Source organism: Mesorhizobium sp. CA6 (assembly GCF_020165035.1).
Lineage (GTDB): Bacteria > Pseudomonadota > Alphaproteobacteria > Rhizobiales > Rhizobiaceae > Mesorhizobium.
The window spans coordinates 54652-110853 of sequence record NZ_JAIUHI010000009.1 but is presented as its reverse complement, the minus strand read 5'-3'; the positions used below and the strand labels follow the sequence as shown (position 1 = coordinate 110853).

At 62.9% G+C, this 56202-nt stretch carries 57 protein-coding genes, 1 tRNA gene and 1 pseudogene (1 of these 59 only partly in view); 29 read left to right on the top strand and 30 right to left on the bottom strand.

Features of this window, described 5'->3' with window-relative positions:
* Positions 1 to 236, top strand: the end of a protein-coding gene (locus tag LB526_RS15540; protein ID WP_224628266.1) for an invasion associated locus B family protein. Its footprint begins 385 nt before the window's first position; only the last 236 of its 621 coding nucleotides appear in the window; the start codon falls outside the window, past its left edge; the stop codon is at positions 234 to 236.
* A gap of 91 nt (positions 237 to 327) precedes the next feature.
* Here the strand turns inward: LB526_RS15540 and hspQ are convergent, their stop codons facing one another.
* Both hspQ and LB526_RS15530 read right to left on the bottom strand, forming a co-directional pair.
* A complete protein-coding gene (hspQ, locus tag LB526_RS15535; protein WP_040983419.1) occupies positions 328 to 651 on the bottom strand; it encodes a heat shock protein HspQ in 324 nt (107 codons plus the stop codon).
* Between the two features lie 238 nt (positions 652 to 889).
* Positions 890 to 2101, bottom strand: coding sequence for a UbiH/UbiF family hydroxylase (locus LB526_RS15530; RefSeq protein WP_224628265.1), 1212 nt, complete (start codon positions 2099 to 2101; stop codon positions 890 to 892).
* A 101-nt stretch (positions 2102 to 2202) separates the two neighbouring features.
* Here LB526_RS15530 and LB526_RS15525 point away from each other — a divergent pair, with 101 nt between their 5' ends.
* The 8 genes from LB526_RS15525 to LB526_RS15490 all read left to right on the top strand — a co-directional run bounded on the left by LB526_RS15525 (position 2203) and on the right by LB526_RS15490 (position 10688).
* Positions 2203 to 3093 carry a DUF2182 domain-containing protein gene (locus tag LB526_RS15525; RefSeq protein ID WP_224628264.1) on the top strand — a complete coding sequence of 297 codons (891 nt, stop codon included), beginning with the start codon at positions 2203 to 2205 and terminating at the stop codon, positions 3091 to 3093.
* A gap of 11 nt (positions 3094 to 3104) precedes the next feature.
* Positions 3105 to 3719, top strand: coding sequence for a DUF1326 domain-containing protein (locus tag LB526_RS15520; RefSeq protein ID WP_224607782.1), 615 nt, complete (start codon positions 3105 to 3107; stop codon positions 3717 to 3719).
* Positions 3716 to 4534 carry a phosphatidylcholine synthase gene (gene pcsA, locus LB526_RS15515; protein WP_181174816.1) on the top strand — a complete coding sequence of 273 codons (819 nt, stop codon included), beginning with the start codon at positions 3716 to 3718 and terminating at the stop codon, positions 4532 to 4534. Before LB526_RS15520 ends, pcsA begins: the two co-directional genes overlap by 4 nt.
* Before the next feature lie 137 nt (positions 4535 to 4671).
* A complete protein-coding gene (locus tag LB526_RS15510; protein WP_224628263.1) occupies positions 4672 to 5649 on the top strand; it encodes a quinone oxidoreductase family protein in 978 nt (325 codons plus the stop codon).
* A gap of 295 nt (positions 5650 to 5944) precedes the next feature.
* Entirely contained in the window at positions 5945 to 7522 is a 1578-nt protein-coding gene (locus LB526_RS15505) for an ABC transporter ATP-binding protein (protein ID WP_224628261.1), read from the top strand.
* Positions 7519 to 8649 carry an ABC transporter permease gene (locus LB526_RS15500; RefSeq protein ID WP_224628258.1) on the top strand — a complete coding sequence of 377 codons (1131 nt, stop codon included), beginning with the start codon at positions 7519 to 7521 and terminating at the stop codon, positions 8647 to 8649. Before LB526_RS15505 ends, LB526_RS15500 begins: the two co-directional genes overlap by 4 nt.
* Positions 8649 to 9569: an ABC transporter permease gene (locus tag LB526_RS15495; protein WP_140545691.1), complete on the top strand. Its 921-nt coding sequence runs from the start codon at positions 8649 to 8651 to the stop codon at positions 9567 to 9569. Before LB526_RS15500 ends, LB526_RS15495 begins: the two co-directional genes overlap by 1 nt.
* A 51-nt stretch (positions 9570 to 9620) precedes the next feature.
* Positions 9621 to 10688, top strand: a complete 1068-nt coding sequence (locus tag LB526_RS15490) for a BMP family ABC transporter substrate-binding protein (protein WP_140545690.1) — start codon at positions 9621 to 9623, stop codon at positions 10686 to 10688.
* A gap of 76 nt (positions 10689 to 10764) precedes the next feature.
* Here the strand turns inward: LB526_RS15490 and rimO are convergent, their stop codons facing one another.
* From rimO to LB526_RS15475, 3 genes are all read right to left on the bottom strand, one after another.
* The gene (gene rimO, locus LB526_RS15485) at positions 10765 to 12078 is read right to left on the bottom strand and encodes a 30S ribosomal protein S12 methylthiotransferase RimO (RefSeq protein WP_224628256.1); all 1314 of its coding nucleotides are present in this window, start codon (positions 12076 to 12078) and stop codon (positions 10765 to 10767) included.
* Positions 12079 to 12256: 178 nt separating this feature from the next.
* The gene (locus LB526_RS15480) at positions 12257 to 12937 is read right to left on the bottom strand and encodes a TerC family protein (protein ID WP_140843347.1); all 681 of its coding nucleotides are present in this window, start codon (positions 12935 to 12937) and stop codon (positions 12257 to 12259) included.
* 270 nt (positions 12938 to 13207) lie between these two features.
* Positions 13208 to 13615, bottom strand: a complete 408-nt coding sequence (locus LB526_RS15475; protein WP_181174818.1) for a DUF930 domain-containing protein — start codon at positions 13613 to 13615, stop codon at positions 13208 to 13210.
* Positions 13616 to 13886: 271 nt separating this feature from the next.
* Between LB526_RS15475 and LB526_RS15470 the strand changes: the two genes are divergently transcribed.
* From LB526_RS15470 to LB526_RS15445, 6 genes and pseudogenes are all read left to right on the top strand, one after another.
* Positions 13887 to 14111, top strand: a complete 225-nt coding sequence (locus LB526_RS15470) for an antitoxin MazE family protein (protein ID WP_140843349.1) — start codon at positions 13887 to 13889, stop codon at positions 14109 to 14111.
* Positions 14108 to 14487: pseudogene (locus LB526_RS15465) on the top strand (type II toxin-antitoxin system PemK/MazF family toxin). The gene LB526_RS15470 and the pseudogene LB526_RS15465 overlap by 4 nt, the downstream one beginning before the upstream one ends.
* Positions 14488 to 14517: 30 nt before the next feature.
* Positions 14518 to 14745, top strand: a complete 228-nt coding sequence (locus LB526_RS15460; RefSeq protein ID WP_224628254.1) for a hypothetical protein — start codon at positions 14518 to 14520, stop codon at positions 14743 to 14745.
* Positions 14746 to 14822: 77 nt separating this feature from the next.
* Positions 14823 to 15386 (top strand): hypothetical protein, encoded by a 564-nt coding sequence (locus tag LB526_RS15455; RefSeq protein WP_224628252.1) that lies wholly within the window; start codon positions 14823 to 14825, stop codon positions 15384 to 15386.
* A gap of 101 nt (positions 15387 to 15487) precedes the next feature.
* A complete protein-coding gene (locus LB526_RS15450; RefSeq protein WP_224628249.1) occupies positions 15488 to 16363 on the top strand; it encodes a hypothetical protein in 876 nt (291 codons plus the stop codon).
* A 36-nt stretch (positions 16364 to 16399) separates the two neighbouring features.
* A complete protein-coding gene (locus tag LB526_RS15445; protein ID WP_140843357.1) occupies positions 16400 to 17170 on the top strand; it encodes a DUF3800 domain-containing protein in 771 nt (256 codons plus the stop codon).
* A 134-nt stretch (positions 17171 to 17304) separates the two neighbouring features.
* Here the strand turns inward: LB526_RS15445 and LB526_RS15440 are convergent.
* Together LB526_RS15440 and LB526_RS15435 are read right to left on the bottom strand one after the other, a co-directional pair.
* Positions 17305 to 17394, bottom strand: a tRNA-Ser gene (locus LB526_RS15440).
* A gap of 219 nt (positions 17395 to 17613) precedes the next feature.
* Positions 17614 to 17787 (bottom strand): hypothetical protein, encoded by a 174-nt coding sequence (locus LB526_RS15435; RefSeq protein WP_181174819.1) that lies wholly within the window; start codon positions 17785 to 17787, stop codon positions 17614 to 17616.
* Between the two features lie 164 nt (positions 17788 to 17951).
* Between LB526_RS15435 and LB526_RS15430 the strand changes: the two genes are divergently transcribed.
* From LB526_RS15430 to LB526_RS15385, 10 genes are all read left to right on the top strand, one after another.
* On the top strand, positions 17952 to 19214 hold the full coding sequence (locus tag LB526_RS15430) for a septal ring lytic transglycosylase RlpA family protein (RefSeq protein WP_140843359.1): 1263 nt from the start codon (positions 17952 to 17954) through the stop codon (positions 19212 to 19214).
* Positions 19215 to 19336: 122 nt separating this feature from the next.
* A complete protein-coding gene (locus LB526_RS15425; RefSeq protein ID WP_140843361.1) occupies positions 19337 to 20515 on the top strand; it encodes a D-alanyl-D-alanine carboxypeptidase family protein in 1179 nt (392 codons plus the stop codon).
* 72 nt (positions 20516 to 20587) lie between these two features.
* Positions 20588 to 21262 carry a dTMP kinase gene (tmk, locus tag LB526_RS15420; protein WP_140843363.1) on the top strand — a complete coding sequence of 225 codons (675 nt, stop codon included), beginning with the start codon at positions 20588 to 20590 and terminating at the stop codon, positions 21260 to 21262.
* The gene (locus LB526_RS15415; protein WP_140843365.1) at positions 21259 to 22314 is read left to right on the top strand and encodes a DNA polymerase III subunit delta'; all 1056 of its coding nucleotides are present in this window, start codon (positions 21259 to 21261) and stop codon (positions 22312 to 22314) included. Before tmk ends, LB526_RS15415 begins: the two co-directional genes overlap by 4 nt.
* A 127-nt stretch (positions 22315 to 22441) precedes the next feature.
* On the top strand, positions 22442 to 23992 hold the full coding sequence (gene metG / locus LB526_RS15410; protein ID WP_224628247.1) for a methionine--tRNA ligase: 1551 nt from the start codon (positions 22442 to 22444) through the stop codon (positions 23990 to 23992).
* Positions 23992 to 24786, top strand: coding sequence for a TatD family hydrolase (locus LB526_RS15405; protein WP_224628245.1), 795 nt, complete (start codon positions 23992 to 23994; stop codon positions 24784 to 24786). Before metG ends, LB526_RS15405 begins: the two co-directional genes overlap by 1 nt.
* 3 nt (positions 24787 to 24789) lie before the next feature.
* Positions 24790 to 25611, top strand: coding sequence for an MBL fold metallo-hydrolase (locus tag LB526_RS15400; RefSeq protein WP_224530197.1), 822 nt, complete (start codon positions 24790 to 24792; stop codon positions 25609 to 25611).
* Positions 25612 to 25948: 337 nt separating this feature from the next.
* The gene (locus LB526_RS15395; protein WP_224628243.1) at positions 25949 to 26791 is read left to right on the top strand and encodes an alpha/beta fold hydrolase; all 843 of its coding nucleotides are present in this window, start codon (positions 25949 to 25951) and stop codon (positions 26789 to 26791) included.
* A gap of 153 nt (positions 26792 to 26944) precedes the next feature.
* A complete protein-coding gene (locus tag LB526_RS15390) occupies positions 26945 to 27388 on the top strand; it encodes a class I SAM-dependent methyltransferase (RefSeq protein WP_224628241.1) in 444 nt (147 codons plus the stop codon).
* Between the two features lie 69 nt (positions 27389 to 27457).
* Positions 27458 to 28372 (top strand): agmatinase, encoded by a 915-nt coding sequence (locus LB526_RS15385; RefSeq protein WP_224628238.1) that lies wholly within the window; start codon positions 27458 to 27460, stop codon positions 28370 to 28372.
* Between the two features lie 16 nt (positions 28373 to 28388).
* Here LB526_RS15385 and LB526_RS15380 read toward each other — a convergent pair whose 3' ends face one another.
* The 5 genes from LB526_RS15380 to LB526_RS15360 form a co-directional block, all read right to left on the bottom strand.
* A complete protein-coding gene (locus tag LB526_RS15380) occupies positions 28389 to 28748 on the bottom strand; it encodes a hypothetical protein (protein ID WP_318013268.1) in 360 nt (119 codons plus the stop codon).
* Positions 28749 to 28802: 54 nt separating this feature from the next.
* Complete coding sequence (locus LB526_RS15375) at positions 28803 to 29678, bottom strand: aldose 1-epimerase family protein (protein ID WP_224628235.1); 876 nt, start codon at positions 29676 to 29678, stop codon at positions 28803 to 28805.
* A gap of 179 nt (positions 29679 to 29857) precedes the next feature.
* The gene (locus LB526_RS15370; protein ID WP_095765448.1) at positions 29858 to 30574 is read right to left on the bottom strand and encodes a Bax inhibitor-1/YccA family protein; all 717 of its coding nucleotides are present in this window, start codon (positions 30572 to 30574) and stop codon (positions 29858 to 29860) included.
* A 36-nt stretch (positions 30575 to 30610) separates the two neighbouring features.
* Positions 30611 to 31384 carry an anti-sigma factor family protein gene (locus LB526_RS15365; protein WP_224604664.1) on the bottom strand — a complete coding sequence of 258 codons (774 nt, stop codon included), beginning with the start codon at positions 31382 to 31384 and terminating at the stop codon, positions 30611 to 30613.
* Positions 31381 to 31914 carry a sigma-70 family RNA polymerase sigma factor gene (locus tag LB526_RS15360; RefSeq protein WP_411966472.1) on the bottom strand — a complete coding sequence of 178 codons (534 nt, stop codon included), beginning with the start codon at positions 31912 to 31914 and terminating at the stop codon, positions 31381 to 31383. Before LB526_RS15360 ends, LB526_RS15365 begins: the two co-directional genes overlap by 4 nt.
* A 133-nt stretch (positions 31915 to 32047) precedes the next feature.
* On the opposite strand from LB526_RS15360, the gene LB526_RS15355 reads away from it, so the two are divergent.
* Both LB526_RS15355 and mazG read left to right on the top strand, forming a co-directional pair.
* Positions 32048 to 33232, top strand: a complete 1185-nt coding sequence (locus LB526_RS15355) for an aromatic amino acid transaminase (protein WP_224604657.1) — start codon at positions 32048 to 32050, stop codon at positions 33230 to 33232.
* A 69-nt stretch (positions 33233 to 33301) separates the two neighbouring features.
* A complete protein-coding gene (mazG, locus tag LB526_RS15350; protein WP_224628233.1) occupies positions 33302 to 34126 on the top strand; it encodes a nucleoside triphosphate pyrophosphohydrolase in 825 nt (274 codons plus the stop codon).
* An 8-nt stretch (positions 34127 to 34134) separates the two neighbouring features.
* Here the strand turns inward: mazG and hflX are convergent, their stop codons facing one another.
* The 8 genes from hflX to dusB form a co-directional block, all read right to left on the bottom strand.
* The gene (gene hflX / locus LB526_RS15345) at positions 34135 to 35520 is read right to left on the bottom strand and encodes a GTPase HflX (RefSeq protein WP_224604650.1); all 1386 of its coding nucleotides are present in this window, start codon (positions 35518 to 35520) and stop codon (positions 34135 to 34137) included.
* Positions 35521 to 35766 (bottom strand): RNA chaperone Hfq, encoded by a 246-nt coding sequence (hfq, locus tag LB526_RS15340; RefSeq protein WP_006202172.1) that lies wholly within the window; start codon positions 35764 to 35766, stop codon positions 35521 to 35523.
* Positions 35767 to 35909: 143 nt separating this feature from the next.
* A complete protein-coding gene (locus tag LB526_RS15335; protein ID WP_140843390.1) occupies positions 35910 to 36773 on the bottom strand; it encodes a D-amino-acid transaminase in 864 nt (287 codons plus the stop codon).
* 82 nt (positions 36774 to 36855) lie between these two features.
* Positions 36856 to 38217: a sigma-54-dependent transcriptional regulator gene (locus LB526_RS15330; protein ID WP_095765455.1), complete on the bottom strand. Its 1362-nt coding sequence runs from the start codon at positions 38215 to 38217 to the stop codon at positions 36856 to 36858.
* Complete coding sequence (locus LB526_RS15325; RefSeq protein WP_224604646.1) at positions 38207 to 40498, bottom strand: sensor histidine kinase NtrY-like; 2292 nt, start codon at positions 40496 to 40498, stop codon at positions 38207 to 38209. The genes LB526_RS15330 and LB526_RS15325 overlap by 11 nt, the downstream gene beginning before the upstream one ends.
* A gap of 121 nt (positions 40499 to 40619) precedes the next feature.
* The gene (gene ntrC, locus LB526_RS15320) at positions 40620 to 42080 is read right to left on the bottom strand and encodes a nitrogen regulation protein NR(I) (RefSeq protein ID WP_095765457.1); all 1461 of its coding nucleotides are present in this window, start codon (positions 42078 to 42080) and stop codon (positions 40620 to 40622) included.
* Positions 42077 to 43219 (bottom strand): two-component system sensor histidine kinase NtrB, encoded by a 1143-nt coding sequence (locus LB526_RS15315; RefSeq protein WP_224610744.1) that lies wholly within the window; start codon positions 43217 to 43219, stop codon positions 42077 to 42079. The genes ntrC and LB526_RS15315 overlap by 4 nt, the downstream gene beginning before the upstream one ends.
* Positions 43216 to 44244: a tRNA dihydrouridine synthase DusB gene (dusB, locus tag LB526_RS15310; protein ID WP_224628231.1), complete on the bottom strand. Its 1029-nt coding sequence runs from the start codon at positions 44242 to 44244 to the stop codon at positions 43216 to 43218. The genes LB526_RS15315 and dusB overlap by 4 nt, the downstream gene beginning before the upstream one ends.
* Positions 44245 to 44384: 140 nt before the next feature.
* On the opposite strand from dusB, the gene LB526_RS15305 reads away from it, so the two are divergent.
* Positions 44385 to 45614 carry a bifunctional 2-C-methyl-D-erythritol 4-phosphate cytidylyltransferase/2-C-methyl-D-erythritol 2,4-cyclodiphosphate synthase gene (locus LB526_RS15305; protein ID WP_224610742.1) on the top strand — a complete coding sequence of 410 codons (1230 nt, stop codon included), beginning with the start codon at positions 44385 to 44387 and terminating at the stop codon, positions 45612 to 45614.
* Positions 45611 to 46099 carry a CinA family protein gene (locus tag LB526_RS15300; protein WP_224610740.1) on the top strand — a complete coding sequence of 163 codons (489 nt, stop codon included), beginning with the start codon at positions 45611 to 45613 and terminating at the stop codon, positions 46097 to 46099. The genes LB526_RS15305 and LB526_RS15300 overlap by 4 nt, the downstream gene beginning before the upstream one ends.
* Here the strand turns inward: LB526_RS15300 and LB526_RS15295 are convergent.
* From LB526_RS15295 to eno, 10 genes are all read right to left on the bottom strand, one after another.
* Positions 46096 to 46551, bottom strand: coding sequence for a type II toxin-antitoxin system RatA family toxin (locus LB526_RS15295; protein ID WP_224610738.1), 456 nt, complete (start codon positions 46549 to 46551; stop codon positions 46096 to 46098). The two genes, LB526_RS15300 and LB526_RS15295, sit on opposite strands and share 4 nt — an antisense overlap.
* Positions 46552 to 46557: 6 nt before the next feature.
* A complete protein-coding gene (gene lipA / locus LB526_RS15290; RefSeq protein ID WP_224628229.1) occupies positions 46558 to 47523 on the bottom strand; it encodes a lipoyl synthase in 966 nt (321 codons plus the stop codon).
* A gap of 128 nt (positions 47524 to 47651) precedes the next feature.
* Positions 47652 to 47909 carry a GlsB/YeaQ/YmgE family stress response membrane protein gene (locus LB526_RS15285; RefSeq protein WP_224610734.1) on the bottom strand — a complete coding sequence of 86 codons (258 nt, stop codon included), beginning with the start codon at positions 47907 to 47909 and terminating at the stop codon, positions 47652 to 47654.
* Positions 47910 to 48065: 156 nt separating this feature from the next.
* Positions 48066 to 49532, bottom strand: coding sequence for a dihydrolipoyl dehydrogenase (lpdA, locus tag LB526_RS15280; RefSeq protein ID WP_224610732.1), 1467 nt, complete (start codon positions 49530 to 49532; stop codon positions 48066 to 48068).
* Between the two features lie 27 nt (positions 49533 to 49559).
* A complete protein-coding gene (locus LB526_RS15275) occupies positions 49560 to 50198 on the bottom strand; it encodes an SGNH/GDSL hydrolase family protein (protein ID WP_224610730.1) in 639 nt (212 codons plus the stop codon).
* A gap of 133 nt (positions 50199 to 50331) precedes the next feature.
* Positions 50332 to 51699: a pyruvate dehydrogenase complex dihydrolipoamide acetyltransferase gene (locus tag LB526_RS15270; protein WP_224628227.1), complete on the bottom strand. Its 1368-nt coding sequence runs from the start codon at positions 51697 to 51699 to the stop codon at positions 50332 to 50334.
* An 18-nt stretch (positions 51700 to 51717) separates the two neighbouring features.
* A complete protein-coding gene (locus LB526_RS15265) occupies positions 51718 to 53112 on the bottom strand; it encodes a pyruvate dehydrogenase complex E1 component subunit beta (protein ID WP_095765468.1) in 1395 nt (464 codons plus the stop codon).
* 15 nt (positions 53113 to 53127) lie between these two features.
* Complete coding sequence (gene pdhA, locus LB526_RS15260; protein ID WP_095765469.1) at positions 53128 to 54165, bottom strand: pyruvate dehydrogenase (acetyl-transferring) E1 component subunit alpha; 1038 nt, start codon at positions 54163 to 54165, stop codon at positions 53128 to 53130.
* A gap of 174 nt (positions 54166 to 54339) precedes the next feature.
* Positions 54340 to 54663, bottom strand: a complete 324-nt coding sequence (locus LB526_RS15255; protein WP_224610726.1) for an FtsB family cell division protein — start codon at positions 54661 to 54663, stop codon at positions 54340 to 54342.
* Positions 54664 to 54819: 156 nt separating this feature from the next.
* Positions 54820 to 56094 carry a phosphopyruvate hydratase gene (eno, locus tag LB526_RS15250; RefSeq protein ID WP_140843412.1) on the bottom strand — a complete coding sequence of 425 codons (1275 nt, stop codon included), beginning with the start codon at positions 56092 to 56094 and terminating at the stop codon, positions 54820 to 54822.
* Positions 56095 to 56202 lie beyond the last annotated feature (108 nt).

The following is a 56202-nucleotide window of genomic DNA, read 5'->3' as shown; positions in this document are numbered from 1 at the left end:
TCGCGTCCTTCAAGAAGGGGCAGGGCATCACGCTCACCTCGATCAACTTCCAGAACCAGCCGAACCCGATCAAGATCGCGCTCACCGGCTTCAGCGGCGCCTATGATGGCCCGCCGCTGCAGCAGTCGGACATCGAGGACCGGCAGAAAAAGCTGCAGGACTTCGTCGCCAAGAACAATCAGGACTTCGCCAAGAAGCTCAAGGACGAGCAGGACAAGGCCAAGACCGCAAACTGATCGCGCAAGCGCGTTTCTCGGAAACAAAAGCGGGGCAAATGCCCCGCTTTTTTTGCCCCGCGCCGCACCCTAGGCGACGTTCGTTAGCGCTTCAGTGCTTCGACTGGCGCTTCGGCTCGTATCGGCCGTCCGGCAGCTTGTCGAACATCTCGCCGATCTGCGGATGCCGCACCGGCTCGCCCGACCGGTCCTCGAGCAGGTTCTGCTCGGACACATAGGCGATGTACTCAGTCTCTGAATTTTCCGCCAGAAGATGGTAGAAAGGCTGGTCCTTGCGCGGACGCACGTCGGCCGGAATAGCCTCGTACCATTCCTCTGTGTTGGCGAATTCGGGATCGACATCAAAGATCACGCCGCGGAATGGAAACAGCCTGTGGCGAACCACTTGCCCGATCGAGAATTTGGCCGTTTTCATCACATTCACCACTTAGGGTCCGAGGCGCCTGTCGTGGCTGCGCGCAAGGCGCCTAAGGCCTTGAATTTACACATCACCCGGCCAAAAATCGACCCCGACTTTCGGCTGGTGCCTATTTGGCGCAGACGCGGCCGCAGTTCAATAGCCAACTGCTTGATCTTGGCTGAAGCAACGGGTTAGCCCGAGCGGGAGTTTTCCGCCTGAGCGAAAAAATTCCGGCACCATCGGCCTTGGAATACTACCGGCCGACTTCTTTTCTTAGGCCGCCGGCAATGGCGCGAAAGCCGCTGCCCGGCCGCAGCCCCTCGCGCATGAAGAAGGCGCGCAGCGGCGCGAACCCGCCAAGCGCACTAAGGCTGGCGCTGCGCGCCAGCTGCGCCGGCAGCATGTCGGACAAGAGCGACATGTTGAGCAGGTTCACGGCGCCGCTGCGCGCCCAAATGTCAGGCCGGCGCCTCGTGTCATAGGCGGCAAGGCTTCGGCGCGATCCTGGATCATTGCCGTTTTCACTCGCGATTCCAATCAGATCGTCGATGTCCCTGATGCCGAGGTTGAGACCTTGCGCGCCGATCGGCGGAAACACATGCGCTGCCTCGCCGACCAGGGCCACGCGGTTTTGCGCGAAGCGACCGGGCGAGGCGGCCGACAAAGGATAGACCTGGCGGCCCGGCTCGACAGAGACCCGGCCAAGCATCGATTGCATCTGCTCCTCGATACGCCCCGACAAGGTTGCATCGTCGAGCGCGGCAAGCTCCCGCGCGGTCTCCGGCCTCACCACCCACACAAGGCTCGAGCGCCTGCCGGGCAGCGGCACCTGCGTGAACGGCCCTGTCTCAGTATGGAACTCGGTTGAAACGAAGCCGTGCTCGCTGCGGTGGCCGAAATTGAGCACAAGCGCCGACTGCGGATAGGGACGCGCGAAGGCGCGAATGCCGGCGGCTTCCCGCGCCAGCGACAGGCGTCCGTCGGCCGCGACAGCAAGCGATGCTGAGAGTTCGCTGCCGTCGGCCAGCCTTGCATGGGCCTGGTCGGCGTCCAGGTTCCAGGACTCGACGGTGGATTTCAGCCAATGAATACGACCATGAGCTGAAACCGCCCTGGCAAGGATGGGGATGAGAGCCTTGTTGGGTAAATTGAGCCCGAACTGTTCCTCGCCGATCTCGCTGGCGCGAAAGGTCACGGTTGGGCTTCGGATCAGCCGCCTTGTGGCATCGACGATGCGCATCACCTTGAGCGCCGCGGCCTGCGGCCTCAGTTCGCTAAGGATGCCCAGTCGTTCAAGGACTTTCAGGGCGGGGTTCATGAGGGCGGTGGTGCGGCCGTCGGCGGTGTTGGCCTCAGGGCCGACCAGCGTCACTTCGAAGCCGGCCTCGGCGAAGCCGAGCGCGGCGATCAAGCCGGCCGGACCGCTGCCGGCAACCAGGATGCGGGCTTTGTCGTTGTGCTCCACGCCAGGCTTCCACAATGCGAGGCGACCCGTCGGGCCTTTGTCCGGATATAGGGCAGATTGGCCGGCTTGATCAACGCGGCGATTCAGCCCATTCGATTGCCATGAGCGGCGAGCAGCATGATTTCAGCCATCTCGACCGCGCCGGCCGCGCCACGGCTGGCGTGGCGCGCAGCCCGCGCCTCGCAGTCATGCTCACGATCGGCATCGGCATCGCCCTTGCGTGGTTGCTTCTCGGCGCGATGGCGATACGCGGCGCTGAAGGCAGCCCCGTCGGCGCCCCCGGCGATATGCTGCTGAAAAATCTGCCGGGCCTGCCGTTGCCGGATTTTCTCGACCGGTTCTTCGCTCTTTGCCTCGCGCCGGCGCCGCTTGCCGGCATGGCCGGCCTGCAAGCGCCGGCGCTTGTGCTGATGTGGTTCCTGATGGCCGTGGCGACGATGCTGCCTTCGGCGGCGCCGCTGATCCGCACCTATTGCGAAATCGCCGATACTGCGAAGATCAAGGGAGAGCCGGTCGTTCATCCGCTGGTGCTTGTCGCCGGATACCTCGCCACATGGCTCGGCGCATCCGTGGGTTTCAGCGTGCTGACGCTCGCGGTGTACGCCTTTGCCGGTTCCGGCCGGATGCTCGACCCCGCCGTCGGGCTTGCCGGCGCTATCGCGCTGCTTGTCGCCGGCCTCTATCAATTCAGCGGCCTGAAACAGGCATGCCTGGAAAAGTGCCGCAATCCGTTCTCGATCCTGTTCGCCAGGTGGAGCGCGAAACCAGGCCGCATCTTCCGGCTCGGCTTGGAACAGGGCGTCTGGTGCCTCGGTTGCTGCTGGGCGCTGATGCTGGTGATGTTTGCCGTCGGGGCGATGAACGTCTTCTGGATGGCGCTGATCGGCCTGTTCACGCTGATCGAAAAACAGACCGCAGGCAGGGTGGCCAGCCGTGTTGCCGGTGCGATACTGCTTGTGTGGGCGGCTGCCCTGCTATTAGTTTCGGCGTGAGGGAGAATTCGATGACCGACAAAAGCTGGGCAATGAAAGGGGAGCTGGTACTCTCCTGCAATTGCACGGTTTTCTGTCCCTGCGTGCTGTCGCTTGGCAGCCATCCGCCAACCGAGGGCTATTGCCAGACATGGGCAGGCTTCCGCATCGATGCGGGCCATTTCGGCGAGGTCGAATTGTCGGGCCTCAATCTCGGCCTGATCATGGAAATTCCCGGCTATATGAGCCGCGGCAACTGGACGGCCGGCCTGTTCATCGACAAGCGCGCCTCGATCTATGCGGCGAAGGCGCTAACCAAGATCTTCACCGGCAAGGCCGGCGGCACCACCTCGCTGTTGTCGATCCTCGTCGGGAAATTCCTCGGCGTCGAGCAGGTGCCGATCACCTACGAGACGCACGACAAGACGCGCGTCTTCCAGATTCCCAAGGTTATCGACGGCGCAGTGACGCCCATTCCCGGCAAGGACCGTGAGAAAGATACGGTGATCGCCAATTCGGAATATTGGATCGCGCCGGAAATCATCGTGGCGAAGTCCGACAAGAGCAAGATGCGCGCCTTCGGCCGCAACTGGAATTTCGCCGGCCGCTCGGCCGAAATCTGCAAGCTGGACTGGCGGGGACCGTGAGCAAGAACACAAGGGCCGGCAAGGCAGCCAAGAAGATTGCGCAACGGATCCCATTGCCGAAGAAGAAGGTGACGTGGCCGCAGGCGCGCGCGTTCTCCGTGCATCTGCTCACCGCGTCGGGATCGTTCCTTGCCTTCCTGTCGCTGGTCGCAGCGAGCGAGCAACGCTGGACGGCGATGTTCTGGTGGCTGGGGCTGGCGCTTTTCGTCGATGGTATCGACGGCCCGATCGCCAGGAAGCTCGAGGTCAAGGAAATCCTGCCGACATGGTCGGGAGAGCTCCTCGACAACATTATCGACTACGTCACTTACGTGCTCATTCCGGCCTTCGCGCTCTACCAGCGCGGCTTCATGGGCGAGAATCTGTCCTTCCTGTCGGCGGCCATCATCGTGGTCTCCAGCGCGATCTACTATGCCGACACCGGCATGAAGACGAAGGAGAACTTCTTCAAAGGGTTTCCCGTCGTCTGGAACATGGTGGTGTTCACGCTCTTCGTCATCGAGCCTGGGCAATGGGTGTCTTTCGCGGTGGTGGTGGTTGCCGGCATTTTGACCTTCATGCCGATCAACTTCATCCATCCGGTGCGTGTCGTGCGGCTGAGACCGGTCAATCTCTTTATGACGCTTTTGTGGTGCGCCTTCGGCGCGCTGGCGCTGGCGCAGGCAGCACTTGCCGCCTTCTATGACAAGATTGGCGTGCTGGGAGAGCAGGTCAGCAACTTCACCAAGATCGGCATCACGATCACCGGCCTCTATCTCGCCTGCATCGGAGGCATCATGCAGATGTTTCCCAATCTGGGCGCCAAGAAGTCCTGATCCTGGATCAGGATATTTTTGGCTGAATGGTCATCCTGGCCCTAGCTGTATATCGGCGCATGATTTTCCGAAAATCGGTTCTCCCTTTCGCAATCATGTTTCCAGATTTGTGCACTTGCCCTTCAGAGAGCTGAGCGATGTCCAAGGCAATCCGCATCCACGCCCATGGCGGCCCCGAAGTCCTGGCCTATGAAGACGCCGACCCCGGCCAGCCGGGAGAAGGCCAGATCCTGGTCCGGCACACGGCAATCGGCCTCAACTTCATCGACGTCTACTATCGCTCCGGGCTTTATCCGCCACTTGGCGGTTTTCCGCTGATCCCAGGCGGCGAGGCAGCGGGCGTCGTGCTGGCGCTCGGCCCCGGCGTCGACTGGCTGAAGCCCGGCGACCGCATCGCCTATGCCGTCAATGTCGGGGCTTACGCTGAGCAACGGGTGATCGCGGCCGACCGTGTGGTCAAGGTGCCGGACGGTATCGGCGACGAGCAAGCGGCGGCGATGATGCTGAAGGGCATGACGGCCGAATACCTCTTGCGCCGCACCTTTCCCGTCAAGGCCGGCGACACGATCCTCTACCACGCAGCCGCAGGCGGCGTCGGCCTGATCCTCGGGCAATGGGCAAAGCATCTCGGCGCGACCGTGATCGGCACCGCGAGTTCCGCCGACAAGATCGAGGTTGCGCGGGCGCATGGCTTCGATCACGTCATCAACTACAAAGAGCAGGATTTCGTCGCCGGCGTCGAGGCGCTGACGGGCGGGAAGAAATGCGACGTCGTCTACGATTCCGTCGGCGCCGACACTTTTCCGGCATCGCTCGATTGCCTGCGGCCGCTCGGCATGTTCGTCAGCTTCGGCCAGTCGTCGGGGCCGATCCCGCCTTTCTCGATATCGCTGCTGGCGCAGAAAGGCTCGCTCTATGCGACGCGGCCGACGCTCTTCGTCTACAATGCCAGGCGCGAGGATCTGGTGAAGTCGGCCGAAGCGCTTTTCGACGTGGTCAAGAGCGGCGCCGTCGAGATCAAGATCAACCAGCGCTATGCGCTGAAGGATGCTGCAAAAGCGCAAGCGGATCTCGAGGCCCGCAAGACGACGGGAACGACCGTCCTCATTCCCTAAAGCGCTTCACGGAAGCGGCGTACCGCTTTATCGCAATTCCGGACGGAAAACCGCTTTACACCCTTCGGCACGGTGCTCTTTCGGGCTGCCTTGTTTTTCAGCGGCTTGCCGAGCTCGAAGGCACGGCTTGCCTGAAAAGGGATGCGGATTTTGCCGTTGTTCTCAAGAGATCTATCTTAGCCCTTGAGTTTCCGCTGAAATTCTTGAAGCTCTTTCAAGTCGGGTGCTGCTTTCCGACTGGAGCCGGCCGCGCATACCATGCTTTCGGGAACACAGAACATGTCTGGGAAACCGGATGGGAGGCACTGTGAGTGCAAATCATGACAGGGCGAACCTGCTCGAGGTTCGCGGCCTAACCAAGATATTCGGCACGCTGACGGCGTGCGATCACATCGATCTCAATATCGCAAAAGGCGAGATCCACGCGCTGCTCGGCGAGAACGGCGCCGGCAAATCGACGCTGGTCAAGATGCTGTTCGGATCGCTCGAGCCGAACTCGGGCGAGATCTTCTGGGACGGCGAGCCGGTCAAGATTACCAGCCCGGGCGCGGCCAAGAAGCTCGGCATCGGCATGGTGTTTCAGCATTTCTCGCTGTTCGAAGCGCTGACAGCGGCCGAGAACATCGCGCTTTCGCTTAATGACGGCTCGCCGATCAGCAGCATCGCCGCGAAGGCGAGGGCATTGTCCTACAGCTACGGCCTGCCGCTCGATCCGGATTCGCTGGTCGGAGATCTTTCGGTCGGCGAACGCCAGCGCATCGAGATCATCCGCTGCCTCCTGCAGACGCCGCAGCTCATCATCCTCGACGAGCCGACCTCGGTGCTGACGCCGCAGGAAGCCGACAAGCTGTTCGAGACGCTGGAGCGCCTGCGCTCGGAAGGCAAATCGATCCTCTACATCTCGCACCGGCTGGAAGAGGTCAAACGCATCTGCGACCGCGCCACGGTGCTTCGCCACGGCAAGGTCGTCGGCCACTGCAATCCACGTGAGGAGACGGCAGCATCGCTTGCTCGCATGATGGTCGGAAGCGAGGTGAAGGCGGTGGTGCGTGCGCCGGCGGAAGGCATCGAAACGGCGCCGGCGCTGCTGGAAATCCGCAGCCTCAGCCGCAAGCCGGCGACACCCTTCGCCATCCCACTGAAGAACATCAACCTCACCGTACGTGCCGGCGAAGTGATCGGCATCGCGGGTGTGGCCGGCAACGGCCAGGGTGAGTTCTTCGAATCCGTCTCCGGCGAAGTGCTGCAGCAGGATACCGGTTCCGTGCGCATTCGCGGCAAGGACGCCGGCGGCCTTTCGATCACCGGCCGGCGGCTGATGGGGGCCGCCTTCGTGCCGGAGGAGCGGCTCGGCCATGGCGCAGCACCCCGCATGAAGCTTTCGGAGAACCTGCTTCTGTCTCGTCACGCCACTGACGGCAAGGCTTTCGTCGGTTCGGGCGGCACGGTGAAGAACGGCGCGGTTTACAGCGCTGCCCAGCGCATCATTAAAGCCATGGACGTGCGCAAGAGCGCGCCCGATCCGGAGGCCGCCGCATTGTCGGGCGGCAATCTGCAGAAATTCATCGTTGGCCGCGAGCTCGACCGCAAGCCGAGCGTCATGATCGTCAACCAGCCGACCTGGGGCGTCGACGCCGGTGCTGCCGCTCACATCCGCCAGGCTTTGATCGAGCTCGCCCGCAGCGGCTCCGCTGTCCTTGTCATCAGCCAGGACCTCGACGAATTGTTCGAACTGTCGGACGCCATCGCCGTCATGCACAACGGAGAACTGTCGACGCCGCTGCCGATCGCCGAGGCGACTTTCGAGAAGGTCGGCCTGTTGATGGGCGGCGCCGAGCCCGGCCATGCCGAACACAGCTTGGAGGTCGCATGATGCGCATCGAACTTGTCAAACGCCCGCAGCGCTCGGCGCTGTTCTCGATGCTGTCGCCTTTCATCGCCTTCGCGCTGACGATCATTGCCGGCGCCATCATGTTTGCGCTGCTCGGCGTCAATCCGCTCAACGCCTTCGAGATCTATTTCGTCGAGCCGATCAGCCAGGTCTGGCAGTTGCATGAGCTGGCGATCAAGGCAGCGCCGCTGATCCTGATCGCGGTCGGCCTGTCGGTCTGCTACAAGGCCAATATCTGGAACATCGGCGCCGAAGGCCAGTTCATTTTCGGCGCGATCTTCGGCTCGATCATCCCGGTGCTGTTCCCGCAATTCGAAGGCCCGTTGGTGATCCCGCTGATGCTTTTGCTGGGCATGGTCGGCGGCGCCTTCTACGCATCTATTCCGGCGCTTCTGAAGACGCGCTTCAGCACCAATGAGATCCTCACCAGCCTGATGCTGGTCTATGTCGCGCAGCTTTTCCTCGACTGGCTGGTGCGCGGCCCCTGGCGCGATCCGCAAGGCCACGGCTTCCCGCAAACCATCCAGTTCGGCGATTCCGCCGTGCTGCCTGAGTTGATGCCGGATGCCGGCCGCGCCAATTGGGGTTTCGTCTTCGCGCTGGTCGCCGCGGTAGCGATCTGGCTGATGATGAGCCGCATGCTGAAAGGATTCGAAGTCCGCGTGCTGGGTTCAAGCCCAAGGGCAGGGCGCTTCGCCGGTTTCGGCTTCAACCGGATGGTGTTCTTCGCCTTCCTTCTGTCCGGGGCGCTGGCCGGCCTGGCCGGCATCTCCGAGGTCTCCGGCGCCATCGGCCAGTTGCAGCCGGTGATCTCGCCCGGCTACGGCTTCACCGCCATTATCGTCGCCTTCCTTGGGCGCCTCAATCCGCTGGGCATCGTCGCGGCGGGCCTGGTGCTGGCGCTGACCTATCTCGGCGGCGAGGCGGTGCAGAGCGCGCTTGGCATTTCCGACAAGGTGGCGCGCGTCTTCCAGGGCATGCTTTTGTTCTTCGTGCTCGGCTGCGACACGCTCATCCATTACCGCATCCGCCTGATCGGCATGGCGCTGACGAAGTCGAAGGGCGCGGCGCAGCTCGAAGCGGCGCCCAAGCTAGAGGAGGCCCGCTGATGGACATCACCGTCAACATCCTTTTGACCATCGCGACCGCGGCGACGCCGCTTCTGATCGCGGCGATCGGCGAGTTGGTGGTCGAGCGCTCCGGCGTGCTCAATCTCGGCGTCGAGGGTATGATGATCATGGGCGCCGTCGGCGGCTTCGGCGCCGGCTATCTCACCGGGTCGCCGTGGATCGGCCTGCTCGCGGCTATCATCGTCGGCGCGCTGTTTTCGCTGCTGTTCGCCGTCATGACGCTGTCGCTGGCGACCAACCAGGTGGCGACCGGCCTGTCGCTGACCCTGCTCGGCCTCGGCCTCTCCGGCATGATCGGCACCAGCTTCGTCGGCCAGCCGGGCGTGAGATTGCCCAATTTGGACATCCCGGGGATCAGCTCGATCCCGGTGGTCGGCAAGCTGGTCTTCGGCCAGGACCCGGTCTTCTACATCTCGATCGCCCTGACCGCGGCGGTGATGTGGTTCCTGTTCAAGACGCGCACGGGCCTGACGCTGCGCTCGATCGGCGACAGCCATACCTCGGCGCATGCGCTCGGCATCAAGGTCATCCGCTACCGCTATCTCGCCGTGATCTTCGGCGGCGCCTGCGCCGGCCTTGCCGGCGGCCACCTGTCGCTGGTCTACACGCCGCAATGGGTCGAGAACATGAGCGCTGGCCGCGGCTGGATCGCGCTGGCGCTGGTGGTGTTCGCGTCCTGGCGCCCGTGGCGGGTGTTGGCCGGCGCTTACATCTTCGGCGCGGTGTGGATCGGCCAGCTTCATGCACAGGCTTTTGGCATTCCGGTGCCTTCGCAGTTTCTTTCTTCGCTGCCCTATCTGGCAACCGTCGTGGTTCTCGTTCTAATCTCGCGCAACAAGCGGCTGACGATGATGAACACGCCGGCTTCGTTGGGGCAGCCATTTGTTCCGGATCGTTGACAACAACAAAAAGACGGGAAGCTCCAAGGCTTAACTCAGAGAGGTAACACAATGAAAAAACTGCTTATTGCGTTGATGACCACGGCCGCGGCCCTGTCCCTGGCGGCAACCGCCCAGGCCGCCGACAAGCTCAAGGCCTGCTGGGTCTACACGGGTCCGATCGGCGACTTCGGCTACTCCTATCAGCACGACCAGGGCCGGCTCGAAGTCGAGAAGGCGCTCGGCGACAAGGTCGAGACTGCCTATCTCGAAAACGTCTCGGAAGGTCCCGACGCCGACCGCGCTTTCGAGCGCCTGGCGCGCGAGAAGTGCAAGATCATCTTCGGCACCTCCTTCGGCTTCATGGATGCCGAAGTGAAGGTCGCCAAGAAGTTTCCCAAGGTTATGTTCGAGCATGCCACCGGCTTCAAGACCGGCGACAATCTCGGCATCTACAACGCCCGCTTCTATGAAGGCCGCTATGTGCTCGGCCAGATCGCAGCCAAGGAATCGAAGAAGGGCCTCGCCGGCTACATCGTTTCCTTCCCGATCCCGGAAGTGGTGATGGGCATCAACTCCTTCATGCTCGGCGCGCAGTCGGTCAATCCCGACTTCAAGGTGAAGATCGTGTGGGTGAATTCCTGGTTCGATCCCGGCAAGGAAGCCGACGCCGCCAAAGCGCTGTTCGACCAGGGCGCTGACATCATCGTCCAGCACACCGACTCGACCGCCGCTCTGCAGGTCGCGGAGGAGCGCAAGCTGCACGGCTTCGGCCAGTCATCCGACATGATCAAGTTTGCACCGCACGCGCAGCTGACCTCGCTGACCGACGAATGGGGCCCGTATTACATCAGCCGCGTCCAGGCGGCGCTCGACGGCACCTGGAAGCCTGACAATGTCTGGCTCGGCATCAAGGACGGCGCCGTCAAGCTCGCCCCCTACACCAACATGCCTGACGACGTGAAGGCGATGGCCGAGGCGACCGAGAAGAAGATCGCCGGCGGCTGGAACCCCTTCACCGGACCTGTCTCCAAGCAGGATGGTTCGCCCTGGCTGAAGGACGGCGAGGTCGCCGACGACGGCACGCTGCTCGGCATGAATTTCTACGTCAAGGGCATCGACGACAAGCTGCCGCAGTAAGCGGCAAATCGCTGAACCGAAAGAAAAAGGGCGCCTCAGGCGCCCTTTTTTAAGCTGCGCGGGTCCGCGTGGGCCGTCAGACGGCCGAGCCGTAGAGGTCGTAAGCATCGGCGCGGTCGATCTTGACGGTGACGATCTCGCCGGCGCGCAGCGGCCGCCGCGACTGGATGTGCACGGAGCCGTCGATCTCCGGCGCGTCGTATTTGGTGCGGCCTTTGCCGGATGTGCCATGCGCCTCGTCGATCAGCACCGGCAGGCGCTTGCCGACTTTCCTGGCGAGCTGCGCAGCCGAGATCTTCTGCTGGCGCTGCATGAAGCGGTGCCAGCGCGCTTCCTTGATCTCCTGCGGCACCTGCTCCAGTCCGAGATCGTTGGAGCGCGCGCCCTTGACCGGCTCGTATTTGAAGCAACCGGCGCGGTCGATCCTGGCTTCGTCCAGCCAGTCGAGCAGCATCTCGAAATCGTCCTCGGTCTCGCCGGGGAAGCCGACGATGAAGGTCGAGCGGATGGCGAGATCCGGGCAGACCTCGCGCCAGCCGCGGATGCGGTCCAGCGTCTTTTCGCCATGCGCGGGGCGTCGCATGTTCTTCAGCACCTGCGGCGAAGCGTGCTGGAAGGGAATGTCGAGATAGGGGAGGATTTTTCCCTCCGCCATCAGCGGAATGACATCGGCGACGTGCGGGTAGGGGTACACATAATGCATGCGTATCCAGATGCCGAGCTTGCCGAGCTCCTCAGCGAGGTCGAGGAATTTCGCCCGCACCTCGCGATCGCCGAACATCGACGTCTGGTACTTGATGTCGATGCCGTAGGCGCTGGTGTCCTGCGAGATGACCAGGATCTCCTTGACGCCGGCCTTGGCGAGCTTTTCGGCTTCGCGCAGCACGTCCGCGGCCGGGCGCGAGACGAGATCGCCGCGCAACGCCGGAATGATGCAGAAGGTGCAGCGGTTGTTGCAGCCCTCGGAAATCTTCAGATAGGCGTAGTGGCGCGGCGTCAGCTTCACGCCCTGCGGCGGCAACAGGTCGATATAGGGATCGTGGCTGGGCGGGGCCGCCTCGTGCACCGCCGCCATCACGCTTTCATAGGCCTGCGGGCCGGTGATCGCCAACACGTTGGGATGCTTTTCGCGGATGACCTCCGGCTCGGCGCCGAGGCAGCCGGTGACGATGACGCGGCCGTTTTCGGAAAGCGCGGAGCCGATGGCGTTGAGCGATTCGTCGCGGGCGGAATCGAGAAAGCCGCAAGTGTTGACGACGACGAGGTCGGCGCCGTCATGCTTGCGTGCGATCTCGTAGCCCTCGGCGCGCAGCCGCGTGATGATGCGCTCGGAATCGACGAGCGCCTTCGGGCATCCAAGACTGACGAAACTGACGCGTGGGGCGGACATAAATTTGTTTTCCAAGAGATGAGGGCGAGATCGAGGAGCCTCAGGCTCCGAAGATCGATCTACGGCGCGCGGCTATCAGCCATTTCGCGCGGCGCAATAGCACGCTTCGGCACAGAAGCAAACCTGCCAGCCGGTCACGACAAGAGGCGATGCGGCAGATGCTCGCCTTGAAAGAGCGTCAGTGGCCGTCCGATCCGAACCAGGGCGCCAGGAAAGCAAAATGGTCGGGAAATTGCTGCACGGCGCCTCCCAGAAGCATGTTCACCGCGACATAGAGGATGATCAGCAGGCCGACATAGGCGATCCAGCGGTATTTGTGCAGCAGGCGCGCGACGAAGGATGCGGCAAAGCCCATCAGCGCGATCGAAAGGACCAGTCCGATGATCAGCACCGTGGGATGCTTCATGGCTGCGCCGGCGACGGCGAGCACGTTGTCGAGCGACATCGAGACGTCGGCGATGACGATCTGCCAGGCAGCCTGCGAGAAGGTCTTGCGCGGGCCTTTTCCGGCGATTTTGCCGTTATAATCGCCGTTCGACAGCGCTTCTGTCGCGTCGCGCTCATCCTCGTGGCTGACGCGCAGCTCGCGCCACATCTTCCAGCATACCCACAGAAGCAGGAGCCCGCCGGCAATGAGCAGCATCGGGCCGATGCTCAGCAGCCATTGCGTGATCAGGGCAAAGACAATGCGCAGGACGGTGGCTGCCGCGATGCCGACCAGGATGGCGCGCTTGCGCTGATCGACGGGAAGGCCGGCTGCCGCAAGGCCGATCACAATTGCGTTGTCGCCGGCAAGCGCGAGATCGATTGCAACGACCTGGAGGAGAGCCGAAAGGCCTGCGGCAGTGAATATTTCCATCGACTAGAAATCCTTGCCTGAAATGAGCGTAGCCCTTTACCGGGACGGGCCTAAAGGCACGGTCCATCGGCGTCAAGACGCAGGGTTGGACATCGCCGGAAAACAAGGCCGGCGGCGTAGGCCCTGATGGAATTAGGGTGGTCGCCGGCAAGCTGGCGAGGCCGAAAACTAGAGCGTTTCACCGTTTCACGGAAACGGCGAACCGCTCTATCTCTTTGTTTTGACGCAATTCCGGACGGGAAACCGCTACGCACTTTCCCTGGTATTGCTCTAGTCGTAGAGGTTATATTTGGCCCAGTCGGATTCCGGAATCTCGTCGCCGATCTTGTAGCGGAACTGCAGCACTTGCATATGGTCCGGCGCGGTCTGGCATTTGAACTTCAGCCGGTACCATTGGCCATTGCTGCGGAAGGCGGCGCCCGAGCTCTTGATGGCATCGGCGCTCATCTGCGGCGTGGCGAAGGCGTAGGCCACGACGCGGTCGGCCTTGTAGTTGCGATCGTCGTGGCTGATCCGGTCGAGCACCTCGGCGTCACAGCGCTGTTCGAGGCGGGTCTGCGGATCGAGTTTCATCAGGCCGGCGCGCAAGGCATTGTCCATCGCCTTGGCCGGCAAGACCGGCGTCAGCGACGCCAGAACCATCAGGCAGAGCTTTTTCATGGGCGCGACAAGCAGCATATTTTATCCGATAAATCAAATAAACGGTGGTTTACCGCTGTCGGTCGCCAGCGCCGCATCGCTTCCAACGATTGCACCGTCTGCAACCCTTGATCGCCGCAAGCTGCGGGCTCATTAATTTGCGTGGAATGTCTGTCTCGTCGATGCCGGAAGCTACGGATTTCAGGCAACTGAACCAGTCGGACTTGCGCCTCTTCTGGAGGTCGCGAAAAGGCCGGTCGCAACGCGTAGTCCATGATAGGCTACATGTAACCATTGCGGAAAATGACTCATGGCATCGGCAAGAAGCGCGAAATCCACGCGTGTGAAGGTGCAGGAACATCGGGAGCGGCTACGCGCCCAGGGCCTGCGGCCCATCCAGATTTGGGTGCCGGACGTGCGCGCCGCGTCATTTAAGTCCGAGGCGCACCGACAGTCGGCGGCGGTGGCCGCGAGCGCCCGTGCGGCCGAGGATCAGGCGTTCATAGACGCGGTATCCGACTGGGACGATGAATGAGGCGGGGCGAGGTCTGGACCGTATCCGGCGGCAGGGACTATGCGGGCAAGCCGCGCCCGGTCGTCATCGTGCAGGATGACAGCTTTGACGCCACGGATTCGATCACGGTCTGCGCCTTCACCACGGACCCGACCGATGCGCCGTTATTTCGGCTTCCGGTGAGCCGAACGAGAGCAACGGGCTGCGCTCTCCTTCCCGGCTGATGGTGGACAAGATCACCTCGGTTCCGAAGTCGAAGGTCGGCGACCGGATCGGGCGGCTCGACGACGAGGATATGGTTCGGCTCAATCAGGCGGTGATGGTCTTTCTCGGCCTGGCGGTATCGCCGAGGCTTGGCCGGAAAGGGGAATGCTGGGCGCGCGTCGGCGCCCCCTAGATGGGGCGATTTCTCGTGGGAGATCGCGATTTGGTCAGGCGCAACAAGCCCAAGCAATTATCGGAATCAAAGCTGAGGCGGTTCCTGGCCGCAGCGGAGGCGCTGCATCTCAGCATCACCGGGCCGCTTATATCGCCGCACTGCGATCATTACCGGGCCACGCGAGGGTTGCATGAAGCGCTGTTGCGGGCGGTAAAGGAAATCACCGGCAAGGACGCCGAATTCATCCGCTGGAACACCACGGGGCCGGCTCGCTAAAAAGTGTCCACGCGGTTTGCCCTGGCCGTCCTATGCCCTTAAACGTCTTTCTCGATTGTCAATTTAAGGCGCGCCACATGGCAGATTTCGTTCCGGGAACAGTGATCCCCAATAAACTTGTCCCACTCATTGGACTATTCGTCGTCCGGTTTAGCGCGATGGAATCGGAAATGAACCGGCTCATTTGGCACGTGGCGGGACTAAGCGAAACGGCAGGACGTGCCGTCACTGCCAGCATCCCGAACTATTATCCGCGCGCTCGGCTTCTGGAATGGTTATCCCAGGAAATTGCAGACCCTACCGATAGCAAAAAGGTCAAAAAACTTGCCGATTCATTCATGAAAATCGGCGATTTTCGGAATAGGCTGATTCACGATGAAGCCCACTGGTATAGCCACAACAATGAAACTGTGGGGATGTGGCAAGCCGATATAGGATTTGTAACAAGAAAACCAACAGAGGTTTCCGAAGAAGCGATTAATTACTATTCTGCACTTTCGTGGGAGGTCCAAGCGCGAATGCAGCAATACAGTACCAAGAATTCAGTATGGTCCGATGACGCGCATTTTCCTTGGCATAGCAACCCTCCAAAACCGCCTCAGAAAACGACGTTTAATAAGCAGGGCGGCACGCTTGGTTGACCTTTATCGGCGTGATTGCAATAGAGCATGAAATGAACGCCGTTGTTGTTGGGCTGAGTCGATAGCAGCGCTCATCCCGTGATCGTTATTCGGTGAAAGTCTTGGCGCTTCGTGCTGGCATTGATGCAGGTCGTTCTGGTTCAGGCATTTACGCTGTCGCCGCCGTTGCATTCAGCTATGGCCGAGCAAAAAAAGCAAACAAGCAATGGCAACGTCTGCTCGACGGGCGCACGTTCCATATGACCCACCTGAACGCCCGGAAAGGCGATTTCGAAGGCATAGACGATCGTAAAAAAAAACAGATAATGCATGGCATAGTCGAAATAATAAAGAACAACGCCTCCTACATAGTTTGTACATCCTATGATGACAGCACAATAGAGGAGAAATTTCCGAAGCTTTCCAACAATGAAAAGGCTGTTGATGAGTTTCTCTATAGGGCATTTAGGACAAAGTACGGCCCAATGATTCATATGTGCATGTGGGCCTTGGGAGATTTTGCGAATGATGGCGCAATGAAGAGAAATCATATCTCGTATGTTCTGGAAACAGGAGATGATGGACAAGGAGGATTTATTGACTATATTCGATTCCTGAATAGTAATAAGGAAAGGCAACCTGTATATAAACACGTTTTGGAGCAATATTCTCTCGTTAAACTTATTGCGACACCCAAGGAGGAAATGGAAGGTGTCTTCCACGCGGCAGATTTCGTAGCGTGGGAGTGGGCGCGCCATGTCGAGCGCCAGCGACAAGATTTGCCTATGAGGAAGTCGCTCCAGGCGCTGACAAGCAAAATCCCGGCCCTGTCAGATTATTACGGATTAACGCTCGGCGATAAGAATAGAATTTTCTGCCGGCATTACGCCGAAAAACACGCTAACAGACTTGTCAAATTTCTCCGAGAAACAGCTGAGGCTAAATCAGAAGCGGACATTCGGGCCGCTAACGCCCATTGGGCGGAGACCCGTTTTTAGAAGTTAGCGGTGAGTTCGAACTGGGGGGGGCGATCAATGCTCCAAGCCTACGTTGATGAAAGCGTGTCGATCAATCCGGCAATCTACGTTTTGGCGGGCCTCATTGCCCCTGCCGAAAACTGGACGCGGTTCTCGGCGGATTGGGCCGATATTCTCTCTATGAAGCCTCGCATTGGCCGTTTCAAAATGAGCGAGGCAATGAATTGCGTCGGCGAGTTCGCCTCTTGGTCACAGGATCGGCGTGACGAGCGAATTTTGTTGCTGCAAAATGTAATTTCCGATCACGTCGAAGCGGGAGTTGTCGCTGCGGTTATGGTCGATGATTTCAGTCGGATTATCAAAGGAAGCCAGCTACCGCAGCAATTTCATAGTCCATACTATTTCCTTCTTTATCAGATGATTTTGAAGCTCGCCGATGGCCAAGACGCGCTCGAGCTGAAAGGTCCGGTAAATTTCATTTTCGATGACCAGATGATGGAAAAGAAGAAAGTCCGTAGGGATTGGGCTCGCTACAGATCCCTTTTGCAGGGGCGGCAAAAGCCAATTGGCAATATGCCTGTTTTCGAAAATGAGGAACGCGTGTTGCCGCTCCAAGCCGCGGATATGATGGCGTGGATTATCCGCGCTCATGCCGAGGACCAATTCCAGGGAAAGGAGCGCAGACCGATTCTCGCCGGCAAAAAATCGCGCTTGAACATCCCGGTGATAACGTCGATATGGCAGGCTCGCGAGTTGGAAAATTTGCTGCGCGAAATGCTGATAGCGGCGGGCATAATACGCGGCTCGGTAAAGCTGACGCTAAGCTAGGGTCAGCTGCGGTGGCATCTGAACGGCTAGGCGAAAGCGCCTTCTCCCGTTTACTAAATCCATACAGCGTTTGTGGGTAGGTTCGCGGATCAGGTAACCAAAATCTGAAAAACTCTATAATTTTCAACGGTATTTGGCGGAGGGAGTGGGATTCGAACCCACGGTGAACTTGCGCCCACGCCGGTTTTCAAGACCGGTGCCTTAAACCGCTCGGCCATCCCTCCATCGTGATCGTCACGAGGCGCTTCGTCCTGCCGACCTCAAAGCCCTGCCGGCAACGCAAGCGCCCAATCCTCTAGTGCGCTGTGCAAAGATCTGTCAATCGCGGGAATGGCCCAATGTGTTTGGGATGGCGGCTAGCCGGTTCATGCATTGACAATGCAGCCAACACGCGGCCAATTGGAACCTGTAGTATTTCAAGAGGGGAAGATCATGAAGAAAATCTATGAGAAACCTGTTTTGACGAAGCGCGAGAAGCTCTCGCAGGTCGCCGCCACCGTGTCGTCGGTGCCGCGATAACAGACCGGCAACCCGGTCGGGCCGACCTCGACGCCCGACAATCGTGGCCATGGTGATGCTTTGAAGCGTCGGTTATGGCGCGACGGCCGCTCGATCATCGCCCAGTTCCTATGTCTCGCCACAATCTCGCCCTGTTGCGGCCATAATCGATTAACATCGTGATAAGCAATTCCTGTGCAAAAGGGATTGGGGATCAAGGTGTTGGCCTGGAGGGCGACTTCTGGCCCCGTCTGGTGACAGCACGGTAGGGGACAATCGAGACATGCAGACCCTGACGCGCCCGCGTCTTCGTCGCGCTTCTGCTTTCGCCCTGTGCGCCCTTTCGGGCCTGCTGCTGGCTGCCTGCGCCTCGCAACCCGAACCGAAGGGGATGGTCTACAAGAAGGCCCGCTCCAAGGAATATTTCGCCGAATCCGAATATGGCGTGAAGGCGAGCCCGCGTGTCCAGTTCATGCGGCGCGGCGGTGGCCGCGACCAGCTCGGCAAGCCCTATCAAGTGCGTGGCAAGTGGTACTATCCCAAGGAAGACAAGGGCTACGCCAAGGTCGGCCTGGCTTCCTGGTACGGCGATGCGTTTCATGGTCGTCTGACCGCCAATGGCGAAGTCTATGACATGACGCATCTGACGGCGGCGCATCCGACGATGCCGCTGCCGAGCTATGCCCGCGTCACCAATCTGGAGACCGGCAGTTCGGTCATCGTGCGCGTTAACGACCGCGGCCCCTATCACGAAGGCCGCATCATCGACGTTTCCGAACGCGCGGCGCAGATGCTGGACTATGCCAAGGTCGGCACGGCCAGGGTCAAAGTGGAGTATGTCGGCCGCGCGCCGCTCGACGGCAATGACGACCAGTATCTGGTGGCCTCCTATCATCCCGGCAACAACCGGCCGGATCCTTCGGACGGCCTGCCGACCGGCGTGATGGTGGCCATGAACGGCCCGTCGCCGAGCATGCCGGTCGCGGCGTCTCCGGCCGCCGCGCCGTTTCCGGGCGAGTTGACCAATTCGGGGCGGGCCTTTGCAGCGCAGCCGGGGCTTTCGGATCAGCCGGCCGTGCAGCCGGCCGCATTCGCCGTCCAGGGCGCCAGCGATGTCGCGCTGCCGGATTTCGGTCCAATCGTCCCAGAACGGCCGGATTTCACGCTTCCGCCGAACTCGCCCTTCGCCATGGCCTCCCTGTCTTACGCGGATGAGCGCGTAGAGCGCGCCGATGTCTTTGCCGCGCTCGATTCCGGCGGCATGTCGCCGGCCGATATCCTGCGTTCATGGAAGAAATCGAACCGAGAGCTACAGACGCCTGCGTCCGACTATGTCGCCGCCGGTTCCTTCGACGAGGCCGCGCAGGCAAAGCGTGTGGCCGCAGCGCTCGAGCCGTTCGGCCGGACCGAGATCCAGCGCACCGAGCTCGACGGCAATGACTGGTATGCGGTCAATGTCTATCCGGACGGCCATGGCAGCGTCGACGACCTGCTCCAGGCAGCCTGGTCGCATGGCGCGCCGGACGCGCTTGTTGTGCGTAACTGATCAAATTCGCGCTGCCCGTTGATCCGGCCGGAAAAACCCTGATAGCTTGGCCGTGGGGTAGTCTTTGCGCATTCTGGAGTGGCTCTGCGCTTTCCGGGTTGCTCAGATCGGGTCGACATTTCATGCAGTTCCGCATTTTTCTGCCTTTCGCCAGCCTTCTGGGATTGGCGCTGGTGTTGCTTTGCGCGGCCCCGGCGAGCGCGCAGCTCTTCGAGACCAAGGCGGCGCAGGCGTTCATGATCGATGCGGACACCGGCACGGTGCTCTTCGCCAAGGACCCCGACAAGCCAATCCCGCCGGCCTCAATGGCCAAGCTGATGACGATGGAAATGGTCTTCAACGCCATCAAGTCGAAGCGGATCACGCTCGACGACACTTTCGTCGTGAGCGAAAACGCCTGGCGCACCGGCGGCGCGCCGTCCGGAACCTCGACCATGTTCGCCAAGCTCAAATCCGAGGTCCGCGTCGAGGATTTGATCCAGGGCGTCACCGTGCAGGCCGCCAATGACGGCTGTATCGTGCTCGCCGAGGGAATGGCGGGCTCGGAAGCGAATTTCGCCGCGCAGATGACCGATCGCGCCCGCCAGCTCGGCCTCTCGAAATCGACCTTCGTCAATTCGACCGGCCTGCCGGCCGACGGGCAGCAGACGACGGTGCGGGAGCTGACCATGCTGGCGCTGCATCTGTGGCGCGACTATCCGGAGTTCTTCCACTATTACGGCCAGCCGGACTTCACCTGGAATAAGATCTCGCAGAGGAACCGCAATCCGCTGATCGCCATGGGCATCGAGGCCGATGGCTTCGTGGCAGGTGCCAGCGAGCAGGCGGGCTTCGGCCTGGTCGGCACCGTCAGTCACAACGGCACGCGTGTGATCGCCGCGCTCAGCGGATTGGCCAATGACCGCGAGCGCTCCGAAGAGGCGCGCAAGCTGCTCGAATGGGGCTCGCGGTCATTCCAGAAGACCGAGATCTTCGCCAAGGACGAGGTGGTCGGAGAAGCACAGGTTTTCGGCGGCGCCAAGTCCGGCCTGGCCTTGAAAGCCAAAGGCCCCGTGGACATCTTTCTGCCGATAGCCAACCGCGACAAGCTGACCGCCAGGATCGTCTACCAGGGTCCGGTGTCGGCACCGGTCGAGGAGGGGCAACCGGTCGGGGAATTGCGCGTTTGGATAGGCGAGACGCTGAGCCAGCAGACGCCGCTCTATGCCGCAGAATCGGTGAAGGTGGGTACGCTGCCGCAGCGCGCGTTGGACGCGGCCAAGGAACTCGCTGTCGGCTGGCTGCGGCAGAAACATTTGTGATCGGGCAAGTTCGTGGACCTTTTGTCGGACGGGAGCTATGACAGCGGCCAGCACGGGCAAAGGCAGTCTCGATTGGCGAGCGGATTTTTCATCACCTTCGAGGGCGGCGAAGGAGCAGGCAAGTCGACGCAGATCGAGCGGCTGGCGCGGCGCATGCGCGCCAAGAAATACGAGGTCCTGGTCAGCCGCGAACCGGGTGGATCGCCCGGCGCCGAAGCCGTAAGGCATGTGCTTCTGTCCGGGGCGGCCGAGCCGTTCGGCCCGAAGATGGAGGCGATCCTGTTCGCCGCCGCGCGCTCCGACCATGTCGAGCAGGTCATCCGGCCGGCGGTCGAGCGCGGCTCGATCGTGCTGTGCGACCGTTTCATCGATTCCTCTCGCGTCTACCAGGGCGTCACCGGCGGGCTCGATGCCGATTTCATGAAGGCGCTGGAGGCGGTGGCCATCAACGGCATGATGCCCGACATGACGCTGATCTTCGACATCGATCCCGCTGAAGGCCTGAAACGGGCCGCCGCGCGGCGCGGCGCCGATGACGCCGCCGATCGCTTCGAGAAGGAGACTTTGGCCATCCACCGGCGGCGGCGCGAGGCTTTCCTGGCCATCGCCGCGGCCGAACCGGAGCGCTGCGTCGTCATCGACGCCTCCGCCGATCCCGATACGGTGGAGAACGTCGTCACCGCCGCCGTCTTCGCAGCGCTGGAAGAGCGGATGCCGGCGCAAAGGATTGAGACGGCGCCGGCATGATCTTCGAACGCATCGCCCCCGAACAGCACGACACGCTGGACGGCGTGCCCGAGCCCGCCGAAACGCCGCGGCTGATCGGCCACGCGACGGCGGCAGGGATGCTTGCCAGCGCCTACCGCACCGGCAAGCTGCCGCATGCGCTGATTTTCGCCGGGCCCCAAGGCATCGGCAAGGCGACGCTGGCGTTCCACATGGCGCATCATCTTCTGAGATATCCGGATTTCAAGACGGCGCCCGACACGCTTGCCGTTCCCGATCCGGCCTCCTCGCTGTTTCGCCAGATCGCCACCGGCGCGCATCCTTCGGTGCTGCACCTCACCCGTCCGGCCAATGACAAGACCAAGAGCTTCAAGACGGTGCTGACCGTCGACGAGATCCGCAAGGTCAGCCGCTTCCTGTCGATGACCTCGCATGACGGCAGCTACCGCGTCGTCATCGTCGATCCGGCCGACGACATGAACACCAACGCCGCAAATGCCTTGCTCAAGAATCTCGAAGAGCCGCCGGCGCGCACCCTGTTCATTCTGGTGGTGCATGCGCCGGGCAGCCTGTTGCCGACGATCCGCTCGCGCTGCCAGATGGTGCGGCTGGCGCCTTTGGCCGCCGACGAACTGATGGCGGTGCTGGAAAATGTCGAGCCGCCGCCGCCGGACGATCCGGGCGCGCGCGCGGCGCTCGCCGAGCGGGCAGGGGGCAGCGCCCGCAACGCGATCCTGCTCACCCAATATGGCGGGCTGGAGATCGCCGGCGCGCTCGACACGCTGGTGGCGGCCAGGAAGCCCGACATTGCCGGCGCCCATCGCCTTGCCGAAGCCGTGGCGGGACGCGATCAGGCAATCCAGTTCGACATCTTCAACCGTCGCGCGCTCGACCTGCTTTCGACCGCCGCCAGCGACGCCGCGCTTGCCGGCGATCTCGCCCGGGCCAAAACCCTGTCCGAGGCTTGGCACGAGGCGCTGAACACGATATCTGAGGCTGAGACCTACAACCTCGACAAGAAGCAGCACGCCCTGACCATGATCGACCGCCTGAATTCTGCGATGCGAATGTGACGGCTCGTTCGATGCATGCCGTTGGCCCAGTTTTGGGCGGCATGCATTGGCCTCGGGATGGCAATCGACGTTCCGATACGATATCCACCGCCACAACTCACATTCAGATATTCATGACGGTTCATTCATGTCACGCGACACATTCTACATCACGACCGCGATCTCCTACCCAAACGGCAAGCCGCATATCGGCCATGCCTATGAGCTGATTGCCACCGACGCGCTTGCCCGCTTCCAGCGGCTGGACGGCAAGGATGTCTTCTTCCTGACCGGCACCGACGAGCACGGCATCAAAATGCTGCAGACGGCGCGCAAGGAAGGCATCACGGCGCGCGAGCTCGCCGACCGCAACTCGGCCGAGTTCAGGCGCATGGCCACCGCGCTCAACGCTTCCAACGACGATTTCATCCGCACCACCGAGGAGCGGCATTACGCGTCCTCGCAAGCGATCTGGAAGGCGATGGCCGCCAATGGCGACATCTACAAGGGCGGCTATGCCGGTTGGTATTCGGTGCGCGACGAGGCCTATTACGGCGAGGAGGAGACCGAGGTTCGCCCCGACAATGTCCGCTACGGGCCGCAGGGAACGCCGGTGGAATGGGTCGAGGAAGAAAGCTATTTCTTCCGGCTGTCGGCCTACCAGGACAGACTGATTGCGCTTTACGAGAGCCAGCCCGATTTCATCGGTCCGGCCGAGCGCCGCAACGAAGTGATGAGCTTCGTCAAATCGGGGCTGAAGGATCTGTCGGTCTCGCGCACCACTTTCGACTGGGGCGTGCCGGTGCCGGGCGACGAAAAGCACGTGATGTATGTATGGGTCGACGCCTTGACCAATTACATCACCGGCGTCGGCTATCCCAATGAAAACGATGAGAAATGGCGGTTTTGGCCTGCCGATGCGCACATCATCGGCAAGGACATCGTGCGCTTCCACGCCGTCTATTGGCCGGCCTTCCTGATGTCGGCGGGAATCCCGTTGCCGAAGCGCGTCTTCGGCCATGGCTTCCTGTTCAACCGGGGCGAGAAGATGTCGAAGTCGGTCGGCAACGTCATCGACCCGTTCACCATGGTCGAGCACTACGGTGTCGACCAGGTGCGCTATTTCTTCCTGCGCGAGGTGCCGTTCGGCCAGGACGGCAATTACAGCCATGAGGCGATCGTCAACCGCACCAATGCCGATCTTGCCAACGGCCTCGGCAATCTGGCGCAGCGCTCGCTGTCGATGATTGCCAAGAACTGCGGCGGCAAGGTGCCGGCGCGCGGCGACCTTACCGAGGCCGACACGGCGATCCTCGACGAGGCGGTCGAAGCGCTGGCCGTTTCTCGTCGGGCGATGGCGGAGCAGGGCATCCATCTGGCGCTGGCGGCGATCTTCGGCGTTGTTGCCGAAGCCGACCGCTATTTCGCCTCTCAGGAGCCGTGGGCGCTGCGCAAGACCAATCCGGAGCGCATGGAAACCGTGCTGTGGACGACGGCCGAGCTGGTGCGCCGGGTGACGCTGCTTTGCCAGCCTTTCATTCCCGGATCGGCGGCCAAGCTGCTCGACCTGTTGGCCGTGCCCGCTGACAGCCGCGCTTTCGAGCGCGTCCATGCCAACCACGCGCTGGAGCCAGGCACTGCCTTGCCGGCGCCGGAGGGCGTATTTCCGCGCTATGTCGAGCAGGATGGCAATAGCTGATGCTGGTCGACAGCCATTGCCATCTCGACTTCCCGGACTTCGCCGAGGAGCGGACGGCTGTCGTCGCCCGCGCTCTCGCCGCCGGAATCGGCCGCATGGTGACGATCTCGACGCGGGTTAAGCGATTTCAGCAGGTCCTTGAAATTGCTGAATCTTTCAATGAGGTCTATTGCTCGGTCGGCACCCATCCGCACAATGCGGCGGAAGAGCTCGACGTCACCACTGACGAGCTGGTGCGGCTTTCCGGCCATCCCAAGGTGGTGGCGATCGGCGAGGCCGGGCTCGATTATTACTATGACAAGGCGCCGCGCGATGCGCAGGCGCAAGGCTTTCGCACCCATATCGCGGCCGCGCGCCGCACCGGCCTGCCGCTGGTCATCCATGCACGCGATGCCGACGACGACATGGCGTCGATCCTCGAGGACGAAACAGGGAAGGGCGCCTTCCCCTTTATCCTGCACTGTTTTTCGTCCGGACGCAGGCTGGCCGAAGTCGGCGTGGCGCTGGGCGGCTATGTCTCCTTCTCCGGCATTCTAACCTTCAAGAACTCCGCCGAACTGCGCGCCATCGCCGCCGATGTGCCGCGCCACCGGTTGCTGGTCGAGACCGACGCGCCCTACCTTGCGCCGGTCCCGCATCGCGGCAAACGCAACGAGCCGGCCTATGTGGCGAACACGGCCAAGGTGCTCGCCGAGACCATCGGCGTCAGCGAGGCCGAGATCGCCGATATTACCACCGGGAACTTCTTCAGGCTGTTCACCAAAATGCCGCGTCCCGAAACGGCTGCGGGCTGAGGCATGAGCGACCGGCTGCGCTTTACCGTTCTTGGCTGCGGCTCATCGCCCGGCACGCCGCGCATCACCGGTGATTGGGGCAATTGCGACCCCAAGAACCCGAAGAACCGGCGCATGCGTACGGCCGCCCTGGTCGAGCGGATTGCTGCCAACGGCGCGCGCACCACGGTCGTCATCGACACCGGGCCGGATTTCCGCGAGCAGATGCTGCTGGCCTCCGTCAAGCGCATCGATGCAGTCGTCTACACGCATCCGCATGCCGACCACATCCACGGCATCGACGATCTGCGCGGCTATGTGCTCGAGCAACGCCATCGTATCGACATCCATGCCGACGAGCCGACCATGCTGCGGCTGCGCCAGGCGTTCGGCTATTGCTTCGAGACGCCGCCAGGCAGTTCCTATCCGCCGATCGTCAAGGCGCACATCATCGATCACGCCAGGCCGGTCGTGATCGAAGGCGAGGGGGGTCCCCTCACCCTCGAGCCGCTGCCGCAGTTCCATGGCGACATCATCTCGCTCGGCTTCCGCATCGGCGGGCTTGCCTATTGCCCTGATATCAGCGGCTTTCCGGACGCCACCATTGAGCGTTTGCGCGGCCTCGACACGCTGGTGATCGACGCGCTGCAGTACAACACCCATCCCAGTCATCTGTCGCTTGGCCAGGCGCTGGAGTGGATCGAAAAGCTGACGCCGAGGAACGCCGTGCTGACCCATATGCATGTGCCGCTCGACTACGCTATTGTGATGGCCGAGACGCCGGAGCATGTCGTGCCGGCCTATGACGGCATGGCGATCGAAATTCCTTACGAGTCAGAGCGGTAGCGACAGCTGTTCAGTCGGCGCCGCAGTTTGTCTGTTGAACCTTCTGCAGCGATCTCGAAGTCGAAGCGCTGCCGCGGCGTTTGTTGCCGACAGCGAAAGCCGCAGCAATTCCTGGACGTGCCCGCCACGCCTCAGTTCCATAATCTATCTTATGCGACTTTCTGACGTGCCACGAAGATGTCGAGCGCCTTGTGTTACACAGCCCTGCTCGCCAGCCGCACGGAGCTGTTGCGCATCACGGGTACGAGTACAAGTCGGCCCTCGTTGCGGGCGTCTCTGTTCGGAACTCAACCGCCGAACCTCGCGTTGGCCTGGTGAGCGGTTTGAGGACCTTTGCATGCGTTCACGGCTTGAGTTGGCGAGCGGCACGGAATTGTCTTTCCTTACGGCTGGAGAGCCCTCCAAACCGGCTCTTCTGCTTCTTCACGGTTTTCCGAGTTCCTCCAGGACCTTTCGCCACGTCATTCCCGCATTGTCGAAGGTGGCTTATGTGGTTGCTCCCGACATGCCTGGGTTCGGCATGTCCGACGCTCTGCCAGAGCCGTCCTTTGATGGTTTTGCCGATGCGATCTCGGATTTGCTCGGCCACCTCTCGGTCGGCTCGCGCTACATCTACCTGCATGACTTTGGCGCGCCGGTCGGGCTGCGGATAGCCATGCAAGCTCCCGATGCGGTGTTGGGCTTGATCATCCAGAATGCCAACGCGCATCGGAGCGGAATGGGGCCATCCTGGAAGGCGACACAGGACTTTTGGGCCAATCCGAACCCAGACAATGAAGCGAAAGCCACCGCGCATCTGACCTTCGAGGGCACGCGAGACCAGTATGTGGCAGGTGTTCCCGACGATGTGGCCGCACAAATTCCGCACGAGAACTGGGAGGAAGACTGGCGCGTGATGCAGCGCCCCGGAGGCATGGAGACGCAGCGCGCGCTCATTGCGGACTATGGCAACTACGTCGCTCGCTTCGACGCGATTGCCGACTATCTGCAGCACAGACAGCCTCGCGCCCTGATGCTGTGGGGCCGGCATGACGCGTTCTTCGACCTGGCAGAGACGCTGTCATGGATGCAGGCCCTGCCGAGGATGGAAGCACACATTCTCGACGGGCCTCATTTCCTGCTGGAAACGCATGCCAACCAAGCTGCGTCGTTGATGGTCGACTTCCTGAAACGGCAATAGAACAGTCCTTGAGGTCTGGCCGACCAGAACGCGGCCGACCCTGAGGACTACATTGTCCGGCATCAAAGTTCTGGCCGCTGCCCTGTCAGTCCATTTCCGCTCGGCGTCGTCTCTCGCTTGCCTGGCGCAGGCCAGGTTGGATAATTTATTTTCATGGCTGCCGGAATCTCAGATCGGATATCCGCCTTCGTCGAAGCGCTTCCATTGAAGCCGGGACTTCGCGTCCTGGAGATCGGATGCGGTCCCGGCGTTGCCGCTCGCGATGTCGCTCGCCGCATCGACGGCGGCTTCATTCTGGCCATCGACCGCTCGGAGAAGGCAATCCGATTGGCGCGGGCGCGATCGGCTGAAGAGATGGCTTGGGGCTGCCTCGATTTCAGGCATGCGGCAATCGAAGACTTCGCATTGAGTGCTGACGAGGCTCTTTTTGACATCGCCTTCGCCATGCGGGTCGGCGCGCTCGACGGGCGCCACCCCGAGGCCAACCGTGCGGCCTTGACGCGGATCAAGGCGGCGCTGAAGCCGCATGGCAGGCTTTTCATCGACGGCGGCGACCCGTTGAAAGAGATAGATTTGGTTCGTGGCTTGCGGTCCTAAAAACACCGAGAAACATCGAAGCCCCAAGATGCCATCGCGCCGCGCCGCAACAATGAAAGCGTCCAGAAAATGACCGCCTCGCCTTCCTTTCTCGGCTTTCCCGATCGCCTCGCCGACGGGCGCGTGCCGCGAGCCGTGATCTTCGGGGCGGGTCATGGAAGCACCTATCGCGGCCAGGACAGCAGCGGCCATGCCTTGGCCGCTGGCGCCACCCGAGCTGCAAGCCAGGATGACATTCCGCTGGTGGAGCACTGGGATTTCGACCTCGGCGGCCCGCTGTTCGATGGCGGACCGGTCTGCTGCATCGATGCCGGCGATGTCTGGACCACCATGCATGACAATGCCGGCAACCGGGCCCGTATCGAGGCGAAGACGCGCGAGGTGCTGGTACTGCCGGCGGTGCCGATCCTGCTTGGCGGCGACGATTCCGTCGTCATTCCCTTCCTCGCCGGCTTTGCCGATCACGGACCGGTCTGGATCCTGCAGATCGATGCCCATATCGACTGGCGCGAAGAGGTGCATGGCGAACGCTACGGCTATTCGAGCCCGATGCGGCGGGCGAGCGGGATGCTGCATGTTGCCGGCATCGTGCAGGTCGGGCTGCGCAGTGTCGGCAGCGCCCGCCTCGCGGAAATCGAAGCGGCGCGGCGCTACGGCAGCCGCTTCGTCACGGCTCGCGAGGTTCACGCCCAGGGCGTCGAAGCCGCTTTGCGGCATATTCCGGAAGGCGCGCGCGTCGTCGTCACCCTTGACTGCGACAGCCTCGATCCATCGATCATGCCGGGCGTGGCCGCGCGCACGCCTGGCGGCCTCAGCTACACGCAGGCGATCGACCTGATCGCAGGCCTCGGCAAGCGGGCGAGGATTGCGGGATTCGACCTTGTCGAGCTCTATCCTCCCGCCGACATTGACGGTCTGTCGGCCATCACCGCGTCGCGTCTTGTTGTCAACGCGATCGGCGCCATTGTCCGGCAGACCGGCTGAGATCCGATCGGATGGTCTAGAAAAAGCTGTTCAGAAACGCCGCCGTCACGTCCGAGATGCCGACGATCTTGTTGGTCGCCTGGCGGTAGAATTTGAAATTGAGCTCAGTCTCGGGCCGGCCGTCCTGCCAATCCTTGAAGCGCTTGAGCTCATTGCGACCCAAATGTCTCGTCGCCAAGGCGCTGCGGCGGACGGCAACACTCACGCGCGGCGTCTGCCGTTCGAGATCCGGACGCCCGGGGGTGGCCTCGGAGGATGTCACGACGCCGCGCGCGACAAGCCCCTGCCCGCCTTCGTTCTCGCTGGCGAACAGGTAGATGACGTCGCCCTCGGCGAGGCGCTTGCCGCCATACATGGTTTTCTGCGCGGCGAACACGAATCTCTCCGCCGCCGGGTCCTGGATCTGGGTCTTGATGGCGTATGCCATGCCCTACGGTACCCGGCTGAGGCCGATCCGGTAACTAAGCACGCGCCGGCCGGCCGGCTCGATCAGCATCACGCCCGGCTTGTCGCCGAACTCGCCATCGAAATCGGTGGGGCTGGCGATGCCGTGCCAGGGCTCGATGCACAGGAAGGGTGCGCCGCCAGGCTTGGACCAGATGCCCAGCTCATTGAATCCCTGCCACGACATCTCGATCGCCGGCCCGCGGCCGGCGGCGTAGCGCACGCTCTTGCTCACCGGCTTGTCGAGGACGACGGCATCGTCGTCGAACAGTCTTTCGGATAGCGGCAGCGTCCTGCCCTCGATGGGCGTCGGCTGCGGCGCAGGCAACAACAGGCCGTCCTTCAGGCGGCGGATCGGCGCCGACTCATTGTCGGCGAAGGTCACCCGATAGGCTTCCTTCGGCAGCTCCGGGAGCAGCGGCCAGTTGAACGCCGGATGCGCGCCGATCGAGGCCGGCAGAGGCTCGTCGCCGGTATTGGCGATCACGAAGGTCACGCCGAGTTGCCGTGGTTTCAACTCGTAGCTGATGGCGAGACGAAAGGCGAAGGGATAGTGCGTTCGCGTCTCGGCATCGTCCGTCAGGACCAATGTGCAGGAGGCCGGCCCCTGCTCCGCCCAGGCAAAGCGCCGGTCGCGGGCAAAGCCGTGCTGCGTCATCGGATAGACTTGGCCGCGATGCCGCAGCTGATCGCCTTTGAGCCGGCCGACGATTGGGAACAGCACGGGCGAATGACGACGCCAGGCGGGGCCTGCCTGCCACAGAAGCTCGGTGCCGTCGCCATCGCGCAGCGAGACCAGTTCGGCCCCCTGCCCGACGATGGTCGCCGAAATGCCGTCAGCGTGAAGCGTCAGCTGGTCCATTGCGTCCTCGCGGCTGGCAGGTTTGGCCGGCAGGCTAGCAAAAGGCCGCGCGTGAACTCAAGCGCGGCAGACAGATCGCCCCTTGGTCGTCAACGCTTGGTGCGCAGTCGACAAAAAAGTGGCCGGAGGTTTCCCTCCGGCCGTGGCGAGGTCAGCAGTGTTGTCTGCTGCGGTCCGGCCTATTCGCGCTCGCCGGTGAAATTCAGCAGCAGCTGGAAGATGTTGATGAAGTTCAGATAGAGCGAGAAGGCGCCGAAGACGGCAAGCTTCTGCTGCGATTCCGCATCGAAGTTCTCGGCATATTGCTCCTTGATCGTCTGCGTGTCCCAGGCGGTCAGGCCGATGAAGACGGCGATGCCGATCACCGAGATGGCGAACTGCAGCGCGGTCGAGCCGAGGAACAGGTTGACCAGGCTGGCGATGACCACGCCGATCAGGCCCATGATCAGGAAGGACGAGAACTGCGTCAGGTCGCGCCTGGTCGTGTAGCCGTAGAGGCTGGTGGCGCCGAACATCGTGGCGGCGATGAAGAAGGTGCGCGCGATGCTGGTCGAGGTGAAGACCAGGAACACCGAGGCGAGCGACAGGCCCATGACGGCGCAGAAGGCCCAGAACATCGCCTGCGCGCTCGCGGCCGACATGGTCTGCATCCTGAACGAGAACAGCATGACGAAGGCGAGCGGCGCCAGCATCACCACCCATTTCAGCGGGCTGGAGAAGATCGGTACATAAAGCGCCGGCGTCGAGGCCACGAAGAAGGCGACGAGGCCGGTAACGACGAGACCGAGGCCCATATAATTGTAGACGCGCAGCATGTGCTTGCGCAGGCCCTCGTCATAGACGGCTCCGGCCTGGACGCCGGTGCCCATTCGGTATCCCAGATTGGGGCTGTTCATTCGGTTTCTCCTTGGTTCTCGGCAGAGGGTTTGTTTTCAATAGAGAGTTCTGGCGAGTTTCTCGGCGGCACGGTCGAGGCTGCCGGCGTCGCCGCGTCCGACCACCGCATAGGCGACCTCGCCGATCTGGAAATACGCGGTTGAGATGTCGTCGGAGGGCGCGATCGCCGGCTTCACCACATCGAACCTGCCCGGCCTGATGGCGAACAACGAGACAAGACCGAGGTCCTTGGTGTCGACCGCTACCTCGACGCTCGGCCCGAATTGCGAGGGATAGACCTGGACGTCGCGAATCTTCCAGTCGTCAGGCAGCGACGGCATGACGATCGCGGTGGCGGCGCGAATCTCGTCGGGATCGTAGCCCGGAGCCTCTTGCTGCGACGGCATCGTCTCGCGCACCAAGGTCGTCCTGTGCGCCCGGACCGCGTCCTCGACATAGGCCGGCGGCTGCGTCGAGGCGACCACCTTGGTCACGGCGATCGGCCCGAAGGCGCCGTTGGCAAGCCAGCCTGCCGCGACCAGGACGGCCGCTGCCGCCGCCCGCTGCAGCACGGCAAGCATGCGTCCCCTGGCAAGGCCTCTTTCCAGCCGGCGCGCCGCTTCTGTCGTGGCCGGACGCGCCCTGCCGACAGGGCTGGCAAGCGCGACGCGCAGTTCGTCGCGCGTCCTCAGATCGGACATCACGCGCGCCGCCACTTCCGGGCGCGCGGCGAGGTGCGCCTCGACCTCGATGCGGCGGGCGACATCCAGCTGATCGTCGACATAGGCGTCGAGATCGGCATCGGTCACGGGGTCGACAATAGCGGTCATTGATCGTCTCCCACGATCCTGAGATGAGGCCTGGCTTTTGGCGCCGCGCCCTCTTCCATCTCGCGCAGCGCGGCACGCGCGCGGCCGATGCGCGACATCAGCGTTCCGGGCGGCACGCCGATGACTTCGGCGGCCTCCTGATAGGAAAGCCCTTCGATGGCGACGAGATGGAGCGCGGAGCGCTGTTCCTCCGGCAGCGAAAGAAACGCTTCCCGGACCTGCGACAGGCGAACCGAATGGTCCTGCGACGCCGGCACGCTCTGGTCGGCGACAAGGCCGGCCTGTTCGATGCGCGCCGCCTCGGAGCGGCGCGAGCGCATGCGGTCGATGAAGACGTTGTGCACGATCGCCAGCAGCCAGGCGCGCAGATTGCCGCTTGACCGAAAGGTCGCGCGCCGCTCATAGGCGCGCACCAGCGCGTCATGGACGAGATCCTCGGCCTCAGTGCTGTCGCGCGTCAGCGAGCGCGCATAGCGCCGCAGCGAACCCAACTGCCCGACGATATCGAAGCGTGCCATCGACCGTTTCATGCCCTGTTTACGGAGCATGTAGGGGTTTTAATCCCCTGCCCGGCATTTCTTTTCGTGTTGCCGCCACAGCGGAAACCGCTGGCGCGGCGGGATCGATTTGCGTATCACTCCGCCGCCATTGGAGTCCTTTTCGATGTTCGAGACCCTGCAGCCCGCGCCCGCCGACAAGATCCTTGCCTTGATCGGCCTCTATCGCAACGACCCACGGCCCGGCAAAGTCGACCTCGGCGTCGGCGTCTACAAGGATATCGACGGCAAGACGCCGGTGATGCGCGCGGTGCGCGAGGCCGAGAAGCGGCTGCTGGCGAGCCAGGACACCAAAACCTATCTCGGCCTTGCCGGCGACACCGGCTTCAACGCCGCCATGATCAAGCTCGCCTTTGGCGAGAAGGCCGACCATTCGCGCATCCGCGCGGCACAGGCGCCGGGCGGATCGGGCGCGCTCAGGCTGGTGGCCGAGCTCGTGCAGCGCACGCGCCCCGGCGCGACGGTTTGGCTGTCCGATCCTACCTGGCCGAACCATCTGCCGGTGATGCGCGCCGCTGGTCTGCAGGTTCGCGACTATCCCTATTTCGATGCCGCATCGGGCGCTGTCCGCTTCGACGAGATGCTGGCGGCGCTAAAAGTTGCCAACAGCGGCGATGTCGTGCTCCTGCATGGCTGCTGTCACAACCCGACCGGCGCCAACCTCGATATCGCGCAATGGGCCAAGGTCGCCGATGTGCTTTTGGATCGCGGCTTGCTGCCTTTCGTCGACATCGCCTATCAGGGCTTTGGCGAAGGCCTCGATGCCGACGCCGCCGGTCTGCGGCTGCTGGCCGGCAAGGTGCCGGAAATGGTCGTCGCCTCGAGCTGCTCGAAGAATTTCGCCGTCTATCGCGACCGCGTGGGCGCGGCGATGATCATGGCCAAGGACGGCGCGCAGGCAGATGTGGCGATGAGCCAGATGCTGGCGGCGGCGCGCGCGCTGTATTCGATGCCGCCGGATCACGGCGCGGCGGCGGTGCGCATGGTGCTCGAAGACGCCGCCCTGAGGAAGGACTGGGGGACGGAGCTCGAGGAGATGCGGCTGCGCATGTTCAGGCTGCGCGTCGCTTTTGCCGAGGCGTTGCGCCGGCAGTCCAATTCCGACCGCTTCGATTTCGTCGCCAGCCATCGTGGCATGTTTTCGAGGCTTGGGTTGACCGAGGCGCAGGTCGAACGCCTGCGTGCCGAGCACGCCGTCTATATGGTCGGCGACAGCCGCATCAACGTGGCCGGCCTGCCGGAGGACGGCATGGACGATCTCGCCAAGGCGATCGTCTCGGTGCTTGACTGAGGCTGTGGACAACTCGTTTCGGTGTCCGGCCAGGTTGGTCGGACGCTGGCCGCGGGATAGGCTCAATTCATGAAGCCCTCCAAGGACATTTCACGCCTGATCGAGATCATGGCGGCGCTGCGGGCGCCGAAGACCGGCTGCCCTTGGGATATCGAGCAGAATTTCGCTACCATCGCGCCCTACACGATCGACGAAGCCTATGAAGTGGCCGATGCGATCGCGCGCGGCGATCTCGACGATCTGCGCGAGGAACTGGGCGATCTGCTGCTGCAGGTCGTCTATCACGCGCAGATGGCTGAGGAGATCGGCGAGTTCGCTTTCGGCGATGTCGTCGAGGCCATCACCACCAAGATGATCCGCCGCCATCCGCACGTCTTCGGCGACGAGAAGGCGCGCAGCGCTGGCATGGCCAAGGGCATGTGGGAGAAGATCAAGGCGGTTGAAAAAACCGAGAAGCGCGACGCCCGCATCGCCCGTGGTCTCGACCCGGAGGATCACGGCAGGGGCTATCTCGACAGCGTGCCGGTCGCGCTCCCTGCCCTGACGCGTGCCCTGAAACTGCAGGAAAAGGCGGCACGCGTCGGCTTCGACTGGAGCGAGGCAGCTCCCATCCTCGACAAGATAGAGGAAGAGATCGGGGAATTGCGCGAGGCGCTCGCCACCGGTGACGCGGCTCCCATCAAGGACGAGTTCGGCGACATGCTGTTTGCTATCGTCAATCTCGGCCGCCACCTCAAGCTCGACTCCGAAGCCTCGCTCAGCGGCACCAACGAAAAGTTCCGTTCGCGCTTCCATTATGTCGAGCAGGCTCTGGAGGCCTCGGGCAAGTCGCTGGAGAAGGCAACGCTCGACGAGATGGAAGCGCTCTGGCAGCAGGCCAAAAGCACCAAATAAACAGCCGGTTAGCTGCCGCTCCTGCGATGCAGGCGGTTCTCTATCTCTTGCCGGGCGCTGTGCGTGGCTGTCAGCGAGAGCGTGACGCTGCCGTCTTCATTGTCGGTGCGCGAAACGACGTCGCCGTTGCGGTAGAGCCAGTCGACCTGGCCAAGCTGGGCGGGGCTCAACGTCACCGTCATCCTTTCCAGCTCGCCCGACACGCGCGTCTCGATGAGCGCTTTCAGCGCGTCGATTCCTTCGCCGGTGACGGCCGATATAGAGATCGGCGGCGCCTTGCCGCTGGCGCTCTCGGCAAGCAGTCGCTCGCGATTGCCTTCGTCGAGCAGGTCGACCTTGTTCCAGACCTCGATCACGCGGTTCGCATCGGCAGCGTCGACGCCGAGATCGCCGAGGATGCGTTCGACGTCCTCGGCCTGGGCGGCGGTGTCCGGATCGGAGATGTCGCGCAGATGCAGCACCAGATCCGCCTCGACGACTTCTTCCAGCGTTGCCCGGAAGGCCGCCACCAGATGCGTCGGCAGGTCGGAAATAAAGCCCACCGTGTCCGACAGGATAACCGGCGTGCCGTGCGGTAGCCGCACGCGCCGCAGCGTCGGATCGAGCGTTGCGAACAGCATGTCCTCGGCCAGCACCCCTGCTCCGGTCAGCCGGTTGAACAGCGTCGACTTGCCGGCATTGGTGTAGCCGACGATCGCCACCACCGGGAACGGCACCTTCTTGCGCTTGGCGCGGTGCAGGTCGCGCGTGCGCCGAACCGTCTCCAGCTCGTGCTTCAGCTTGGTGATCTTGTCCTGCAGGATGCGCCTGTCGGATTCGATCTGGGTTTCGCCCGGACCGCCGAGGAAGCCGGCGCCGCCGCGCTGCCGCTCGAGGTGGGTCCAGCTTCGCACCAGACGACCCTTCTGGTAGTTAAGATGCGCAAGCTCGACCTGCAGCGTGCCTTCCTTGGTGCGCGCCCGCTCGCCGAAGATCTCGAGGATGAGCCCGGTGCGATCGAGCACCTTGGCGTTCAGTTCCTTTTCGAGATTGCGCTGCTGCACCGGCGTCAGCGGATGGTCGACGATGACCAGCTCCGCCTTGCGCTCCTTCACGATTTCAGCAAATTCAGCAACCTTGCCGCTGCCGAGCAGCGTGGCCGGCCGCGGATCGGCAACCGTCACCACCGCGGTGTGAACCGGGTTGAGGTCGATGGCGCTGGCAAGTCCGACCGCTTCGTCGTGGCGTGCATCCGCCGAACGGCTCAGGCGCGGACGGCTCGACTCATCGTCGCGCGGCTGGCGGGTAAGCACCGGCACAATGACCACTGCGCGGGTCGGATCCTTGGATTCCGGCCCGAGTTGATGTCCTTGTTTTCCGCGAACGCTGCGGTCCGCGTCCTTATCACGTGCCAATCAGGCGCCCTGGCTTTCCTCGCCATCGAACATCTGAACCGGCTGGCTCGGCATGATCGTGGAAATAGCGTGCTTGTAGACGAGCTGGGAGTGCCCGTCGCGCCGCAACAACACACAAAAATTGTCGAACGAAGTGACGACGCCAGTCAGCTTCACACCGTTGATGAGGAAGATGGTAAGTGGATTTTTGCTCTTGCGAACTGAATTCAGGAACAGGTCCTGAAGGTTTTGCGATCGTTCCGCCATTTTTCTTGTCTTTCGCCGATCCCCTTCGGTTTACGGGCCAATGCGCCAAATTACGAGGCACCTGTCAAGCGCGCAAACCCCCTCTTGCCGACACAATGGCAAGCAGAATGAGATAGTTGAGGTTACTTCCAGTTGTGCGGTTATCAGGCTGGACTTTTTTCCGCAACGTGAAAAAAGGCCTGCCGCAACGAAAGTGTCATCGAACCGGGATGGCCATTTGCGATCGGCGCCCCGTCGATTTCGACCACCGGCATGGCGATTGTGGTCGCCGAACTGATGAATGCTTCCCTTGCCGCCTTGGCTTCGGCGACCGAAAAACCGCGTTCCTCGATCTTGAGGCCAAGCTTGGCGGCGACATCGAAAAGCGTCGTGCGGGTGATGCCGCGCAGGATGCCGTGCTCGGCCGGCCGGGTCACGAGGACGCCGTCCCGGGTGACGATCCAGGCGTTGGACGAGCCGCCTTCCTTGACGTTGCCGTCGGTGTCGACGAACCACGCTTCCTGGGCGCCGGCTTCCTTGGCCTTCTGTTTGGCGAGCACATTGGGCAAGAGGCCGGTGCTCTTGATGTCGACGCGGTCCCAGCGATTCTCCGGGACGGTGATGACCTTGATGCCGGTCTCCACCCGCTTCGCGCTCGCGGCCGGATCGGCTTTCCTGGCGGTTATGACCAGGGAAGGCCTTGTGCCCGCGGGCGGAAACACGAACTCGCGGCTGGCGACGCCGCGCGTCACCTGCACATAGACAAGGCCGTCGACCACGCCGTTGCGATTGACCACCTCGCGCAGCAGCATCGGCAAGACGCTTTCCGAGACTGGCCAGGCGATCGACAGTTCCTTCAGCGAGCGCTTGAGCCTGGCAAGGTGGCGCGGCATGTCGACGATATGGCCGCGCGCCACCTCGCAAACCTCATAGACGCCGTCCGCGAACTGGTAGCCGCGATCCTCGATATGGACGCTGGCTTGAGCATGGACGACATAGCGCCCGTTGACATAGGCAATGCGCGGCATGGGCATCCTCAGGGAAAATGTCCGGCTTTCTTAGGCGATTCCGCCCCTGCCGTAACGAACAATCACGTGGGCCAAGGGCTCGCTACACACCCAGCGACTTCAGCTTGCGGTGGAGTGCTGATCGTTCCATGCCGATGAACTCGGCGGTCTTCGAGATATTGCCGCCGAAGCGGTTGATCTGGGCGATCAGATAATCCTTCTCGAATTGCTCGCGGGCCTCGCGCAGCGGCAGCGCCATGATGTGCTGGTCCGACTGGTTGGGCGTGCGCGGCATGACGTCGCCGATCTCGGACGGCAGAAGGTCGGCGGTGATCGGCGCATCGGCGTCTTCGCCGCGCGCCAGGATCATCAGCCGCTCGACATTGTTGCGCAATTGGCGAACATTGCCCGGCCAGTTGTGCGCCTGCAGCACGGCCAGCGCATCGTCGCCGATGCGGCGCGGCCTTATGCCGGCCTGGCGCGCGATCTGCTTCATGAAGTTGTCGACGAGGTAGGGAATGTCCTCGCGCCGCTCAGCGAGCCCCGGCACTATGACCGGAACCACCGCCAGGCGATGGTAAAGATCCTCGCGGAAGCGGCCGTCGGCGATCATCGCTTCGAGGTTCTGCGAGGTCGAGGAAATGATGCGGACATCGACCTTGACGCGCTTGGTGCCGCCTACCCGCTCGAATTGCTGCTCGACCAGCACGCGCAGGATCTTGTTTTGCGTTTCGCGCGGCATATCGGCGACTTCGTCGATGTAGAGGATGCCGCGATGCGCCTCCTCCAGCGCGCCGACCTTGCGCTCGGTGCCGTTCGATTCGGTACCGAACAGCTCGATCTCCATGCGCTCGGGCGTGATGGTGGCCGCGCTCAGCGTGACGAACGGACCGGACTTGCGAGACGACAGCGTGTGGATGGCGCGCGCCGTCAGCTCCTTGCCTGAGCCGGAGGGGCCGATGATCATGACGCGGCTGTTGGTCGGCGCGACGCGCTCGATGGTCTGCCGCAGCTGGCTCATCGCCGACGACATGCCGATCAGGTCGAAAGTCTCGCCGCTGCGCTGCTTGAGGTCGGAGACCTCGCGCCGCAGCTTGGACGTTTCCAGGGCGCGCTCGGCGATCAGGATGAGGCGATCGGCCTTGAACGGCTTCTCGATGAAATCATACGCGCCGCGCCGGATGGCCGACACCGCCGTTTCGATGTTGCCGTGGCCGGAGATCATGACCACCGGCATGTTCGGATGCATGGTCTTGATCTCGTCGAGCAGCGCCAGGCCATCGAGGCGCGAGCCCTGCAGCCAGATATCGAGGAAAATCAGCCGCGGCGCGCGATCGGCTATCGCCGCAAGCGCGCTGTCGGCATCATGGGCCGTGCGGGTTTCGTGACCCTCGTCGCTCAATATACCGGCGACAAGTTCGCGGATGTCTTCCTCGTCATCGACGATGAGAATGTCAGACGCCATTACCGACCTTTTCAGTTTCTCGTTCGTGTTCGCTTCGACCTTCACCGCGTGGCGGCGCGGCTACGATCGTGGCCGGGGGCAGGATGATCGAGATCATCGCGCCCCGGCCGCCATGGAAATCCGCTGGCGCGTCGTGCAATTCGAGACGGCCGCCATGGTCCTCCACGATCTTTTTGACGATAGCGAGGCCAAGCCCGGTGCCCTTCTCGCGCGTCGTCATATAGGGCTCGAGAAGCCTTTGGCGATTCTCGCGCGGCAGCCCCTTGCCGTTATCGATAACGTCGATTCGTATGGCGCCATCTTGCCGTCCGGCCTGAATCCGGATTGTGCCGCCCGAACGGTCCTGCGCATCAAGTCCGTCGATCGCCTCGGCCGCGTTCTTGATGACGTTGCCGAAGGCCTGAGCCATCAGGCGGCTGTCGAAAGTGCCTTTCAACGGCTCACTGCCGAAATCGCGCTGGAAGGCAATGTCCGAGCGGCTGACCTCGACCAGGAAAGACGCCTCGCGCAACGACTCACGAAGGTCGATCGCCTTCATCTCCGGCTTCGGCATGCGGGCGAAGGCCGAGAATTCGTCGACCATGCGGCCGATGTCCTCGACCTGGCGGATGATGGTGTCGGTGCACTGGTCGAACACCTCGCGATCCTCGGTGATGACCTTGCCGTAGCGGCGCCTGATGCGCTCGGCCGAAAGCTGGATCGGCGTCAGCGGGTTCTTGATCTCATGCGCGATGCGCCGCGCCACATCGGCCCAGGCCGACGAACGCTGCGCCTGGACGAGATCGGTGATGTCGTCGACCGTCACCACATAGGATTTCTCTTCTTCGCCGTCGTCGCCGGATTCGACCGTTACCTGGACATTGAAGGTGCGCTCCAGACCGGTGCGGAAGAAGGTCACCTGCTCGCGATAGACCGGCTTGCCGGACTGCCGCCCGATCTCGAACACGCGACCGACAAGCGGCAGGACCGTCGAAAGGTTCTGGCCGAGCGTCGCATTCGCCGAAATCGTCAGCATGGTCTCGGCCGAGCGATTGACGATGGTGATGATGCCGTAGGGGTCGACGCCGATGACGCCGGCAGTGACGCCGGCAAGCACCGCCTCGGAGAAACGCCGGCGCTCGTCGATCAGATCCTTGGCCGAGAGCAGCTCGTTGCGTTGCGACTTGAGCTCCAGGATCATGTTGTTGAAGGTCTCGCCGAGCGAGGCGACGTCGCCATCGGACTGGCGCACTGGAACGGCAACGTCGAGATTGCCGGTCGCCACCTCGTCGGCGGCGCCGATCAGCTGGCGGATCGGCCGCACGATCCGGTCGGCGACCGCGATGCCAGTCCAGATCGCCGAGAGCGTGATGATCAGCGTGAGCGATAGATAAGGCAACGCGAAGGCGACCTGCGAGGTCCGGCGATTGTCCTGCAGATTACGGTATTCGTCGGTGTTGCCCCTGACGATCTGGCGCGCCTTGATCACGTCGGGATCAACCAGCCGGATCGTGTAGAGGTAAAGCCCTTCGATCTCGCGCAGCTTGATAATGGCGCCCATGATGTTGCGGGTGCGCGGCTCGATCAGCACCGGCTTGCCCTCGGCCGCGGTGTCGACAGCGCCCGAGGGCGGCTCGGGCATGGGGAAGTCGGCGTCGGTCTTGGCGTTCATGACGAACGAGCCGTCCGGCTTGATAAGGGCCGCATGCGCTAGGCCGCGCCCGACGGCCTCCTTGTTCAACAGATCGAGGAAACCGCCCTTGTCGAGACCGTAAAGCGTGCGCGAGGCATCGAGATCGTATGCCATCGACAATGTCGTGCCCTGCAGGTTACGCGCGTTCTCCTGCACATAGGCGTCGGCGATCGACAGCGACGAGTTGACGATCGTCTTGGTGCGGATTTCGAACCAGCGGTCGAGGCCGATGTCGAGCGTGATCGAGGCGATGATCGCCACCATGATGGCCGGGATGGCGGCGACCAGCGCGAACATGGCGACGATGCGCACATGCAGCCGCGAGGCAGCCCTGCCGTGGCGCCGCGCCAGCACGATGCGTCGCACCTCGCGCGCGATCAAGGCGATGAGGAACAGCACAAAGACGGCATTGGCCGCGATCAGAGCCCAGGTCGCGTCGGCGGTCGGCGCGATCGGCGTTGCGCCGACCAGGATCGCAAACGATATGGCCGCCGTGATCACCGCGCCGGCAATGGCGACCACGCCGGGCAACGCCAGCAACCGTCGCCCGTCACGCGTGCCGGTCTGGTTGAAAAGCGGTTGGGTCAGGGTCGGAGCCTCAGCTGCCATGTCGCGGTACAGAGTCGGTCATCGCGTCGGATGTATGCAACGCATTGTGGCGATTATGCAACAAGTGTGGCCGGGAAGATAATCTTTCCCAGACAAAATTCACCGACGGGACGAGGTGACGTTACGGCTGCCTGGCTGATTTGTAGACGTTGACGCCGAGCTCGCGGATTTTCTTGCGCAGCGTGTTGCGGTTGAGCCCCAAAAGCTCCGCCGCCTTGATCTGGTTGCCGCGCGTCGCCGTCATCGAAGCCAGCACCAGCGGATACTCGACCTCGGCAAGAATGCGCTGGTAGAGCCCGGCCGGCGGCAATTCGCCGGCGAAGGAGGCGAAGTAGCGCTGCAGGAAATGCTCGACAGCCTGGCCGATCGACAGATCGTCGGGGATGAGCGCGCCGCCATCGGGCACGACCGGCCTTTCGCCGGTTTTCAGCTCCGATTCTATGATTTCAGATGAAATCTCGTCCTGCGAGTAGAGGGCGGCCAGCCGGCGCACCAGGTTTTCGAGCTCGCGCACATTGCCCGGCCAGGGATAGCGTTTCATAAGCTCGATGCCGCCGGAGGATATGCGCTTGGTCTGCAGGCCCTCGCTGGCGCCCTGCTTGAAGAAATGCCGCACCAGGTCGGGAATGTCCTCGGAACGCTCGCGCAGCGCCGGCAGCCTGAGCGGCACGACGTTAAGACGATAGAACAGGTCCTCGCGGAACAGGCCCTGGTTGATGAGCGTGCGCAGGTCCTTGTTTGTGGCCGCGACGATACGGACGTCGGTCTTGATCGGCGTGCGGCCGCCGACAGTGGTGTATTCGCCCTGCTGCAGCACGCGCAGCAGCCGGGTCTGCGCTTCCATCGGCATGTCGCCGATCTCGTCGAGGAACAGCGTGCCGCCCTCGGCCTGTTCGAACCGGCCGCTGGAGCGGTTCTGTGCCCCGGTGAAGGCGCCCTTCTCGTGGCCGAACAATTCCGATTCGATCAGGTCGCGCGGGATCGCCGCCATGTTGATGGCCACGAACGGGCCGCCGCGACGGCGGCCATATTCGTGCAGCGCGCGCGCCACCAGCTCCTTGCCGGTGCCGGACTCGCCGCTGATCATGACCGTGAGGTCGGTCTGCATCATGCGCGCCAGCATGCGGTAGATGTCCTGCATGGCGGCGGATCGGCCGACCAGCGGCATTGTCTCCGGCTGGTCTTCCGCGCGGCCATCGAGCTTCGGCCGCTTCGGCTCGGCCAACGCCCGGCTGACGATGTTGAGCAGCTCCGTCAGGTCGAACGGCTTCGGCAGATATTCGTAGGCGCCGGTCTCGGAGGCGCGGATGGCGGTCATGAACGTGTTCTGGGCGCTCATGACGATGACCGGCAGCTCGGGCCGCGCCTTCTTGATGCGCGGCAGCATGTCGAAGGCGTTTTCGTCGGGCATCACCACATCGGTGATGACGAGATCGCCCTCGCCCGCAGCCACCCAGCGCCACAGCGTCGAGGCATTGGAGGTCACACGCACCTCGTGGCCGACGCGTGACAGCGCCTGGTTGAGCACGGTGCGGATGGCCGCATCGTCATCGGCGACGAGAATATTGCCGCGAGCGGTCATGTGCGGTCTCCTTCAGCTTCATCGCCGGCGCTTGGTGCGGCCTCCTTCCAGGCTGGAAGCAGGATGCGAAACGTCGTCCCGCGCGGCGTCGAATCGCATTCGATGATGCCGCCATGCTCGCCGACGATCTTGGCGACCAGCGCAAGGCCAAGTCCGGAGCCGTTCGGCTTGGTGGTGATGAACGGATCGAACAGGATCGGCAGGATGTCCTCGGAAACGCCGGGACCGTTGTCATGCACGCAGAATTCCAGCGGCAACGACACTCGGTCCTGCGTTCCGGGCACCGAGACGCGGATGCCTGGGCGGAAGGCCGTCGACAGCACGATCTCGCCCTGCGGGTCGGCGCCGATCGCCTCGGCAGCGTTCTTGACCAGATTGAGAAAGACCTGGATCAGCTGATCGCGGTTGGCGAAGACTGGAGGCAATGATGGATCATATTCCTCCAAAATCTTGATCCGTCTTGCAAAACCGTTCTTGGCAATCGCCTTCACATGGTCGAGCACGACATGGATGTTGACCGGATAGCGCTCGATCGGCCGCTCATCGGAGAACACTTCCATGCGGTCGACCAGTGAGACGATGCGGTCGGTCTCGTCGGTGATCAGGCGGGTCAGCGCGCGATCTTCATCGGAGGCGGAAAGCTCGAGCAACTGGGCGGCGCCGCGAATGCCGGAGAGCGGGTTCTTAATCTCATGCGCCAGCATCGCGGCAAGACCGGTGACGGAGCGCGCCGCACCGCGATGCGTCATCTGGCGGTCGATCTTGTCGGCCATCGAGCGTTCCTGGAACATGACGACGACCGAGCCCGGAAATTCCGGCACCGGTGCGACGTAGAGATCGACCATCTTTTCGATGCCGAGGCGCGGCGACGAGACGTCGACGCGGTATTCGTTGACCGGCGCGCGGCGTTCGCGCACTTGGTCGACCAGCGTCAGCAACGGGCTGCCGAAGGGCACCAGCTTGGAGAGCGTGTTGCGCGCGAGCATATTCGCGCTGGAGCGGAAGAAGTCCTCGGCATCGGCGTTGGCGAATGTGATGAAGCCGTCGGGATCGACCATGATCACCGGGCGGCGGATGGTGTTGAGCACGATATTGGCGGCATCCGCCATATCGGCCTGCTGTGGCACGTCCGCCTTCATGCCGCGCTCCGCAGGCTGTCCGGGTGCGCGCCATCGGCGAAGACACGGCACAATTCGGCCACGACTTCACCCGGCTTGAAGGACGTGAGAATGGCTTTGCGCTGCTCGGCTGAGACATCGGCAGCGTGACGGTCGAGATACCAGCCGAGATGCTTGCGCGCCTGACGCAGCCCGCTTTCTATGCCGTAGAGCGAGAGCATGTCCTCGTAATGCGACACGACATAGTCGGCGAGCGCCTGCGGCATGTGCGGAATGCCGGGCGCAGATACACCACCGGCAATTGAGGCGATGCTTCCTGCAATCCACGGCGCGCCGTAATGCGCGCGACCGATCATCACCGCGTCGGCGCCGGACCGTTCGAGGATTGTCGCCGCCTCTTCCGGCGAGCCGACATCGCCATTGGCCACGACCGGGATCGAGACGGCTTGCTTGACGCGGGCGATGGCGCGCCAGTCGGCCTTGCCCTGATAGAACTGGCAGCGCGTGCGGCCATGCACGGTCACCATGCTGACGCCGGCCTGTTCGGCGCGGCGCGCCAGCATCGGCGCGTTGAGCGCGCTTTCGTCCCAGCCGAGCCGCATTTTGACGGTCACCGGCACCGAAACGGCGCCGACCACCGCCTCGATTAGCGACAGCGCATGGTCGAGGTCGCGCATCAGCGCCGAGCCGGCATAGCCGCCGGTCACCTTCTTCGCCGGGCAGCCCATATTGATGTCGATGATATCGGCGCCCTCGCCCGTCGCGATTCGCGCGCCCTCTGCCATGTGCGCGGCCTCGCGGCCGGCAAGCTGCACCATATGCACCGGCAGACCGGAATGACGGATGCGAAGGTCGCAGCCTGCCCTGCCCTTGGCCAGTTCGCCGCTCGCCACCATTTCCGAAACGACCAATCCCGCGCCATGCGCGTGCGCGCGCTGCCGGAACGGCTCGTCGGTGATGCCCGACATCGGCGCCAGGAAAACCCGATTACGGATTTTCACGCCGCCGACATCAAGAGGCGATGCCAATGTGGTCAGTTCAGCCATGCACAAAAACCAAGCATGTTCGATCGTTGCACATTCTCTAGCCAGAAGTGTGGCATTGTGCAACGCGCAATGACGTCACATTAAGGCGCATTTTGGAAAAAGCTGGCCTTCGGCCATCACCCCGACTAGGACCGATCGGAATGAGCGAGGCAAGTGAAAAGCAAGCGACAGGCCTGAACGGCGGGATCGGGGTGGTGATCGTTGCCGCCGGCCGTGGCGCGCGCGCCGGACAGGCGGACGGTCCGAAGCAATATCAGCGCATCGGCGGCCGTGCCGTTATCGCGCATACGCTGGATATCTTCCTCTCCCATCCGATGATCGGTCCCGTGGTCGTGGCCATCCATGCCGACGATGCCGAACTCTTCGAACGCGCGGCCGAAGCGCATGGCGACCGTCTTGTCGCCGTGATCGGCGGCCCTTCGCGCCAGGCGTCCGTCCGGCTCGGCCTCCTGGCGCTGAGGGACCAGGCACCGGCAAAAGTGCTGGTGCATGACGCCGTGCGACCCTTCGTCGACGCCGGGCTGATCGACCGCACCATCGAAGCCATCGGCGAGCGCCAGGGCGCGTTGCCGGCGCTGCCTGTCGCCGACACGCTGAAGCGGGAATCGGCCGCCGGCATGATCGACGAGACGGTGTCGAGAGCCGGCCTTCATGCCGCGCAGACGCCGCAGGGCTTTCCGTTCTGGCCGCTGCTCGCCGCGCATGAGAAGGCGCATCATCTGGGCAAGACGGAGTTCACCGACGACGCGGCGATCGCCGAATGGGCACAGATACCGGTCAAGATCGTTCCCGGATCGCCGGACAATGTCAAACTCACCTGGGCAAGGGACATCGCATTGGCCGACCAGCGGCTTTCGAGCGCGCAGCAGCGCTTCCCGGATATTCGCACCGGCAACGGCTATGACGTGCACGCGTTCGAGCCCGGCGACCATGTAACGCTCTGCGGCGTCGCCATTCCATATGATCGCAAACTCTCCGGGCATTCGGACGCCGATGTCGGGCTGCATGCGCTGACCGATGCGCTGCTCGCCACCTGCGGCGCCGGCGATATCGGCACGCATTTCCCACCGTTCGATCCGCAATGGAAGGGTGCTGCCTCGAAGATCTTCGTCGAGCACGCGGCGAAGCTGGTGCGCGAGCGCGGCGGCCGTATCGCCAATGCCGACATCACGCTAATCTGCGAGGCGCCGCGCGTCGGGCCGCATCGCGCGGCGATGACGCAAGCGCTCGCAGCCATGCTCGGCATCGCGCCCGAGCGCATTTCGATCAAGGCGACAACCAACGAGAAGCTCGGCTTCGTCGGGCGCGGCGAAGGCATCGCCGCGATCGCCACCGCCAGCGTCGTCTATCCGGGCGAGGTGCCGGCATGAGCAACGCCGAACTCGCAAATGCCCTGCTCCAGGCCTGCCAGCAGCGCGGCATCATGCTGGCGACGGCCGAAAGCTGCACCGGCGGCCTGATCATCGCGGCGCTCACCGATATCGCCGGGTCTTCCGCCGTGGTCGATCGCGGCTTCGTCACCTATTCCAACGAAGCCAAGATGGAGATGCTCGGCGTCTCCGCCGCCACGCTCGACGCACATGGCGCGGTCTCGCGCGAGACGGTGCTGGAGATGGCGGCGGGGGCGCTGACGCACTCGCTAGCGAGCCTGTCGCTCGCCGTCACCGGCATTGCCGGCCCCAGCGGCGGCTCGGCCGACAAGCCGGTCGGCCTTGTCTGGTTCGGGATAGCGCTTGCCGGACAACCGGTAATCGCTGAGCGGCAGCTGTTCGGCCACAAGGGCCGCGAATTCATCCGGCACGAGACGGTGAGGCACGCGCTGCAACTCGGCTTGCGGGTGCTGGGCGAACGTTAGGCGGGCTTTACACCGTAAATGACGTTTGCCCGTTTCTCGAAGGCTTCCGAGAACATGCGGAAGGCGCGGTCGAACATCGTGCCCATCACCGCGCCGAGTATGCGGCTCTTGAACTCGTAGTCGATGAAGAAATGCACCTCGCAGCCGCTGGCCGCGGGATCGAAGCGCCAGATGTTGCTGAGGTATTTGAACGGGCCGTCTATGTATTTGACGTCGATCGCTTTCTCGTCGGGCTTCAGCAGCACCTGGGTCGTAAAGGTCTCGCGGATCGCCTTGTAGCCGATGCTCATGTCGGCAACCAGGATGGTGCGGCCGTCACGCTCCTTGCGCGAGCGCACGGTGAGGGATTCGCAGAGCGGCAGGAATTGCGGGTAAGCCTCGATGTCCGCCACCAGCGCGAACATCTCGTCGGGCGTATGCGCGACGCGGCGTGTCGCCTCGAATTTCGGCATTGAAGGTCAGCTGGCCTTCGCGAGCTGCGCCTCGCGCGCCGCGCGGAGCCTGGCGAAATCCTCGCCGGCATGGTGCGAGGAGCGGGTCAGCGGGCTCGACGCCATGAGGAGAAAACCCTTCGTCTTGCCGATGGTCTCGTAGGACTTGAACTCGTCCGGCGGGATAAAGCGGATCACCGGATGGTGCTTCTTGGAAGGCTGCAGATACTGGCCGATGGTCATGAAGTCGACATTGGCCGAACGCAGATCGTCCATCAACTGCAGCACCTCGTTCCGCTCCTCGCCGAGGCCGACCATGATGCCGGATTTGGTGAAGATCGAGGGGTCGAGTTCCTTGACCCGCTGCAAAAGCCGGATCGAGTGGAAATAACGCGCGCCGGGGCGAACCGTCAGGTAATTCGACGGCACGGTTTCGAGATTGTGGTTGAAGACATCGGGCTTGGCCGCAACGACGATCTCCAGCGCGCCGTCCTTGCGCAAGAAGTCGGGCGTCAGGATCTCGATCGTCGTCGAAGGCGTTGCCTTGCGGATGGTGCGGATGACTTCGGCGAAATGCTGCGCGCCGCCGTCGTCAAGATCGTCGCGGTCGACGGAGGTGATGACGACATGGCTCAATCCCATCTGCTTGACGGCGTGCGCCACGCGCGCCGGCTCATCCGGATCGAGCGCGGTCGGGATGCCGGTCGCGACATTGCAGAAGGCGCAGGCGCGCGTGCAGATCTCGCCCATGATCATGAAGGTGGCGTGCTTCTTGTCCCAGCATTCGCCGATATTCGGGCAACCGGCCTCCTCGCACACCGTCACCAGCTTGTGCGACTTCACGATCTCGCGCGTTTCGGCATAGCCCTTGGAAACCGGCGCCTTGACGCGGATCCAGTCGGGCTTGCGCAGCACCTCCTCGTCGGGCCGGTGCGCCTTCTCGGGATGCCGCGGGCGCGGCCGGTTGGCGATCGTGTCTACGACTGTGACCATCTCAAACCCTTCGCGGCCGCGATTTCGCCAGCCGCCTGTCTTGCGTCATCTAGGACTTTTCGAGACAAAGAAAAAGGCCGCGGCAGCGCATGCCGCCACGGCCATTTTCGCATAACGGTGGCTTTGGGTCAGCGACGCACGAGCCGTCCGACGAAGATCAGCAGGCAGGCGCCGATGAAGCCGGTGATCAGATAGGCGACCCAGCCGACGCCGAACGACTGGATGTTGACGGCCTGCAGGATCGCGTTCAGCACTATCGCGCCGACGATCCCCATGATGATGTTCATGAAGATACCGGTGTTGCTCTTCATGACCATCTCGGCCAGCCAGCCCGCCAGGCCGCCGACGATGATGGCTGCGATCCAGCCGACGCCATTCATATGCATGTGCCAATTCCTCCTCGATCAGGTGAAAATGCATCCGGATACGAACCGCCTTGCCGTCAGCTTTCTCCGGCTGCCGCGTGTGAGTCTCGCCCAACCACGTTAGCACGGATTGGCCATCGATCACCGACTGGTGACTTATCACCGATTGGTGACCTATCATGCGTTCAAAACGCGGCCATAGGCGTCGAGCACGCTCTCCTTCATCATCTCCGACAGTGTCGGATGCGGGAAGATCGTATGCATCAGCTCTTCCTCGGTCGTCTCCAGGTTCATAGCCACGACAAAACCCTGGATGAGCTCAGTCACCTCGGCGCCGACCATGTGCGCGCCGAGCAGCTGGCCGGTCTTCTTGTCGAAGATGGTCTTGACGAAGCCCTGGTCCTCGCCGAGCGCGATGGCCTTGCCGTTGGCGCTGAAAGGGAAGCGGCCGACGCGGATATCCTTGCCTTCCGCCTTGGCCTTCGCCTCGGTCAGGCCGACGGACGCGACCTGCGGGCTACAATAGGTGCAGCCGGGGATCTTCAGCTTGTCGATGGGGTGCACGCCCGGGAAATTGGCTATCTTCTCGACGCAGACAACGCCCTCATGCTCGGCCTTGTGGGCGAGCATAGGCGGGCCGGCGACGTCGCCGATGGCGTAGATGCCGGGCACATTGGTCTTGCCGTAGCCGTCGACGACCACGCAGCCGCGATCCGTCTTCACGCCAAGCGCTTCCAGGCCGAGATTCTCGATGTTGCCCTGCACGCCGACGGCCGAGATCATGCGGTCGGCGGTGATCTTCTCGACCTTGCCGTCCTTCATCTCGACATGCGCGGTGACCGAATTGGCGCCCTTTTCAACCTTGGTCACCTTGGCCTCGAGGAGGATCTTCATGCCCTGCTTCTCGAACTGTTTTTGCGCGAATTTCGAGACCTCGGCGTCCTCGACCGGCATTACCGCCGGCAGCAGCTCGACCACCGTCACATCGGCGCCCATGGTGCGGTAGAAGGAGGCGAATTCGATGCCGATGGCACCCGAACCCATCACCAACAGCGATTTCGGCATTTCCTTCGGCACCATGGCCTCGAAATAGGTCCAGATCAGCTTGCCGTCCGGCTCGATGCCGGGCAGCGCGCGCGGCCTGGCGCCCGTCGCCAGGATGATGTGCTTGGCCGTGTAGGTGCCCTCGCCCTTGACGCCTTTCGGCACCGGCGGCTGCGGCTCCATCGCCTTCTTCGCGGTCTTTGAGACGACGACCTCGCCCGGTTTGTCACCGGCTGGGGCTTTGGAAAGCTTGGCCTCGCCCCAGATGACGTCGACCTTGTTCTTCTTCATCAGGAAGCCGACGCCGGTGTTCAGCCTGAGCGAGACTTTTCGCGAGCGGTCGACCACGGCAGCGGTGTCGGGCATAATTTTACCGCCTTCAAGCTTAAGCCCGTAATCCTTCAGATGATCCGAATAATGCATGATCTCGGCCGAGCGCAGCAGCGCCTTGGTCGGAATGCAGCCCCAATTCAGGCAGATGCCGCCAAGATGCTCGCGCTCGACGATTGCCGTCTTGAAGCCGAGCTGGGCGGAACGCACCGCCGTGACATAGCCGCCGGGGCCTGAGCCGATGATGATGACGTCGTAGGATTCAGCCACGGGTTTTCTCCCTGATCTTTCTGAGGGTTAGAGCGAGAGCATGACGCGCACGAGCGGCGCCAGAGCCTTGCCGATGTTTCGCGTGTTCTCGGCATCGAGATGGACGCCGTCGAGCGGCGTGGTGGTTGCGACCGTGCCGGCGTCGAAGAAGCCGCAGCCGGCCTCGTCGGCCAGCAAGGAATACTGCGGCGCAAGACGCTTGGAAGCGTCGTCGCCGCCGGCGAACATTTCCTTGAACTCGGCATTGTCGGTGCGTGTCACGACAGGCGGCGCGACAACGAGGATCTGCGGCGCCGGCCAGTCGAACGGATAGTCATGGCCGCGCACGATATCGATCAGCCGCTGCACGCCCTGCTTGGCTGCGACCGGATTGCCGTGAATCCAAGGCTTCATGTCGTTGGAGCCGAGCATGACGATAACGAGATCGAGCGGCGCATGGCTGGTCAGGATCGTCGGCAGAATGCGGGCGCCATTGCGATCGGCGCCGGCCAGATGGTCGTCGAAGGCGGTGGTGCGGCCGTTGAGGCCTTCGGCGATGACTTCGACATCGTTGCCGAGTTCAGCCCCAAGCACGCTCGGCCAGCGGTCCTCGAGCGCATGGCGACCGAGATTGGCGGCGTCATAGCCCCAGGTCAGCGAGTCGCCATAACAGAGAATTGTCTTCATGCGATTGCCCCACCCTTGCCGAAAGCTGGCTGCGAGCGCCTGCCGCGCCGGCATGCGAAGAGCTCGCCGTCGGGATTAAAAATAATCAGGGTGAAAAGGCTGGTGACGAATTTCCGCACCGCCTTTTCCCTTCTTACACCAGCATGCCCATCGGGTTTTCGATCAAGCGCTTGAAGGCGCCGAGCAGTTCGGCGCCGAGCGCGCCGTCGACGGCGCGGTGATCGGTCGACAAGGTCACCGACATCACGGTGGCTATTCTGATCTCGCCCTTCTTGACCACCGCCCGTTCCTGGCCTGCGCCGACCGCCAGGATCGTCGCATGCGGCGGGTTGATGACGGCGGCGAAGTCCTTGACGCCGAACATGCCGAGATTGGACACCGCCGTCGTGCCGCCCTGATATTCTTCCGGCTTCAGCTTGCGGCTCCTGGCGCGGCTTGCCAGGTCCTTCATCTCGTTGGAGATGACCGACAGCGTCTTTTCGTCTGCATGCCGGATGATCGGCGTGATCAGGCCGCCGGGGATCGACACGGCGACGCCGACATCGGCGTGCTTGTGCTTGACCATGGCGCTGTCGGTCCAGGAGGCGTTGGCGTCCGGCACCGCCATCAGCGCCATCGCCATGGCCTTGATGACCATGTCGTTGACCGAGAGCTTGTAGGCCGGAACCTCGCCCTTCTCGGTCTTCCGCATCGGGGCTGCGGCATTGAGCTGCGTGCGCAGCGCCAAGAGCGCATCGAGCTCGCAGTCCAGCGTCAAATAGAAATGCGGGATGGTGGACTTCGCCTCGACCAGGCGACGCGCGATGGTCTTGCGCATGTTGTCATGCGGCACGAGCTCGTAGGAGCCTTCGGCGAACAGCTTCAGCACCTGGTCGTCCGACATCGGTTTGGGCGCTGCGGCCGGAGCGGACGGGGCGGCGGCGGGCGCCTTCGCAGCCGGAGCGCCGCCGGAAGCGATCGCCGCCTCGACGTCGACCTTCACCACGCGGCCATGCGGGCCGGAACCGGTCAGCGCCGTCACGTCGACGCCGGCATCCTTGGCGATGCGGCGGGCCAGCGGCGATGCGAAGACGCGATCGCCTGCGGCGTGGCCGTTGGCGACGGGAGCAGGCTCGGCCTTCGCCGGCGGGGGCGCCGCGGCGGCTGCTGCCGGCTTGGGCGCTTCCTTGGGCGGCTCGCCCTTCTGGGCATCAGCTTTCGGCGCTTCAGCCTTGGGCGCGGCGCCGCCGCCGCTCTTGGCAGCGGCCGCGGCATCCTCGCCTTCACCGGCCAGGATGGCGATCAGCGCGTTGACCTTGACGCCTTCGGTGCCGGCCGGAACCACCAGCTTGGCGACTGTGCCTTCATCGACGGCTTCGACCTCCATCGTCGCCTTGTCGGTCTCGATCTCGGCGATCACGTCACCCGGCGAAACCTTATCGCCTTCCTTGACCAGCCATTTTGACAGATTGCCCTCTTCCATGGTCGGGGAGAGCGCCGGCATGGTGATGTTGATTGGCATGATGTCCTCCCGACCGGCTCAGCGATAAGTGACGGCTTTGACGGCCTCGACGACTTCGCCGACGTTGGGCAGCGCCAGCTTCTCGAGGTTCGCCGCGTAAGGCATGGGAACGTCCTTGCCGGCAATGGTGATCACCGGCGCATCGAGGAAATCGAAGGCGCGCTGCGAGACCTGGTTGGCGATGTGATCGCCGACCGAGTTCTGCGGAAAACCTTCTTCCACCACCACGAGGCGGTTGGTCTTCTTCACCGAGGCGATGATCGTGTCGAAGTCGAGCGGGCGGATGGTTCTCAAATCGATGATCTCGGCGTCGATGCCCATGCCGCGCAACTCGGCTTCCGCCTTGAGCGCATAGGTCATGCCGATGCCGAAGGAGACGAGGGTGACGTCCTTGCCCTGCTTGTGGATACGCGCCTTGCCGATCGGCAGCACGAAGTCGTCGAGCTTCGGCACGTCGAAGGAATGGCCGTAGAGGATCTCGTTCTCCAGGAAGATGACCGGGTTCGGGTCGCGGATCGCGGCCTTGAGCAGGCCCTTGGCGTCGGCAGCCGTATAGGGCATCACCACCTTCAGGCCGGGGATATGGCTGTACCAGGCGGCATAGCATTGCGAGTGCTGGGCGGCGACGCGGGCCGCCGCACCGTTGGGACCACGGAACACGATCGGCGCGCCCATCTGGCCGCCGGACATATAGAGCGTCTTGGCGGCCGAGTTGATGATCTGGTCGATCGCCTGCATGGCGAAGTTGAAGGTCATGAACTCGACGATCGGCTTCAGCCCCGCCATCGCGGCGCCGACGCCGACACCGGCAAAGCCATGCTCGGTGATCGGCGTGTCGACGACGCGCCTCGGCCCGAATTCCTGCAGCAGGCCCTGCGTGATCTTGTAGGCGCCCTGGTACTCGGCGACCTCCTCGCCCATGACGAAGACATCGCCGTCGCGGCGCATCTCCTCGGCCATGGCGTCACGGAGCGCTTCGCGCACCGTGGTGGAAACCATCTCGGTGCCGGCTGGAATATCCGGATCGGCGGCGATCTCCGCCTTCGGCGCGGCGGCGACAGCGGCGGACGCCTCGCTTTTGGCCGAGGCTTGCGCCGGGGCCGGCGCGGCTTTTTCAGCCTTGGCGGGCTCTTCCTCGCCGATGCCTTCGCCGGCCTTGTCGACGTCCTCGCCGTCGACGGCAAGCACGGCGATGACCGCGTTGACCTTGACGCCTTCACTGCCGGCGGGAACCACGATCTTGGCCAGCGTGCCTTCGTCGACAGCTTCGACCTCCATCGTCGCCTTGTCGGTCTCGATCTCGGCGATCACATCACCGGCGACGACCTTGTCGCCTTCGTTCTTCAGCCATTTGGAAAGATTGCCCTCTTCCATCGTCGGCGACAGCGCGGGCATGAGAATTTCGATCGGCATGTCCTTGCCCTCTCCTTAGAGTACGATGTCGGTCCAGAGCTCGGACGGATCCGGCTCGGCGTCGTTCTGGGCGAATTCGGCGGCGTCGGCGACGATGTCGCGGACTTCCTTGTCGATGGCCTTGAGCTCGTCCTCGCTTGCCCACTTCTTGTCGAGCAGCCGCACCCGGACCTGCTCGATCGGGTCATGCTCGGAGCGCATCTTCTGCACTTCCTCCTTGGAGCGGTATTTCGCCGGGTCGGACATCGAATGGCCTCGATAGCGATAGGTCTGCATCTCGAGGATGAGCGGACCGTTGCCGGCACGGCACCATTCGGTCGCGAGATCGGCCGCCGACTTCACGGCGCGGACGTCCATGCCGTCGACCTGGATGCCGGGAATCTTGAAGGAAGCGCCGCGATGCGAGAAGTCGGTCTCGGCCGACGAACGCGACACGGACGTGCCCATGGCGTAGCGGTTGTTCTCGATAATGTAGATCACCGGCAGCTTCCACAGCGAGGCCATGTTGAAGCTTTCATAGACCTGGCCCTGGTTGGCGGCGCCATCGCCGAAATAGGTCAGCGAGACATTCTTGTTGTCGCGGTAGCGGTTGGCGAAGGCGAGACCGGTGCCGAGCGACACCTGCGCGCCGACAATGCCGTGGCCGCCATAGAAATGCTTTTCCTTGGAGAACATGTGCATCGAGCCGCCCTTGCCCTTCGAAAGACCGCCACGGCGACCGGTGAGCTCGGCCATGACGCCGCGCGGCGACAGCTCCATCGCCAGCATGTGGCCATGGTCGCGATAGGCGGTGATCATCTGGTCGCCTTCGACCAGCGCCATCTTCATGCCGGTGACGACGGCCTCCTGGCCGATATAGAGGTGGCAGAAGCCGCCAATGAAGCCCATGCCGTAGAGCTGGCCCGCCTTCTCCTCGAAGCGGCGGATCAAAAGCATGTGACGGTAGGCGGAAAGCTCTTCTTCTTTGGTGAAATCCGCCGGTTTGGGCGCTGACAGATTGGGCTGTTTGTCGGATCTGGATTTTGCGGGCGCTTTTTTGGCGGCGGTGGCCATGCGTCACTCCCTGTTGGCGTCTCTTCGCGGACATTCAGGGAGATCGATCGTCTCCCCACCGATTGCGGAAAGCTAACATGCAAGGATGCATTGCGCCATGCTGAAAAACGCATGGCTGGCATGCATCTAAGCGATTAGAATCATTGAAAATAAAGGCGATTAACCGAAATTCGGTTATTTCCTCGAGGTAGGCAGCATAATGGTGATTTCGTCCGGATGGGACAGATTGAGCGCCTTTCGGGCCTGCTCGTCAAGCATATCCTTCTCCAGCGTACCCTCATGCATCAGCTGGACACGGCGCTCGAAGTCGATCCGGCGCGCCTTCACGGCGTCAAGCTGGGCCTTCAATTCAACCGCACGGGCCTGCAGCCGATATTTGGAATAGATGCCGAATTCGCCGTGATAGGCATGGAAGCCGAAATAGGCCAGGAAGAGCACGCAAAGCGAGGGGATGATCAGCCTGCCGGTGTTTCTCTGCTTGTGCTGACGTGTCCACATGACCCGAACCCTCGCGGCCGCGAACGCAAGCGGCCATGAGTCGTATTTCGCCCGATTGTGCTTAATGGACGGTTACGGACGACCCTTATCGAGGATCGCCGGAACGAAAAAGGGCGGGAATGACCCGCCCTTTCCAGACTGTCCGAACAGGCTGGATCAGCCCTTGACCACGGACTTGCCTGCGTAGCGCGCTTGCTTGCCGAGCTCTTCCTCGATGCGGATGAGCTGGTTGTATTTGGCCATGCGGTCCGAACGCGACAGCGAGCCGGTCTTGATCTGCCCGCAATTGGTGGCGACGGCGAGGTCGGCGATGGTCGAATCCTCGGTCTCGCCCGAGCGATGCGACATGACGGCGGTGTAGCCGGCCTTGTGCGCGGTCTCGACGGCGTCGAGCGTCTCGGTCAGCGAGCCGATCTGGTTGACCTTGACCAGGATCGAATTGGCGACGCCCATGCGGATACCGTCGCGCAGCCGCGCCGTGTTGGTGACGAAGAGATCGTCGCCGACGAGCTGGGTCTTCTTGCCGATCAGATCGGTCAGGATCTTCCAGCCTTCCCAATCGTCCTCGGCAAGGCCGTCCTCGATGGTGATGATCGGATAATCGGCAGCGAGCTTGGCAAGGTACTTGGCCTGCGCCTTCGGATCGCGGGTCTTCTTCTCGCCCTCATAGACGTAATTGCCGTCCTTGAAGAACTCGGTCGCCGCGCAATCGAGACCGAGGGCCACGTCCTCGCCGGGCCTGAAGCCTGCCTTCTCGATCGATTCCATGATGAAATCGAGCGCCGAAGGCGCGCTCTTCAGGTTGGGGGCGAAGCCGCCCTCGTCGCCGACATTGGTGTTGTGGCCGGCGTCCTTCAGCTTCTTCCTGAGCGTGTGGAAAATCTCCGAGCCCCAGCGCACGCCGTCGCGCAGGGTCGGCGCGCCGATAGGCAGGATCATGAACTCCTGGAAGTCGATCGGGTTGTCGGCATGCGCGCCGCCGTTGATGATGTTCATCATCGGCACCGGCAAGATGTGCGCCTTAGTGCCGCCGACATAGCGGTAGAGCGGCAGGCCCGCGGCTTCCGCCGCGGCCTTGGCGACCGCCAGCGATACGCCCAGGATGGCGTTGGCGCCAAGGCGGCTCTTGTTCGGCGTGCCGTCGAGCTCGATCATCGTCTGGTCGATATGGATCTGGTTCTCGGCTTCCATGCCGCCGATCGCCTCGAATAGCTCGCCGTTCACCGCTTCGACGGCGCGCTGCACGCCCTTGCCGAGATAGCGCGGCCCGCCGTCCCGGACTTCGACCGCCTCATGCGCGCCGGTCGATGCGCCCGACGGCACAGCGGCGCGGCCCATGGAGCCGTCCTCCAGCACCACGTCGACCTCGACGGTCGGATTGCCACGGCTGTCCAGGATTTCACGCCCGACAATGTCGATGATGGCGGTCATTTGCGATGTCCCCGATTGATCGATTGAAGCGTCGCGCCCCTCTTAGCCAAAGCAGAGCAAAAGGCAATCGGCGGGCCCCGCATTTATTGCCGCGGGCGTGATTCACGA

Bases quoted from the DNA above. Each gene is read 5' to 3' on its own strand.
- hspQ (WP_040983419.1), bottom strand. From the start codon at position 651: ATGAAAACGGCCAAATTCTCGATCGGGCAAGTGGTTCGCCACAGGCTG.
- LB526_RS15525 (WP_224628264.1), top strand. From the start codon at position 2,203: ATGAGCGGCGAGCAGCATGATTTCAGCCATCTCGACCGCGCCGGCCGC.
- LB526_RS15520 (WP_224607782.1), top strand. From the start codon at position 3,105: ATGACCGACAAAAGCTGGGCAATGAAAGGGGAGCTGGTACTCTCCTGC.
- LB526_RS15510 (WP_224628263.1), top strand. From the start codon at position 4,672: ATGTCCAAGGCAATCCGCATCCACGCCCATGGCGGCCCCGAAGTCCTG.
- LB526_RS15505 (WP_224628261.1), top strand. From the start codon at position 5,945: ATGGGAGGCACTGTGAGTGCAAATCATGACAGGGCGAACCTGCTCGAG.
- LB526_RS15500 (WP_224628258.1), top strand. From the start codon at position 7,519: ATGATGCGCATCGAACTTGTCAAACGCCCGCAGCGCTCGGCGCTGTTC.
- LB526_RS15495 (WP_140545691.1), top strand. From the start codon at position 8,649: ATGGACATCACCGTCAACATCCTTTTGACCATCGCGACCGCGGCGACG.
- LB526_RS15490 (WP_140545690.1), top strand. From the start codon at position 9,621: ATGAAAAAACTGCTTATTGCGTTGATGACCACGGCCGCGGCCCTGTCC.
- rimO (WP_224628256.1), bottom strand. From the start codon at position 12,078: ATGTCCGCCCCACGCGTCAGTTTCGTCAGTCTTGGATGCCCGAAGGCG.
- LB526_RS15480 (WP_140843347.1), bottom strand. From the start codon at position 12,937: ATGGAAATATTCACTGCCGCAGGCCTTTCGGCTCTCCTCCAGGTCGTT.
- LB526_RS15475 (WP_181174818.1), bottom strand. From the start codon at position 13,615: ATGCTGCTTGTCGCGCCCATGAAAAAGCTCTGCCTGATGGTTCTGGCG.
- LB526_RS15470 (WP_140843349.1), top strand. From the start codon at position 13,887: ATGGCATCGGCAAGAAGCGCGAAATCCACGCGTGTGAAGGTGCAGGAA.
- LB526_RS15455 (WP_224628252.1), top strand. From the start codon at position 14,823: ATGGCAGATTTCGTTCCGGGAACAGTGATCCCCAATAAACTTGTCCCA.
- LB526_RS15445 (WP_140843357.1), top strand. From the start codon at position 16,400: ATGCTCCAAGCCTACGTTGATGAAAGCGTGTCGATCAATCCGGCAATC.
- LB526_RS15435 (WP_181174819.1), bottom strand. From the start codon at position 17,787: ATGATCGAGCGGCCGTCGCGCCATAACCGACGCTTCAAAGCATCACCA.
- LB526_RS15430 (WP_140843359.1), top strand. From the start codon at position 17,952: ATGCAGACCCTGACGCGCCCGCGTCTTCGTCGCGCTTCTGCTTTCGCC.
- LB526_RS15425 (WP_140843361.1), top strand. From the start codon at position 19,337: ATGCAGTTCCGCATTTTTCTGCCTTTCGCCAGCCTTCTGGGATTGGCG.
- LB526_RS15415 (WP_140843365.1), top strand. From the start codon at position 21,259: ATGATCTTCGAACGCATCGCCCCCGAACAGCACGACACGCTGGACGGC.
- metG (WP_224628247.1), top strand. From the start codon at position 22,442: ATGTCACGCGACACATTCTACATCACGACCGCGATCTCCTACCCAAAC.
- LB526_RS15405 (WP_224628245.1), top strand. From the start codon at position 23,992: ATGCTGGTCGACAGCCATTGCCATCTCGACTTCCCGGACTTCGCCGAG.
- LB526_RS15400 (WP_224530197.1), top strand. From the start codon at position 24,790: ATGAGCGACCGGCTGCGCTTTACCGTTCTTGGCTGCGGCTCATCGCCC.
- LB526_RS15395 (WP_224628243.1), top strand. From the start codon at position 25,949: ATGCGTTCACGGCTTGAGTTGGCGAGCGGCACGGAATTGTCTTTCCTT.
- LB526_RS15390 (WP_224628241.1), top strand. From the start codon at position 26,945: ATGGCTGCCGGAATCTCAGATCGGATATCCGCCTTCGTCGAAGCGCTT.
- LB526_RS15385 (WP_224628238.1), top strand. From the start codon at position 27,458: ATGACCGCCTCGCCTTCCTTTCTCGGCTTTCCCGATCGCCTCGCCGAC.
- LB526_RS15375 (WP_224628235.1), bottom strand. From the start codon at position 29,678: ATGGACCAGCTGACGCTTCACGCTGACGGCATTTCGGCGACCATCGTC.
- LB526_RS15370 (WP_095765448.1), bottom strand. From the start codon at position 30,574: ATGAACAGCCCCAATCTGGGATACCGAATGGGCACCGGCGTCCAGGCC.
- LB526_RS15365 (WP_224604664.1), bottom strand. From the start codon at position 31,384: ATGACCGCTATTGTCGACCCCGTGACCGATGCCGATCTCGACGCCTAT.
- LB526_RS15360 (WP_411966472.1), bottom strand. From the start codon at position 31,914: ATGAAACGGTCGATGGCACGCTTCGATATCGTCGGGCAGTTGGGTTCG.
- LB526_RS15355 (WP_224604657.1), top strand. From the start codon at position 32,048: ATGTTCGAGACCCTGCAGCCCGCGCCCGCCGACAAGATCCTTGCCTTG.
- mazG (WP_224628233.1), top strand. From the start codon at position 33,302: ATGAAGCCCTCCAAGGACATTTCACGCCTGATCGAGATCATGGCGGCG.
- hfq (WP_006202172.1), bottom strand. From the start codon at position 35,766: ATGGCGGAACGATCGCAAAACCTTCAGGACCTGTTCCTGAATTCAGTT.
- LB526_RS15335 (WP_140843390.1), bottom strand. From the start codon at position 36,773: ATGCCGCGCATTGCCTATGTCAACGGGCGCTATGTCGTCCATGCTCAA.
- LB526_RS15330 (WP_095765455.1), bottom strand. From the start codon at position 38,217: ATGGCGTCTGACATTCTCATCGTCGATGACGAGGAAGACATCCGCGAA.
- LB526_RS15325 (WP_224604646.1), bottom strand. From the start codon at position 40,498: ATGGCAGCTGAGGCTCCGACCCTGACCCAACCGCTTTTCAACCAGACC.
- ntrC (WP_095765457.1), bottom strand. From the start codon at position 42,080: ATGACCGCTCGCGGCAATATTCTCGTCGCCGATGACGATGCGGCCATC.
- LB526_RS15315 (WP_224610744.1), bottom strand. From the start codon at position 43,219: ATGAAGGCGGACGTGCCACAGCAGGCCGATATGGCGGATGCCGCCAAT.
- dusB (WP_224628231.1), bottom strand. From the start codon at position 44,244: ATGGCTGAACTGACCACATTGGCATCGCCTCTTGATGTCGGCGGCGTG.
- LB526_RS15305 (WP_224610742.1), top strand. From the start codon at position 44,385: ATGAGCGAGGCAAGTGAAAAGCAAGCGACAGGCCTGAACGGCGGGATC.
- LB526_RS15300 (WP_224610740.1), top strand. From the start codon at position 45,611: ATGAGCAACGCCGAACTCGCAAATGCCCTGCTCCAGGCCTGCCAGCAG.
- LB526_RS15295 (WP_224610738.1), bottom strand. From the start codon at position 46,551: ATGCCGAAATTCGAGGCGACACGCCGCGTCGCGCATACGCCCGACGAG.
- lipA (WP_224628229.1), bottom strand. From the start codon at position 47,523: ATGGTCACAGTCGTAGACACGATCGCCAACCGGCCGCGCCCGCGGCAT.
- LB526_RS15285 (WP_224610734.1), bottom strand. From the start codon at position 47,909: ATGCATATGAATGGCGTCGGCTGGATCGCAGCCATCATCGTCGGCGGC.
- LB526_RS15275 (WP_224610730.1), bottom strand. From the start codon at position 50,198: ATGAAGACAATTCTCTGTTATGGCGACTCGCTGACCTGGGGCTATGAC.
- LB526_RS15270 (WP_224628227.1), bottom strand. From the start codon at position 51,699: ATGCCAATCAACATCACCATGCCGGCGCTCTCCCCGACCATGGAAGAG.
- LB526_RS15265 (WP_095765468.1), bottom strand. From the start codon at position 53,112: ATGCCGATCGAAATTCTCATGCCCGCGCTGTCGCCGACGATGGAAGAG.
- pdhA (WP_095765469.1), bottom strand. From the start codon at position 54,165: ATGGCCACCGCCGCCAAAAAAGCGCCCGCAAAATCCAGATCCGACAAA.
- LB526_RS15255 (WP_224610726.1), bottom strand. From the start codon at position 54,663: ATGTGGACACGTCAGCACAAGCAGAGAAACACCGGCAGGCTGATCATC.
- eno (WP_140843412.1), bottom strand. From the start codon at position 56,094: ATGACCGCCATCATCGACATTGTCGGGCGTGAAATCCTGGACAGCCGT.